The 57,671-nt window shown below is 40.8% G+C and carries 47 protein-coding genes, 8 pseudogenes and 1 other annotated feature (2 of these 56 cut by a window edge); of the genes and pseudogenes, 47 read left to right on the plus strand and 8 right to left on the minus strand.

Annotated elements, in window-relative coordinates:
- Window positions 1–623, minus strand: a pseudogene (gene dnaA / locus PRIP_RS06900) (chromosomal replication initiator protein DnaA) (it extends 737 nt beyond the left edge of the window).
- A 621-nt stretch (window positions 624–1,244) separates the two neighbouring features.
- Between dnaA and rpmH the strand changes: the two are divergent.
- The 4 genes and pseudogenes from rpmH to jag all read left to right on the plus strand — a co-directional run bounded on the left by rpmH (window position 1,245) and on the right by jag (window position 3,416).
- Window positions 1,245–1,380 (plus strand): annotated as a pseudogene (rpmH, locus tag PRIP_RS16700) (50S ribosomal protein L34).
- Window positions 1,381–1,539: 159 nt separating this feature from the next.
- Window positions 1,540–1,893: a ribonuclease P protein component gene (gene rnpA, locus PRIP_RS06905; protein ID WP_036100573.1), complete on the plus strand. Its 354-nt coding sequence runs from the start codon at window positions 1,540–1,542 to the stop codon at window positions 1,891–1,893.
- Window positions 1,894–1,935: 42 nt separating this feature from the next.
- A complete protein-coding gene (gene yidC, locus PRIP_RS06910; protein WP_036100334.1) occupies window positions 1,936–2,799 on the plus strand; it encodes a membrane protein insertase YidC in 864 nt (287 codons plus the stop codon).
- Window positions 2,796–3,416 (plus strand): RNA-binding cell elongation regulator Jag/EloR, encoded by a 621-nt coding sequence (gene jag / locus PRIP_RS06915; protein WP_036100335.1) that lies wholly within the window; start codon window positions 2,796–2,798, stop codon window positions 3,414–3,416. The genes yidC and jag overlap by 4 nt, the downstream gene beginning before the upstream one ends.
- Before the next feature lie 75 nt (window positions 3,417–3,491).
- Here jag and PRIP_RS06920 read toward each other — a convergent pair whose 3' ends face one another.
- Window positions 3,492–6,047 carry a metallophosphoesterase gene (locus tag PRIP_RS06920; protein WP_036100336.1) on the minus strand — a complete coding sequence of 852 codons (2,556 nt, stop codon included), beginning with the start codon at window positions 6,045–6,047 and terminating at the stop codon, window positions 3,492–3,494.
- 3 nt (window positions 6,048–6,050) lie between these two features.
- Window positions 6,051–7,310, minus strand: coding sequence for a class I SAM-dependent methyltransferase (locus PRIP_RS06925; RefSeq protein WP_036100337.1), 1,260 nt, complete (start codon window positions 7,308–7,310; stop codon window positions 6,051–6,053).
- A gap of 213 nt (window positions 7,311–7,523) precedes the next feature.
- Between PRIP_RS06925 and PRIP_RS06930 the strand changes: the two genes are divergently transcribed.
- From PRIP_RS06930 to PRIP_RS06990, 13 genes are all read left to right on the plus strand, one after another.
- Window positions 7,524–8,189, plus strand: coding sequence for an MIP family channel protein (locus PRIP_RS06930; RefSeq protein WP_036100338.1), 666 nt, complete (start codon window positions 7,524–7,526; stop codon window positions 8,187–8,189).
- Between the two features lie 96 nt (window positions 8,190–8,285).
- A complete protein-coding gene (locus PRIP_RS06935; RefSeq protein ID WP_036100574.1) occupies window positions 8,286–8,708 on the plus strand; it encodes a MarR family winged helix-turn-helix transcriptional regulator in 423 nt (140 codons plus the stop codon).
- 11 nt (window positions 8,709–8,719) lie between these two features.
- Complete coding sequence (locus PRIP_RS06940) at window positions 8,720–9,868, plus strand: MFS transporter (protein ID WP_052008781.1); 1,149 nt, start codon at window positions 8,720–8,722, stop codon at window positions 9,866–9,868.
- A 470-nt stretch (window positions 9,869–10,338) separates the two neighbouring features.
- Window positions 10,339–11,427, plus strand: a complete 1,089-nt coding sequence (serC, locus tag PRIP_RS06945; protein ID WP_036100340.1) for a 3-phosphoserine/phosphohydroxythreonine transaminase — start codon at window positions 10,339–10,341, stop codon at window positions 11,425–11,427.
- Complete coding sequence (locus PRIP_RS06950; RefSeq protein WP_036100341.1) at window positions 11,420–12,607, plus strand: phosphoglycerate dehydrogenase; 1,188 nt, start codon at window positions 11,420–11,422, stop codon at window positions 12,605–12,607. Before serC ends, PRIP_RS06950 begins: the two co-directional genes overlap by 8 nt.
- A 68-nt stretch (window positions 12,608–12,675) precedes the next feature.
- A complete protein-coding gene (locus PRIP_RS06955) occupies window positions 12,676–13,917 on the plus strand; it encodes a DUF1015 domain-containing protein (RefSeq protein WP_036100342.1) in 1,242 nt (413 codons plus the stop codon).
- 510 nt (window positions 13,918–14,427) lie between these two features.
- Entirely contained in the window at window positions 14,428–15,528 is a 1,101-nt protein-coding gene (gene qoxA, locus PRIP_RS06960) for a cytochrome aa3 quinol oxidase subunit II (protein WP_036100343.1), read from the plus strand.
- 18 nt (window positions 15,529–15,546) lie between these two features.
- Complete coding sequence (qoxB, locus tag PRIP_RS06965) at window positions 15,547–17,526, plus strand: cytochrome aa3 quinol oxidase subunit I (protein WP_036100344.1); 1,980 nt, start codon at window positions 15,547–15,549, stop codon at window positions 17,524–17,526.
- On the plus strand, window positions 17,514–18,125 hold the full coding sequence (qoxC, locus tag PRIP_RS06970; RefSeq protein WP_036100346.1) for a cytochrome aa3 quinol oxidase subunit III: 612 nt from the start codon (window positions 17,514–17,516) through the stop codon (window positions 18,123–18,125). The genes qoxB and qoxC overlap by 13 nt, the downstream gene beginning before the upstream one ends.
- Before the next feature lies 1 nt (window position 18,126).
- On the plus strand, window positions 18,127–18,456 hold the full coding sequence (qoxD, locus tag PRIP_RS06975; protein ID WP_036100347.1) for a cytochrome aa3 quinol oxidase subunit IV: 330 nt from the start codon (window positions 18,127–18,129) through the stop codon (window positions 18,454–18,456).
- Between the two features lie 126 nt (window positions 18,457–18,582).
- Window positions 18,583–18,906 (plus strand): carboxymuconolactone decarboxylase family protein, encoded by a 324-nt coding sequence (locus PRIP_RS06980; RefSeq protein WP_036100349.1) that lies wholly within the window; start codon window positions 18,583–18,585, stop codon window positions 18,904–18,906.
- A 3-nt stretch (window positions 18,907–18,909) separates the two neighbouring features.
- Window positions 18,910–19,335, plus strand: coding sequence for a hypothetical protein (locus tag PRIP_RS06985; protein WP_036100350.1), 426 nt, complete (start codon window positions 18,910–18,912; stop codon window positions 19,333–19,335).
- 16 nt (window positions 19,336–19,351) lie between these two features.
- Window positions 19,352–19,732, plus strand: a complete 381-nt coding sequence (locus PRIP_RS06990; RefSeq protein ID WP_036100352.1) for a MerR family transcriptional regulator — start codon at window positions 19,352–19,354, stop codon at window positions 19,730–19,732.
- A 45-nt stretch (window positions 19,733–19,777) separates the two neighbouring features.
- On the opposite strand, the gene PRIP_RS06995 is transcribed toward PRIP_RS06990, so the two are convergent.
- On the minus strand, window positions 19,778–20,527 hold the full coding sequence (locus tag PRIP_RS06995) for a DeoR/GlpR family DNA-binding transcription regulator (RefSeq protein ID WP_338151584.1): 750 nt from the start codon (window positions 20,525–20,527) through the stop codon (window positions 19,778–19,780).
- Window positions 20,528–20,714: 187 nt separating this feature from the next.
- On the opposite strand from PRIP_RS06995, the gene rhaB reads away from it, so the two are divergent.
- From rhaB to pbpD1, 10 genes and pseudogenes are all read left to right on the plus strand, one after another.
- Window positions 20,715–22,172 carry a rhamnulokinase gene (rhaB, locus tag PRIP_RS07000; RefSeq protein ID WP_036100354.1) on the plus strand — a complete coding sequence of 486 codons (1,458 nt, stop codon included), beginning with the start codon at window positions 20,715–20,717 and terminating at the stop codon, window positions 22,170–22,172.
- Window positions 22,169–23,427, plus strand: a pseudogene (gene rhaA, locus PRIP_RS07005) (L-rhamnose isomerase). Before rhaB ends, rhaA begins: the two are co-directional and overlap by 4 nt.
- 14 nt (window positions 23,428–23,441) lie before the next feature.
- A complete protein-coding gene (rhaD, locus tag PRIP_RS07010; RefSeq protein WP_241434101.1) occupies window positions 23,442–24,272 on the plus strand; it encodes a rhamnulose-1-phosphate aldolase in 831 nt (276 codons plus the stop codon).
- A 60-nt stretch (window positions 24,273–24,332) separates the two neighbouring features.
- Window positions 24,333–24,647, plus strand: a complete 315-nt coding sequence (gene rhaM / locus PRIP_RS07015; RefSeq protein WP_036100357.1) for an L-rhamnose mutarotase — start codon at window positions 24,333–24,335, stop codon at window positions 24,645–24,647.
- 18 nt (window positions 24,648–24,665) lie between these two features.
- Window positions 24,666–25,967 carry an MFS transporter gene (locus tag PRIP_RS07020; protein WP_036100359.1) on the plus strand — a complete coding sequence of 434 codons (1,302 nt, stop codon included), beginning with the start codon at window positions 24,666–24,668 and terminating at the stop codon, window positions 25,965–25,967.
- Window positions 25,960–27,111, plus strand: a complete 1,152-nt coding sequence (fucO, locus tag PRIP_RS07025) for a lactaldehyde reductase (RefSeq protein WP_036100361.1) — start codon at window positions 25,960–25,962, stop codon at window positions 27,109–27,111. The genes PRIP_RS07020 and fucO overlap by 8 nt, the downstream gene beginning before the upstream one ends.
- Window positions 27,112–27,571: 460 nt before the next feature.
- Window positions 27,572–27,955: a cupin domain-containing protein gene (locus PRIP_RS07030; RefSeq protein WP_241434102.1), complete on the plus strand. Its 384-nt coding sequence runs from the start codon at window positions 27,572–27,574 to the stop codon at window positions 27,953–27,955.
- An 89-nt stretch (window positions 27,956–28,044) separates the two neighbouring features.
- Window positions 28,045–28,422 carry a DUF1761 domain-containing protein gene (locus PRIP_RS07035; protein WP_036100363.1) on the plus strand — a complete coding sequence of 126 codons (378 nt, stop codon included), beginning with the start codon at window positions 28,045–28,047 and terminating at the stop codon, window positions 28,420–28,422.
- 100 nt (window positions 28,423–28,522) lie between these two features.
- A complete protein-coding gene (locus PRIP_RS07040) occupies window positions 28,523–30,223 on the plus strand; it encodes a CocE/NonD family hydrolase (protein WP_036100365.1) in 1,701 nt (566 codons plus the stop codon).
- A 180-nt stretch (window positions 30,224–30,403) separates the two neighbouring features.
- A pseudogene (pbpD1, locus tag PRIP_RS07045) lies at window positions 30,404–31,682 on the plus strand (D-alanyl-D-alanine carboxypeptidase PBPD1).
- A gap of 440 nt (window positions 31,683–32,122) precedes the next feature.
- Here pbpD1 and PRIP_RS07050 read toward each other — a convergent pair.
- A pseudogene (locus tag PRIP_RS07050) lies at window positions 32,123–32,942 on the minus strand (histidine phosphatase family protein).
- A 567-nt stretch (window positions 32,943–33,509) separates the two neighbouring features.
- Here PRIP_RS07050 and PRIP_RS07055 point away from each other — a divergent pair.
- The gene (locus tag PRIP_RS07055) at window positions 33,510–34,133 is read left to right on the plus strand and encodes an NlpC/P60 family protein (RefSeq protein WP_052008802.1); all 624 of its coding nucleotides are present in this window, start codon (window positions 33,510–33,512) and stop codon (window positions 34,131–34,133) included.
- A 279-nt stretch (window positions 34,134–34,412) separates the two neighbouring features.
- On the opposite strand, the gene PRIP_RS07060 is transcribed toward PRIP_RS07055, so the two are convergent.
- From PRIP_RS07060 to PRIP_RS07070, 3 genes are all read right to left on the minus strand, one after another.
- Window positions 34,413–36,068: a peptide ABC transporter substrate-binding protein gene (locus PRIP_RS07060; protein ID WP_036100369.1), complete on the minus strand. Its 1,656-nt coding sequence runs from the start codon at window positions 36,066–36,068 to the stop codon at window positions 34,413–34,415.
- Between the two features lie 270 nt (window positions 36,069–36,338).
- Entirely contained in the window at window positions 36,339–38,048 is a 1,710-nt protein-coding gene (pabB, locus tag PRIP_RS07065) for an aminodeoxychorismate synthase component I (protein WP_036100370.1), read from the minus strand.
- Window positions 38,026–38,628, minus strand: coding sequence for an anthranilate synthase component II (locus PRIP_RS07070; protein WP_036100371.1), 603 nt, complete (start codon window positions 38,626–38,628; stop codon window positions 38,026–38,028). Before PRIP_RS07070 ends, pabB begins: the two co-directional genes overlap by 23 nt.
- Window positions 38,629–39,210: 582 nt before the next feature.
- Window positions 39,211–39,431 (plus strand) — a binding site (T-box leader).
- 204 nt (window positions 39,432–39,635) lie between these two features.
- On the opposite strand from PRIP_RS07070, the gene serS reads away from it, so the two are divergent.
- From serS to yidA, 19 genes and pseudogenes are all read left to right on the plus strand, one after another.
- The gene (gene serS / locus PRIP_RS07075) at window positions 39,636–40,922 is read left to right on the plus strand and encodes a serine--tRNA ligase (protein ID WP_036100372.1); all 1,287 of its coding nucleotides are present in this window, start codon (window positions 39,636–39,638) and stop codon (window positions 40,920–40,922) included.
- 72 nt (window positions 40,923–40,994) lie between these two features.
- On the plus strand, window positions 40,995–41,660 hold the full coding sequence (locus PRIP_RS07080; protein WP_036100373.1) for an HI_0552 family protein: 666 nt from the start codon (window positions 40,995–40,997) through the stop codon (window positions 41,658–41,660).
- A 176-nt stretch (window positions 41,661–41,836) separates the two neighbouring features.
- Window positions 41,837–42,686, plus strand: a pseudogene (licT, locus tag PRIP_RS07085) (BglG family transcription antiterminator LicT).
- 191 nt (window positions 42,687–42,877) lie between these two features.
- The gene (locus PRIP_RS07090; RefSeq protein WP_036100376.1) at window positions 42,878–43,597 is read left to right on the plus strand and encodes a glucosamine-6-phosphate deaminase; all 720 of its coding nucleotides are present in this window, start codon (window positions 42,878–42,880) and stop codon (window positions 43,595–43,597) included.
- 42 nt (window positions 43,598–43,639) lie between these two features.
- Window positions 43,640–45,072: pseudogene (locus tag PRIP_RS07095) on the plus strand (6-phospho-beta-glucosidase).
- A gap of 205 nt (window positions 45,073–45,277) precedes the next feature.
- On the plus strand, window positions 45,278–47,554 hold the full coding sequence (locus tag PRIP_RS07100) for a Cna B-type domain-containing protein (RefSeq protein WP_052008782.1): 2,277 nt from the start codon (window positions 45,278–45,280) through the stop codon (window positions 47,552–47,554).
- Between the two features lie 243 nt (window positions 47,555–47,797).
- The gene (locus PRIP_RS07105) at window positions 47,798–48,241 is read left to right on the plus strand and encodes a hypothetical protein (protein ID WP_036100377.1); all 444 of its coding nucleotides are present in this window, start codon (window positions 47,798–47,800) and stop codon (window positions 48,239–48,241) included.
- Between the two features lie 48 nt (window positions 48,242–48,289).
- The gene (locus PRIP_RS17585; protein WP_241434103.1) at window positions 48,290–48,673 is read left to right on the plus strand and encodes an ATP-binding cassette domain-containing protein; all 384 of its coding nucleotides are present in this window, start codon (window positions 48,290–48,292) and stop codon (window positions 48,671–48,673) included.
- Window positions 48,674–48,715: 42 nt separating this feature from the next.
- The gene (locus PRIP_RS17590) at window positions 48,716–49,708 is read left to right on the plus strand and encodes a hypothetical protein (RefSeq protein WP_241434104.1); all 993 of its coding nucleotides are present in this window, start codon (window positions 48,716–48,718) and stop codon (window positions 49,706–49,708) included.
- A 252-nt stretch (window positions 49,709–49,960) separates the two neighbouring features.
- Complete coding sequence (locus PRIP_RS17595) at window positions 49,961–50,884, plus strand: ATP-binding cassette domain-containing protein (RefSeq protein WP_241434105.1); 924 nt, start codon at window positions 49,961–49,963, stop codon at window positions 50,882–50,884.
- Window positions 50,877–51,485, plus strand: a complete 609-nt coding sequence (locus PRIP_RS17600) for an ABC transporter permease (protein WP_241434106.1) — start codon at window positions 50,877–50,879, stop codon at window positions 51,483–51,485. Before PRIP_RS17595 ends, PRIP_RS17600 begins: the two co-directional genes overlap by 8 nt.
- Window positions 51,486–51,724: 239 nt before the next feature.
- Window positions 51,725–52,147, plus strand: a complete 423-nt coding sequence (locus tag PRIP_RS07120; protein ID WP_052008783.1) for a hypothetical protein — start codon at window positions 51,725–51,727, stop codon at window positions 52,145–52,147.
- Between the two features lie 58 nt (window positions 52,148–52,205).
- The gene (locus PRIP_RS07125) at window positions 52,206–53,666 is read left to right on the plus strand and encodes a glycoside hydrolase family 1 protein (protein WP_036100378.1); all 1,461 of its coding nucleotides are present in this window, start codon (window positions 52,206–52,208) and stop codon (window positions 53,664–53,666) included.
- Between the two features lie 199 nt (window positions 53,667–53,865).
- Entirely contained in the window at window positions 53,866–54,393 is a 528-nt protein-coding gene (locus PRIP_RS07130) for a TetR/AcrR family transcriptional regulator (RefSeq protein ID WP_036100379.1), read from the plus strand.
- Between the two features lie 44 nt (window positions 54,394–54,437).
- The gene (locus tag PRIP_RS07135) at window positions 54,438–54,854 is read left to right on the plus strand and encodes a MarR family winged helix-turn-helix transcriptional regulator (RefSeq protein WP_036100380.1); all 417 of its coding nucleotides are present in this window, start codon (window positions 54,438–54,440) and stop codon (window positions 54,852–54,854) included.
- Window positions 54,855–54,866: 12 nt separating this feature from the next.
- Window positions 54,867–55,827, plus strand: a pseudogene (locus tag PRIP_RS07140) (ring-cleaving dioxygenase).
- A gap of 66 nt (window positions 55,828–55,893) precedes the next feature.
- On the plus strand, window positions 55,894–56,664 hold the full coding sequence (locus PRIP_RS07145; protein ID WP_036100382.1) for an alpha/beta hydrolase: 771 nt from the start codon (window positions 55,894–55,896) through the stop codon (window positions 56,662–56,664).
- A 61-nt stretch (window positions 56,665–56,725) separates the two neighbouring features.
- Window positions 56,726–57,370, plus strand: a complete 645-nt coding sequence (locus PRIP_RS07150; protein WP_036100383.1) for a histidine phosphatase family protein — start codon at window positions 56,726–56,728, stop codon at window positions 57,368–57,370.
- A 4-nt stretch (window positions 57,371–57,374) separates the two neighbouring features.
- Window positions 57,375–57,671, plus strand: partial view of a sugar-phosphatase gene (yidA, locus tag PRIP_RS07155; RefSeq protein WP_036100384.1) — the 5' end (the start) only. 516 nt of this gene lie beyond the right edge of the window; 297 of the gene's 813 nt are visible here — the first part of the coding sequence; the start codon lies at window positions 57,375–57,377; its stop codon lies beyond the right edge, outside the window.

The raw sequence follows: 57,671 nt of genomic DNA on the forward strand, positions 1-57,671 counted from the left end.
ACATTTCTATACTTATTTCGAAAGTCCTCAGCTTTATTTTCACGAATAGAGTTAATGAATTCATTGGTAAACTTCTCACTAGAAAGGTACATGACTTTTGCATTTGTTTTGTGTTCCAATACATAATGACCAATAGCATGCATTAAATGCGTTTTTCCAAGTCCGACACCACCATAAATGAATAGCGGATTATAAGCCTTTGCAGGCGCTTCGGCTACAGCAAGTGAGGCTGCATGGGCGAATCTATTTCCTGATCCAATAACGAATGTATCAAAAACATAACGTGGATTTAGCATGTGTTTGGAATTTTCTTCATCTATATCATCATCCAAATTGCGAGGTTTTGGTGGAATATAGTTATCAAATACTTCATCTTTTTCCCCATCAATAAAGCGAACTTCGAAATTTTCGCCCGTAATTTCTTGCAAAATATTGGATATGAACTGCGAATAGCTTTTTTCAAGCCAATCTCGAACAAAATTATTTGGTGCAGTAACGATAAAGGTGCTGCCTTCAAGCGAATGCGCAGTGGTTGATTTCATCCAAGTATCGAAACTAGGTTTGCTCATATTTTGTTTAACAATTCGCAAGGCTTCTTTCCATATATCTTCAATTGTCTGCACTTTTTTTCCCCCCTTTTTTAAATAAACGTAAAAGTTATCCACAGAATTATAAAGCCGTGGATAAAGTTATACAGGGGTTGTTTAGAAGTTATCCACAAAGCTAAAGTTAACTGTGGATAAATAATGTTATCCCCAAATATTTTTCTATTCGACAATTGATATAATATCAGAAAATCAGCACAATCGCAAGGGATTTCAAATTCTATCCACAAAGTTGTGCGGATGTGGAAAAAAGATGTCCACAAGATATGAACTTGTGCATAACTTGTGAACTAGAACTGTACAAAAAAATTAGTGAAATTGACTTATCCACATCTTCCTGTGGTTAACTATGCCCTAATTGTGAATAACTTTCGTAAAATCTTTAAAGTTATCCACAAAAACAGTATATTTGTTCACTTATCTTAGTTAACTAGTAATTATCCACAGTAAGGAAACTATTTTATTTTTGTTACAGTTTTGGGTATATTTCACATACGAAATATGATATTATGAAAGATGGAGTTTTTATATTTGCTTTTTAGTAAAGTATATTGACAAATTCTATATATTTCTGTACAATATCTAAGACTGTCTATACGAGTGAATTTGTATTAGGCCTTTTTATAGGAGGTGTAACTAATGAAAAGAACATACCAACCAAGCAAGCGTAAAAGAAAAAAAAGTACATGGTTTCCGTCAACGTATGAGTTCTAAAAACGGACGTAGAGTTTTAGCAAGTCGTCGTCGTAAAGGAAGAAAAGTTTTATCTGCGTAGACCACTGAAAAAGACTCAGTGGTTTTTTTTTGTTGAAGCGCTAATGGTCAGCAAAGAAACTACGTCGGAGTAAACCGTTAATCCATCAGTATGTTCCTAAATAAGTTATTGATGGATTAACAGGGATGCCTATTAATTTTGATTGAAGATGGAGATTTTATGAAAAAAGCATATCGTATTAAGAAAGATGATGAATTTCAACGCGTTTTTAAAAAAGGAAAATCGTTTGCAAATCGCCAGTTCGTTGTTTACATATTAAAGAGGGAAGATTTGGCGCATTTTCGAATTGGACTTTCTGTAAGTAAAAAAATTGGAAACGCTGTCGTACGTAATCACATTAAACGGCGTATTAGACAAACCTTTCATGAACTGAATGAACAAATCGTTCCAGGTCATGACTATATTATTATCGCCAGAAAACCGGCGGCCAATATGGATTTTCATGAAATTAAGAAGAGTTTGATGCATGTTTTGAAACTTGCAAGAGTTTTGAAGCAAGGTCAGAAGCGATAATTTTGTGGGAATAATACAGGCGGAGAGTGGAGGTAGCACTATTTGAAGAAGAAAATGAAATGGAAGAAGAAGTTACTATTTGCAGGACTAATGATTGGACTCGTAGCTATTTTAGCAGGTTGCGGTGTTTCAACATCACCAATTACATCAGAGTCAACGGGATTTTGGAGTCATTACATCGTTTATCCTTTATCCGAAGTCATTATATGGTTTGCTAATTTATTCGGCGGCAACTATGCGATGGGAATCATTATGACAACCGTTGTTATCAGACTTCTTATCATGCCACTAATGATTAAGCAACTAAAGAGCCAGAAAGCAATGACGTCATTGCAACCACAAATCAAAGAACTACAAGAAAAGTACAAATCAAAAGATCGCGAAACACAGCAAAAACTGCAACAAGAAACAATGCGTTTGTATCAAGAAAACAATGCCAATCCAATGATGGGATGTTTACCTTTACTAATCCAAATGCCGATTCTACTTGGCTTCTATCAAGCTATTAGTCGGACCGCAGAAATTAAGACGCAAGATTTCCTATGGATGACATTGGGAGACAAAGATCCATACTTTGTTTTACCTATTTTAGCGGCCCTGACGACGTTTATTTCTTCTAAATTATCTATGATGGGTCAAACACAACAAAATAAATCAATGAATATGATTATTTATTTCATGCCAGTGATGATTTTAGTAGCAGGTATTAGCTTACCATCCGCACTAGCACTTTACTGGGTAGTCGGAAATATCTTCACGATTTTCCAAACTATGTTAATCAACAATCCATTCAAGGCGAAGCGCGAAGCCGCGGCCTTAGAAGAAGCTAAGAGGGAAGAAGAAAAGCTTAAAAAGAAAGCAGCAACCATGACAGCATCGAAAAAGGGAGGTAAGAAGAGAAAGTGAGAGATATAACTGCGCAAGGCCAAACCGTTGAAGAAGCAATTCAAAACGCGTTGAAGGACTTAGGCACAACGCGGGAAAAAGTAGACGTGGAAATCATGGATGCAGGCAAAAAAGGTATCTTCGGGATTGGCTCAAGACTAGCAATGGTTAAAGTGATTGAGAAAAATAATTCCATCGAAACTGCAGTCCAATACGTGATTGATGTGGCTACGAAAATGGGGGCGGAAGTAACCGTCGATGTCTCTGAACAAGGAAAAGAAGTCAGCATTCAAGTGTCGGGTAACAATTTAGGACTGCTGATTGGAAAACACGGTCAAACACTGAACGCACTGCAATATTTAACACAACTCATCGCCAATAAAGATACAGACCAGTACAAAAATGTGACTGTTAATGTTGGCGACTACCGTGATCGTCGCTATGAAACACTGGCTTTACTAGCTAAGAAAATGGCTGATAAAACAGTGAAAACACGCCGAGTTGTTCATTTAGAACCAATGCCTTCGTTTGAACGAAAAACAATTCATGCAATTTTAAGCGAAGATACACGTGTGGAAACACATTCAGAAGGTCGCGAACCATATCGTTATATCGTGATTAAACCTGTTAAAGGGTAAAATAAAGGACGAATTAGGAGATGCTACGATAAGCATCGGCCTGATTCGTCCTTTTTTGATGTTTCACGTGGAACATTATAGGCGTGGATCAATTTTTTGCTCTTGTTCTACTTCGAATAGTAGATTTGCTGCGATTTCTTGGAAGGTTTTGTTTGTATCTGATATGTCGGCAAATTTGGTTTCTAACAGTTTAGTACCAAAATGCCATTCATTGATGGAGGTCCGTAGTTTTTTGTTGATATTTTTCTGTTTAATGAGTTTTGCAAATTTGTGTGGAAATTGGAAATCGTAGCCGTAAATAAGTGTTAAGTAGTCCATATTACGGACTTTCATGTATGGAGCTGTGTGCTTTTGCAGTTGTTCAGGCTTGATGACGATACCTTCCATTTTGTTCGTTGTTGTGATGGTGTGAAAATACGCTTCGGCTGTTTCAAGGTAATCTGGTTTCGTCAAATCAAGCAACACATAGTCATCGTCATTTAAAAAGCGATATATTTCCGATGTCGACCAGTTTGGAATTTGCTCGGTACCATCGTTGAAAATTATTTTTAAGATAGAAAATGGCTTGTAGTCTAGTTCCGCTTCTGTTGCATAAATATTCAGTTGCTCTTTATATGTTTGTAATGCTTTTTCGTGTTCCGAAAGTGGCATGAGATATTGTTTGACTTGTTGTAAGGGCTTGAAATTCTGATACAAACGCGAACTATACTTGTCGATGAGTTGCTTTTTGGAAAGTTGATTTTGATCTTCAGCAAAGTCGGAAGCGTCGTATGTCTCAATTAATTGGGCTAAGGCATTTTCAAAACCGTTGTTTTGTAGAAATTGGAGTTCAGTTTCTATTGCGGTTTCGATAGGTTGGAATTGTTTTTCAATGAGCTCTTTGCCAAGCGCTTGCCATGGGAGTAGTTCGCCGTCTAAGATAAGCATTTGAATGTTGTTTTGTGTCATATATTCGCCAAACCGTTGATGTAAAGATACATAAACTGGCGACAAGTCAATATGTGTTATTTTAAAGCCATTTCGGCTAATCGCGAAACATGATTTTGTATTTTTATGCAAATAAATATTACAGCGGGAACCCATATATTTAGGTTGTAAAATAACACTGGATACATTTTTATTAGCGAAATATTTTAATCCTTGTTCGAGTGATTCTAAATTGTTTGTTTCTAAGTCTTTTGGTGCGGGAGACATTGTTCCTGAGATAAAATTAACGTTGTTTCTGCTGATGTAATGGAGGCGGCGTAGTGATTCGGTATCCAATTCAGCAAGTGAAACCGTTTTTTCTTGTTTGAATAAGGTCGGTAATTCGCCTGTAAGTTGGTTATTTTCCGATTTTACGGAATGATAGATGGTTTTGCGATATCTGATTGTTACTGAGGTTAACGTGTTTCCATGTGCGCAACCTGTGTCGATGTGTAGTTTATTTTTGATGCGAAAAGCTTGTTTTGCAGCGACATGACCAAATATGTGGTATGGATAATTATGCACTGCGTCGTTTTCTAAAAATGAAAGTTGTTCTTGTACTGGTTTCGTGCGATCAAGATGGAAGTTTCGCTGGTGGCGCATAGAATTGGCATCTAATTTCCCAATATACTTATTTTTACAAGGGGAGTGTGTTACATAAAAAGAAGCGTTATCTTCACCTATATAGCGATAAAATGGCTGTGCTAGTTGGAAAAGTTCCTCAAATTTCGCAAAAAGTGCTGGATCTCGGACTAAATCTGGAATGGAGTCGAAGTAGTTATCGACAATTTCCTGATTTGCGCCTTTGATTTCACCTAAAATATATTTATGCACAAAATTTTCATGATTTCCAAGCACAAATAAGAAATATTGCTGGTTTTCATGAAGAAATTCCGTGATTTCTCGCGTTCTCTTACCTTTATCAATCCAATCTCCGACCAAGACGATTTTTTGAGGACTGTGTGTGATTGTATTTCCGTCGATTTGGCAGCCCAGTTTCTGAAGCAAAAGTTTAAATTCATCCACGCATTCGTGAACATCGCCAATCATAGTGTAGTTCTCAGCTGTCGGAAGCAATGTATCTAGGAAATCGCTTTTATTCGTAATTGTGATGGTAATAGCATCAGATGTTGTGTTTTTTGTGCGAATACGATGAATTTGTTTGTAGTTTTCGCGTGAAATCGTCGGCAAAATTTCCTTTTTCAGTCGTGTTACATGGTTTGAAATGATTTTTTTAGAGCGTTCACTTGCATAATAGTCATCGCGATTTCGGTAGTCAAAGAGGATGATTTCCAAGTTATAATTATTTTGTTTTGCTATTTCACGTACTTTTTCGCGGAAGTCAGTGGCAAGTCCTGTAGTATCTAAAATGACAAATTCGGCGTTGATTGGGAATTTTGTGACCAAATCTAGTTTTTTGAATAGGAATTCAAATGTTTGCTCGCTGGATTCCAACATGATTTGGGAATACTTGTCGTAATCCTTGCCGAGAATTTCTTGGCGAATCGAATCGGAGGACAAGTATTGGACGTTGGAATAGAAGTTTTTGTCGGGAGCTGTGAACGCGAGTTTTGGTAATAGTATGTTTTGGGCAAATGTTGATTTCCCGCATTCTGTAGGGCCGACGAGCATGAAAATCGTGTGGACTTGTGTTTTTAGTTCCATCAATCAAACCTCCTTCTTTCTTAAAATGGCACCTTGTGTTGTGTGAATGCCGTTTACTGCATCGCCAATGGCTTGAAATTCAACCGTTACATCGGTACTTTTCGTTACGTTCGTGAGCCATTCTTGGAATTCTACGGTGCTCATTTCCCAATCGTGATCATCGTGGCGGAAACCTTCTAAACCATAGAAAACATTGAATTCACTATTCGGTGTCGTAATGATAAACGTGTCAAAATCAAGTGCATGAATGATTTGTCGAATAAGTCGTTTGGCGTGATTTTTTGGCATATGTTCAATAACTTCAGTCAAAATCACATCTACTTTTTCCGTTGGGGCGTTGTCTAGGAACGCGTCCAGTGATTGGTATGTGATAATATTGTTCAGCGCTTTTTTCTCCGCTTTCTTAGCGATAATCCGCAACATTTCAGCATCAATATCAATTGCATAATAATCTAGCTTCGTTTTCTCAGCAAATGGTATGGCGTAAAACCCTTCACCACAACCAACATCCACCATTATCTTATCAAAAAGCAGACTTTCAGCAATGAAATTCCGTCTTTGCGTCGCGGTACCACCGAAATCAAAAGTAATTTGATAGCGATTCGTGTTTTCTAGTTGCTCTTTGAAGCGATTAAATGTGCGCCGATTCTTTAAGAAATTATGCACAAATAAGTTTCGAATATAGAACGGTGGGTCAGTAATTTGCACGCTTCTAATGTATTTTGTCAATAAATCATCAGTAATATCAAGATGTTCACGACTAAATCCAGCAAAAAACAGACAAAATAAATTAGCAATGTGTAGCAACTCGTAAAGACTCGTACGTGTGGAAATGGTTACCGACCAATTGTCATCAGCAAGATGCTCCACTTCAAAAGTGTAATCTGTCATGTATTTTTGAAAGAAAGCGACATAATGAATCCGATGAATGTGTAACATGTTGATATGGAACTGGTGTACATAACCTTCGCTATCTCGCGCGTCAAGTTCTTTTAAAGAAAAGAACTCATTCAAGGCATTTAACGGGAAAATTGTTGAATTATAGCGGGTTAGATTAAGATATTCGAAGCTTTCCTCTCGTTCTTTCCTATAAGATATTTCGTTATCCGCATCTTTAAAATAAACATTATACGTGTCAGGCGTACCGTACCAACCATATGCGACGCCTTTTCGAACTTGTCGTAAAATCATTCCAGAATCGGGATTTTTCTTAATTAGGAAGGAGAAGTCGGGGTTCGTTGATTTTAATTGAACAATAGCCATTTGTAGTCTCCTTTTCAGTTTCAGATTGTTTCACGTGAAACAGGTTTTTTTATAGTCTTAGTATTTAAGTTAAAGGAAGCGTTTTAATTTGTCAATCCTGTTAACAATAACCTTTTCTGTATAGTATCTTACTAAAATAAGGGTTTACAATTAGTCTGTTTCGCGGTATATATAGTAAGTGCGTAAAAAAAAATAAAAAGGAGGAAAACACACATGAGTAAGAAATTATTTGCTGAATTTATCGGAACTTTCGTTTTGGTCTTATTCGGTACAGGGACTGCTGTATTAGGCGGCGGAATCGAAGGAATCGGAACGCTAGGTATTGCGATGGCATTTGGTTTGTCAATCGTTGCGATGGCCTATAGCATTGGAACTATTTCTGGATGCCATGTCAACCCAGCTGTTTCTATTGCATTGTTCTTGAACAAACGTATTTCAGGAAGCGAATTAGTAGGTTACATCGTAGCTCAAGTAGTAGGTGCTATCGTTGGTACTGCTACATTGTTATCATTCCTAAACCTATCAGACATGTCAACAAAAAATCTAGGCCAAAACGGATTCGGAAATATCGGTGCTGGCGGCGCATTTCTTGTGGAAGCAATTTTAACTTTCGTATTTGTTTTAGTTATTATCGTCGTTACTGGTAAAAAAGGAAATCCTGCTTTTGCTGGTCTAGTAATCGGCTTGACATTAGTTCTAATTCACTTGCTAGGTATTCCATTGACAGGAACTTCTGTTAACCCAGCTCGTAGTATTGCTCCAGCTCTATTTGCTGGCGGTGAAGCTTTATCTCAACTGTGGGTGTTCATTGTAGCGCCAATCGTTGGCGGTATCGTAGCTGCGATTGTTGGTAAATTTGCTTTAGACAGTGAAAAATAAGATTCATTTTAAGATATGATAGCGGAATTTGCTGTTATCATATCTTTTTTTATGATATAGTTGTCATGACAATTATTTTTTTGGGGGGTAGCTGTGGTGCGTGAATTTTATGATGAAATGACGTTTCGGACAAATGTGGTAGCTAAGAAGGCGAGTCTTGCACTACAACACGGATTGGAGCGATTTGAGGTGACGCCTGAGCAGTGGTCGGTGTTAAATGTGATTGATCAAAAAGCGCCGATTTCACAACGGCATGTAGCGGAATTTGCTGAGAAGGACGCGCCAACTGTGAACCGAATTATCGACGTTCTTCTTCGTAAAAACCTGATTGATAAAGCGGTGGATGCGAAAGATCGGCGGATCACATTGCTGTCTCTGTCTGTGGAAGGCAAGCAGAAAGTGCAGTTGATTCGGAATGTTGTAGAAGAAACGTGCGGAAATTTTTATAAAGGGCTGACAAAACAAGAATTAGCGGTGTTTGTAAATATTTTAGCGCGGATTGAAAATAATTTAGAGTGAGAAGGGATTTTTTGAAGGCGAAGTTATGGACGAAGGATTATGTTATATTATTGATTGCAAGTTTGTTTTTATATATTGGATTTCAGATTTTTATGCCAACATTACCTGCGCAAATTATTAAATTGGGTGGGACGGAGACGCAGGCTAGTCTTGCTGTAGGTTTGTTTTCGCTGGTTGCGTTGTTTATGCGCGTCATTGCGGGTGGGCTAAATGATCGTTTTGGTGCAAAAATTATGATTTTAGTAGGCTTTTTTGTATTGATTGCGGTTACGGTGAATTTTTATTGGTCCACGGTGGTTTCGGCGCTGTTAGTGTTGCGGCTTTTTCATGGTGTTGGTTGGGGGATTACGACGACTTCGATTGCAACTGGGGTTTCGACGTTAGTGCCGCCAAATCGGACGGGTGAAGGGATTGGCTTTTATGGTTTGACGACAGCGCTTGGTATGTCGCTTGCGCCGATTATCGCGATTATTTTGATGAATCAGTTTTCGTTTAATTTCTTGATTGGTTTTTCGATTGTGTTGATGGTGCTGGTTTTTCTATTAGTGACGAGATTGAGGATGCCAAAAGAGGCGCGGGCTGTGAAGCATAAGATGCAGCTTTTTGATAAGGGAGCGTTATTGCCTGCTTTACTTTGTATGTTGATGGCTTTTCCCTTAGGCGGAATTCAGACGTTTATGATGATTTATGGCTTGGAGTTACATGTCAAAATGGTTTGGATTTTCTTTGTTGGGCAAGCAATTATGGTATTAGTAAGTCGTGTTTTCGCGGGGCGTCTTTATGATTTAAAAGGGCATCGCGTGGTAATTATCCCTGGGATTTTACTGATGGGAATCGGTCTGTGGTGGTTGTCGATGGCGATGGGCGCGTGGAGTCTGTTCGGATCTTCCTTGTTCTTTGGACTTGGATATGGGATGGTTCAGCCGTCCTTGCAAGCTTTAGCTGTGGATCGTGCGGCACCAGATAAAAAGGGAATTGCGAATGGGACGTTTCTATCGGGGATGGATGTTGGCATGGCGCTGGGAAGCTTTGGATTGAGTTTTATCGCGGCACATTATAATTATGCCTTGATGTATCGCTGGTCGATTGTGACATTGGTGATTTTCTTGGTGATTTATTTGTTTGTTTTTAGAGGGAGGAGATTATTACCCGGGAAATAATTTGAGGAGGTTGCATAAATATGAGCAAACAATGGAAAATCGTTCTATCAATTTTAGCTATTCTTATTGTGTTACAAATTGTGCGTATGATAATAGCTATATTTTAGATATGTGAATAGATGAAAAACGAGATTTTTATATAAAAAGAAGTCTTGTTTTTTTATTTTTTTTAAACGCTCAGATAAGCTAAATAATCGCTTTCTTTTTAGGTTTTTCAATAAAAACAACAACAATGAGTACAATTAGTCTGAAAATATTCGTATTTTCTGATATAATGTATCCAAGTGTTAAGAGTACGTATTTATTCTATGGTTTGATTCAGCTGGAAGTGGGAATGAGATATGTATAACAATCATAGAATAAGCTTTTCGCAGCACTTATTTAGGCTCGTTACAGTAAGTTGTATTAAAACCAAGTGGTAAAGATGTAGTTAAAGGTTGGAAATACGATGGGAACAGGAGAGATGATGTGTGGAGAGGGCGTATAATTTTTCAGCAGGACCTGCGATTTTGCCAGTGCCAGTTTTAGAACAGGTGCAAAAGGAGCTATTATCGTACAAGGGTTCAGGAATGTCAGTAATGGAATTAAGTCATCGATCAGATTTGTTTGAGGAAATCTTAGGGGAAGCAGAGTCATTATTGCGTGAATTAATGAACATTCCCGAAAATTACAAAATTTTATTTTTACAAGGTGGGGCAAGCCTTCAGTTCACAATGGTTCCAATGAACTTGATGGGCGGGAAAAAAGCTTATTTTGTGAATACTGGTTCGTGGTCTGAAAAAGCGATGGAGGAAGCGGCTAAAATTGGTGATATTGAGGTTCTGGCCTCATCGAAGGATAAGAATTTCAGTTATATTCCAGAGATACCGCGTGTGCCATCGGATGCGGCTTATTTGCATATTACGACGAATAATACCATTGAGGGTACGGCAATTTTTACTCCTCCTGAAACTGGTGATGTGCCGCTTGTTGCGGATATGTCTTCCAATATTTTGTCGAGTGTGTACGATGTAAGTAAATTCGGTTTGATTTATGCTGGTGCTCAGAAAAACATTGGGCCAGCTGGTCTTACGATCGTTATTGTTCGAGAGGATTTGATTGGAAATGTCGCTGGATTACCATCTATGCTTGATTATGCTGTCCAGGCGAAGAATAGCTCGATGTATAATACGCCAGCTACTTTTGCGATTTATGTGTCGAAATTGGTGTTTGAGTGGATTAGAGCGCAAGGCGGTGTTGCGGGAATAGAAGCGCTGAATAGGAAGAAAGCGGGTCTTTTATATGATTATTTGGATGCGTCTTCGATGTTCTCGTCTCCTGTTAACAAGGCGGATCGATCGCTCACAAATGTACCGTTTGTAACGGGTTCGGCTGATTTAGATAAATTATTTATTCAAGAAGCAGAGCAACTTCATTTTGAAAATTTGAAGGGGCATCGTTCGGTTGGAGGAATGCGAGCAAGTATCTACAACGCGTTTCCATATGACGGCGTACAAGCGCTCACTGCTCTGATGGATCAATTTGCAGCTACTCATAAAGGGGGAGAAGTACATGTTTAATATTCAGACTTTCAATGCGATTGCGAAGGAAGGATTACGTAAGTTCGATGTGGAAAAATATTTAATTGACGGAAATCAGGCTCCGGATGGTATTTTGTTGCGTAGTTATGATTTGCATGATTTTGATTTTCCGGACAGTGTTAAAGCTGTTGCTAGGGCTGGTGCGGGAGTGAATAACATTCCTGTTGGAGCTTGTTCGGATCGCGGAATTGTGGTTTTTAACACGCCCGGAGCGAATGCAAACGCGGTGAAAGAACTGGTGTTAGCGAGTTTATTTATGGGCGCGCGGCCGATTTTGGAAGGTTCGGAATGGGTGAAGACGCTTGATGGTGATAATTTGGAAAAGAAAGTAGAAGCTGGGAAGAAGCAATTCGCTGGTACTGAAATTGCCGGAAAACGACTTGGTATCATTGGCTTAGGTGCAATTGGTGCGCTTGTGGCGAATGATGCGTTGGCGCTTGGCATGGATGTTGTTGGCTATGATCCATACGTTTCGGTGGACACGGCGTGGCGGATTGCCAAGGAAGTGGAACGGGCGATGACGATTGAGGAGGTTTTGGCTACGTGTGATTATTTGACGGTGCATGTGCCGTTAACGGATGGCACGGCTGGTATGTTCAATCGGGAAACGTTGCAGTTGCTAAAACCAAATGCGGTTTTATTAAACTTTTCGCGTGGGGAATTGGTGAAAGAGGACGCGATGGTCGATGCGCTTAACGCGGGTCAATTGCGCAGATATATCACGGATTTTGCGACGGAAGCATTTGTAAAGCATCCGAATGTAGAAGTTTTGCCGCATTTAGGGGCTTCGACGGAAGAGGCTGAAACAAACTGTGCTAAAATGGCTGCGAAGGAATTGGCATACTTCTTGGAGACTGGTAGTATTAAGAACTCAGTGAATTTTCCAAATGTGGATATGCCTTATAATGGGCATCCGCGTCTTGCTGTTTTCCATCATAATGTACCGAATATGGTCGGTCAGGTTACAACGGAGCTCGCGAAAGGGTCAATCAATATTTTGGATATGACGAATCGTAGTAAGGACGACTACGCGTATACGCTGATTGATATGGAGAAAGGTACACAAGCCAATTTATCGGCTGTTGAGGAGCATCTGAGTGCGATTCCGGGTGTGATTCGGGTTCGTGTGATTGAACCTGCTGGTGTAACGGCGTATTAAAAGAGAAATGAATAGCTGCGATGGGTAGTTCTGTCGTGGCTATTTTCATAAAACAAGGAGGGGTTTTTGTGGTTAAGATTAGAGGTTTTAAAGCGATTCGGCCAAGCGTGGATGTAGCGAAAGATGTGGCATCATTGCCGTATGATGTGTTGAATACGGAGGAGGCGCGGGTACTCGGTAATGCGAATCCGTTGTCGTTTTTACATATTGATAAGGCGGAAATTGATTTGGCGAAAGATGTGTCGCCGTATGATATTTCGGTTTATCAAAAGGCTGCGTCGAACTTGGCGGAATTTCAGGATAAAGGGTGGCTTGCTAAGGATGCTAAGCCGGAACTGTACTTGTATCAGCTAGTAATGAATGGACGACCTCAGACTGGACTTGTGACGTGTACGGCGATTGATGATTATGTGAGTGGTGCGATTAAGAAACATGAGTTGACGCGTGAGGAGAAGGAGCTGGATCGGATTCGCCATGTGGATGTGACGGATGCGAATACGAGTCCGATTTTCTTGACGTATCGGTCAGACGCGACGGTGAATGAGGTTGTGGATGCTTGGATTAGTAAGCATGATCCGGTGTATGATTTTAAGAGTTTTCATGATGTGACACATAGGATTTGGACGGTGGATGATACGGATGTGGTAAATGCGCTCACGGAGGCGTTTGAGGCGATTCCTGCGCTTTATATTGCGGATGGACACCATCGGACGGAATCTGCGGTGAAGGTTGGCTTGAGACGCCGTGCGGAGCATCCAGAGGCAAGTGCAGACGCGGAATTCAATTTTTTCTTATCCGTGTTGTTTCCGCAAGATCAACTGGAAATCCTCGATTACAACCGTGTAGTTGACGTACCGATTGCGACTGATTTCTTAGACCAAATAGCTGCAAAATTTGATGTAGAAAAAGTTGGTAAAGAGGCTTATAAACCGGCGACGCCAAACACGTTCGGAATGTATTTGGATGGTTCATGGTACGGCTTGAAAGTAAAGCCAGAATTTGCTGGTGACGGCGTCATTGCGAGTCTCGATGTTTCCATCTTGGCAGACCAAGTTTTGACACCACTATTCGGAATCGAGGACATCCGCCGCGATGACCGTATTAATTTTGTCGGTGGAATTCGCGGTCTTGGTGAGCTGGAACAGTTAGTGGATACTAGAAAATATACGATTGCGTTCTCGATGTACCCGCCGACGATGGATAATTTGCTTGATGTGGCGGATGCGGGCGAGATTATGCCGCCGAAATCGACATGGTTTGAACCGAAGCTGCTTAGTGGATTGTTCGTGCATGACTTAGAAAGTAATTAATTTTCGAAAGCTTGTCTGGTATTTGAAGTGCCAAACAAGCTTTTTGTAGCATTTTTTCGAGCAAAGAAAGCACTTGCGGATCCAAAGAAACTGGGTAGATTGACAATAATTGAGATACACCGCACAACTAGAAAATGTTGCTACTAAAGGGTTTTAATACCAAAAAATAGTGTAGAGCAAATCGATTTTTCTGGTGTATAAACATGTAAAAATTATTACTTGAGTTTGTGAAAAAAATAACTAGTGTGGATGTTTTGAATCTCCATTACAAATAAGTTATAATGATACACGAGTATGCACATGCAGTTTCAAATTCATAATTTCACGAATGAGCGTTTAGTGAGATTGTGAAAAATATTCACTATCTAGTTGTTTATATTGCGATACATAAATCCGAGAGTATGCAATTAGGGAGGATCATTTTAGATGGGGATCTAAGATGGTTACGTTTGTATTTTTGCGCAAAAATACACAGCAACACAAACATCAAAAGGAAAGAAGGGGATTCGGGTGTCAAAAATGCTCAAGTCATTACTACTTACAGTCTCGTTAGTCTTTGTCGGACTTCTTAGCGGCTGTGGTGATTTGACGGTACTAGACCCAAAAGGTCCAGTAGCGCAAAGTCAAAGCGATTTAATCATTTATTCGATTATCTTTATGCTGATTATTGTATTAACGATTTTCGTGTTATTCGTGATTATGATTACGAAATACCGCGAGAGAAAAGATCATTCCAACTACGAACCAAACATGCATGGTAGTACCAAATTAGAAATTTTATGGACGTTAATTCCGGTTGCTATTGTTATTGCCTTAGCGATTCCTACTGTTAAGACGATTTATGCGAACGAAAAGGCGCCAGAAGTTACTTCTCACAAAGACCCAATTGTTATTTATGCGACTAGCGCAAACTGGAAATGGTTCTTTAGTTATCCAGATCAGTCGATTGAAACTGTGAATTATGTACATATTCCAACGAATCGACCGGTGTTATTCAAGCTTACCGCGGCTGACTCGATGACGAGTTTCTGGGTACCACAACTTGGTGGACAGAAGTACGCGATGAGTGGTATGACGATGGATTTGTATTTGCAAGCCGACGAAACAGGTATTTTTAAAGGACGCAACTCGAACTTTAATGGAGAAGGTTTTGCAGGACAAACATTCAATGTTGTTGCACAAAAACCAGCAGACTTCAAGAAATGGGCGTTAAAAACAAAAGTTGATTCACCAACATTATCGCAAGATCGCTATGATAAATTATTATTACCTGGTAATGTGAAAGAACAATCTTACGCGGGAACGCATATGGCCTTTGTTGACCCAGCAGCGGATCCAGAATATGTTTTCTATGCGTATAAGCGCTATGGATTTGAATTAACGAATCCACACGATCCGCATGCCAAAGATATACGAACGACGAAACCAATCTTGCCACCGCGTCCTGTTACGATTACGAATCCACGTTTCGAGCAGATGGATATGGAGCCAATGATTATCAAAAATGGTACTAGTTATAAGCAAAATAAGCATTACGATGAAGAAATGAAGAAACTAGGCAAGGAAATCAATACCGATGAGGCGAAAGATCACGACAAATCGGGACACTAAAAAGGGGGGTATTTCAACATGAGTTTAGATGAATTTATCATCACCGGCGACCCACTGATTTTAGGAGCCCAAATTTCAATTGCTCTAGTCAGTATTGGTATCGTCGTGTTACTAACTTATACAAAGAAATGGAAGTGGCTTTTCACAGAATGGATTGCTTCCGTTGACCACAAGCGCCTTGGGATCATGTATCTTTTGGCAGCAGTATTGATGTTTTTCCGTGGTGGAGTAGATGCATTAATGATGCGAACGCAACTTGCAATGCCAGGCATGGAGTTTTTGGATGCTCAGCATTACAATGAGGTATTTACAACTCACGGAACAATTATGATTTTATTTATGGCAATGCCGTTTGTTATTGGTTTAATGAACATCGCCGTACCGCTTCAAATTGGAGCGCGCGACGTTGCATTCCCATTCTTGAATAATTTAAGTTTTTGGACATTCTTTATGGGGGCAATGCTCTTTAACATTTCCTTCGTAATCGGTGGTAGCCCAGCAGCAGGTTGGACAAACTATGCACCGTTAGCCGAGGAATTTAGTCCCGGTTATGGGATTAACTTCTACTTACTCGGGGTTCAGATAGCCGGTATTGGTACGCTGATGACGGGTATTAACTTTATGGTTACAATTCTCCGGATGCGAACGAAAGGCATGACACTGATGAAAATGCCAATGTTCACTTGGACATCGTTAATCACGTGTTTAATTATTGTTTTTGCGTTCCCAGTGCTTACTGTGGCGCTTGCTTTAATGACATTTGACCGTTTGTTTGGAACGGCATTCTTTACGCTAGCAAATGGCGGTATTCCGATGATGTGGGCCAACCTTTTCTGGGTTTGGGGGCATCCTGAGGTATATATTGTTATTTTGCCGGCATTCGGTATTTTCTCGGAAGTCATTTCTACTTTCTCCAAGAAAAAACTATTTGGTTACCCAGCAATGGTTGCGGCAGTTGTTGTCATTTCCTTGCTAAGTTTCTTAGTTTGGGTCCATCACTTCTTCACGATGGGTTCAGGCGCAGCAGTTAACTCATTCTTCTCAATTACGACAATGATGATTGCGATACCGACGGGGATTAAGATATTTAACTGGCTCTTTACAATGTACAAAGGGCGAATATCATTCACCACACCGATGCTTTGGTCGTTAGCGTTTATACCGAACTTTGTTATTGGTGGGGTTACAGGGGTTATGCTTGCGATGGCAGCAGCCGATTATCAATATCACAACACGTATTTCCTAGTATCGCATTTCCACTATGTGCTAATTGCCGGAACAGTATTCTCATGTTTCGCTGGTTTGATTTATTGGTATCCAAAAATCATTGGGTATCGTTTGAATGAAAAAATCGGCAAATGGTTCTTCTGGGTATTTGTGATTGGATTTAACGTATGTTTCTTCCCGCAATACTTCCTAGGTCTTGATGGCATGCCACGTCGTATTCACACATATGTACAAGGTGACGGCTGGACTACACTTAACTTTATTTCAACGGTTGGTGCGTTCCTAATGGGAGCAGCTTTCCTAATTCTTTGCTGGAACATCGTTTATAGTCATAAGAACTCTAAACGTGAAACGACTGGTGATCCATGGGATGCACGTACACTAGAGTGGGCGACTTCATCCGCTGTACCACCAAAATATAATTTCGCTAAATTGCCAGAATGGAACGACTTAGACGATTTCTGGGAGAAAAAACAGCGCGGCGAAACGTATGATGATGGCAAAGATTATAAACATATTCATATGCCGAACAATACACTACTAGGCTTTGTGATGTCAGTGTGCTTATTCACTGCTGGTTTTGGTTTAGTTTTCTATTGGTATTGGCTTGGAATTATCGGTGGTCTTGGAATGCTGGCATGTATGGCATATCGTTCCTTTAAGAAAGACGATGGGTATCATGTGGAAGTTCCTGAAATTATTGCTACCGAAGAACAAGCGGCACGTGAATTTAAAACTGGCATAAAGGAGGGTAACCCATGGAACCTATAAAAGAAAACTCCAGCCTTCCGTTAGAGTATCAATCCGAACAAGGTAGTTTAAACATTTTGGGCTTCTGGATTTTCCTAGGCGCCGAAATTGCTTTATTCGGTACGCTTTTTGCAACTTATTTTGTAATGTACAGTGGTGGCTCAAATGCGGGTCATCCACCGTCCGAAATGTTCGAGTTACCGCTCGTCCTAATTATGACATTTTTACTTTTAACAAGTAGTTTCACATGTGGTCTTGCGATTGGTGAGATGCGTAAAGGAAACGTGAAGCGTCTAATGATGTACTCCATTATTACATTACTTTTTGGTGCTGGATTCGTAGGTTTTGAAATTTATGAGTTCGCTCATTATGTAATGGAAGGCGTGACATTGAAAGTTGGGTCTTACTGGTCTGCATTCTTCGTTTTACTTGGAACCCATGGTCTCCACGTAACGATTGGTTTGTTCTGGATCTCATTTATTCTGATTCAAATTAAAATGAGAGGCTTGACGGCTCAAGCAGCTTCTAAAGTCTTCATTTCAAGCCTTTATTGGCATTTCCTAGACGTTGTGTGGATTTTTATCTTCACAGGTGTCTATCTGTTAGGGATGGTGAATTAATATGGCGAAAAACAAAGCAAATACTGCGCATGTCGAAGAAGGCATTCCGTGGAAACATATCATTGGTTTTGCCTTATCAATCGCGTTAACATTGCTAGCTGTCTGGGTTGTCTTCGAATCTACGCTAGATAAATCAGTAATCGTAACAGTTATCTTTATCTTCGCGTTCATTCAAGCAGCACTGCAACTACTCATGTTCATGCACATGACGGAAGGTAAAAATGCACGTATCCAAGTCGGTAACATCCTGTTCGCAGCTTTCATCGCAATTGTCGTTGTAATGGGCTCTTACTGGGTTATGGAAATTGGACATATGAATCACCTGATGTAAAACGAAAAAGCCGTGTCTGGCGTAAAGCTGGGCGCGGCTTTTTTTTGTTAGTAGGATTTTTTTATAAAATTGCTTGCGTTGAGGTGGACTCCAAGTGTTAAAGTTAGACATGAGGAGATGATACCAATGACAGCGAAAAAACAGACGGCTGGGCGTGATCGATTGGGAGATTTTGCGCCTAGGTTTGCGGAGTTAAATGATGATGTTTTGTTTGGAGAAGTATGGTCACGAGAAAATGAACTGAGCGCGCGGGATCGCAGTGTTGTTACGATTTCTGTCTTAGTATCAGGTGGAGATTTTGAACAATTACGCTCGCATTTGGAAAAAGGTAGGGAGAATGGTATTATGGAAAGTGAGATTGTGGAAATTATCACGCATATTGCTTTCTATGCTGGTTGGCCAAAAGCGTGGTCGGCATTTACTATTGCAAAAGAGATTTACGGGAGGTAAGGTATGGGACGAAAAGGTTGGCTATTTGTTGTACTAGCAATGTTCCTATTGGCAGGTTGTAGCGTGGAGGCGGGTAGTAATATACGCTCGGAAATGAAGCCGAATGAAGCGGCGCTCGCGATAGTAAAAGAGGAGATTCCCAAGTATTCGCCGAATTTGTCGTTGGAAGCAATTCAGAATGATGGCGCTTACTATTTTGCGGTCTTGAAGAAAGAGGATATCATGATTTATCAGTTTACGTATAAGGATAGCGCGGATGTGTCGATACCAGTGTATTTGAAGCGTGAGAAAAATGGGTGGAAGCAAGTGAGTGAATTGCCATTCATTGATTATTCAACGACGATTGGTAAAGAGGCCGCGCGTTATTTGACGGAAGAAATGCATAATCCGAGGACAAAAGGCATTGTTGTGTTGCATAATAGTTTGTAAGGGAGCTGAAATACCAATGAATATAAAAGAAGCGAGTGAACGCACGGGAGTTTCGGCAGATACGATTCGCTATTATGAACGGATTGGCTTAATCCCGCCAATTGAGCGCAATCATAATGGTGTGCGGCAGATTGATGATGAGGACTTGCGTTGGTTGGAATTTAGCCGGTACATGCGCCATGCAGGGCTTTCTGTGGAAGCGTTGATTGAGTATTTGGCGCTGTTTCGGATGGGTGACGCTACAATTGATACGCGGATCAACTTGTTGAAAGAACAGCGAAATGAGTTGAAAGAGCGGATTGATGTGATGCAAGAAGCGTTGGAACGGCTCGATTTTAAAATTGAGAATTATCGAGGCCATATGGTACCAACTGAGGAAAAATTGAAGGATTTTTAATGCAAAAACAGAAAACCTGCGCAGGTTTTCTGTTTTTTGGTACGTCTAATAAATCAATGTCACATCTTTTTCTTTCAAAAACTGTTTCCATTCATGGGATGGTTCTTTGTCTGTAATCAAGTAGTCAATTTCCGAAATATCGACGATTTTGATGAATGCATTTCTGTCGAATTTGGAGGAGTCGGCTACTAGGATGACTTTATTGGCGCGTTTTAACATGTGATTTTTGACTTCGGCTTCGGGTTCGTTGGAGTCGGTGATGCCGTTTTCCATGGAGAGGCCTTTGCAGCTTATAATCGCATAATCGACGTAGTAGCGACTAATTGTATTTGCGGCGTCTGAACCAACAAGGGAGTTAGATTTTGTGCGCAGTGTGCCGCCTGTGAGAATGAGGTGGACTTTGAAATTAGAGAGCAGGTCCACGGCTGTGATAGAGTTAGTAATGATGGTGAGATTCTCTTTTTCGCGCGCTAGAAGATTAAGTGATTCGAAGACAGTAGAGCTTGTATCGGCGATTAGTGAGTCTCCAGATGTGATTAATGAGGTTGTTTTTGTTGCGATATTCTTCTTTTCTTCGACATTGATGATGTTTCTTGTGGCATATGGGAGATCTTCATTGGTGTGCTGACTAAGTGTTGCACCGCCATAGCTGCGATCGACAATGCCTTCTTTCTCCAGTTTGTCCAAATCACGGCGAATCGTTTCTTCTGATACGTTGAATGTTTTGGCAAGTTGGGAGACGTGAACTTTTTTTATTTTTCTTGATTTCCGATAGTATTTTATCTTTTCGCTCAAAAGCTAGCAATTTCATCACATCCTTGTCTTCTTTATTGTAAACAAAGAAATATTTACAAGCAAGTTTTATCATGAACCCCACATAAAACAATAAAAAACAACATAAATGCAAATAAAAATGTTGACTTAATGTTTGTTTTGGTTTATTCTTGTCTTATAAATGAAAGACATGAAGGAGGTTGGGAGGATGAAACATGTAGCTGTGGATGTTGGTGCTTCAAGTGGTCGTTTGTTGTTAGGCGAGCTGGTTGATGGGAAAATAGTGCTGACGGAAGTGCATCGTTTCCAAAATGGATTTTCGCAGGTCGATGGTGTCGATTTATGGGATATTGATCATATATTCACAAATATTCTTGTTGGACTGGAGAAGTTGAAACAGTCTGGTGTGGCGGAATGCACGCTTGGAATTGATACGTGGGCGGTGGATTATTGTTTAGTGGGTCCTGAAGGGAAGCGGTTACAAGAAGTGGTTAGTTATCGTGATACGCGAACGAACCAGGCGATGGATGCTGTTTTGAAGCGGATTCCTGCTGCGGATATATACGAGAAGACGGGTATTCAGTTTTTACAGTTTAATTCGTTGTATCAGTTGTTTGTAGAGGATGCGGAGCTTAAGAGGCAGGCGGAGAGCGTGATGATGGTTCCTGATTATTTAGGATATTTGTTGACTGGGGAGCGCGTGACGGAGGTGACGAATGCTTCTTCTACGCAAATGTTGAACCTTTGTACGAGGGAATTTGACGGAGAATTGTTGGATGTTGTGGGATTGAATGCGGGGCAGTTTGCGTCGTTTGCGAAACCGGGGCAGTTGCTTGGGAAGGTTAGTCGCGATTTACATGAGAAATATGATTTGCCGGATTGTGATGTAGTAGTCGTTGCGACGCATGACACGGCTTCAGCGGTTCTTGGTGCACCAGGTGTTGGCGATGATTGGGCGTTTTTGTCGAGCGGGACGTGGTCTTTGTTGGGTGCGGAATTGCCGAATCCGATTAATACACGAGAGGCTTTTGCTGCGAATTACACGAACGAATGGGGCGCCTACGATACTTTCCGCTTTTTGAAAAACATCATGGGATTGTGGCTTATTCAGGAAGTCGCGAGGATGCAAAATTATGCGTATAGTTATGCAGAACTTGCCGAATTAGCGACACACGAAGAACCTTTCGCAGTGCTGATTCCCGTCGATGACCACCGGTTCTTAAACCCAGAAAACATGATTGCCGAGATTCAAGCTTATTGTACGGAGACAAAACAAGAAGCCCCACAAACACCGGGGAAATTAGCACGCGTTATTTATGATAGTTTGGCGGTTCAATATGCGTTGCAAATCGAGCAATTGCAAGCATTGACGGGGAAAACGATACGGCATCTGCACATTATTGGTGGTGGCGCGAACATCGCTATGCTGAATCAATTGACCGCGGATCTGACAGGAATTATGGTTCACGCGGGTCCAACGGAAGCTACGGGTCTTGGGAATTTGGCGGTACAGTTCATTGCGAGTGGCGAGGCGCGAAATATGATGGAAATTCGAGAAATTATTCGCAAATCCGTTCCAATAACTACATATAAACCAAGTAATAGCAACAGTTTTTCGGTAGTAAAAGCAAAATACCAAACCATTTCAGGAGGCGTTTTAAAATGAGTAACGAACAATTACAGCAGCAATACGAGTGGGCCAAGGCAGCCTATGCGAAATATGGCGTAAACACAGACGATGTTTTAAAAAAATTAGCTAACATCAAAATTTCTATGCATTGCTGGCAAGGTGATGACGTTGCCGGTTTCATGAACCCAGACCAAGAGCTGACTGGAGGCATTTCGGTGACGGGAAACTACCCAGGCGCAGCGCATACGCCAGAACAATTACGCGCGGATTTAGAAAAAGCTTTTCACTTATTCCCGGCAAACATAAAGTGAATTTGCACGCGATGTATATTGATACAGACGAAAAAATAGATCTTGACGAAATTGAGCCAAAACATTATGAAAAATGGGTTGCTTGGGCGAAAGAGCAAGGATTAGGACTAGATTTTAATCCGACATTTTTCTCCCATCCGAATTCCGAAGATGGATTCACGCTGAGCCATCCAGACAAGAAAATTCGCGATTTCTGGATTGAACATGGTAAACGAGCACGGAAAGTTGCGGCGTACTTTGGTGAAGAATTAGGACAAACATCGGTCAATAATTTTTGGGTTCCTGATGGTTTTAAAGATAATCCGATTGATCATTTGGCACCACGTAAGCGTTTGATGGAGTCATTGGATGAGATTTTCGCGGAAGATTTGGATAAGAAATATACGCTGGATGCGGTGGAAAGTAAGTTGTTTGGACTCGGCGCAGAAGCATATACGGTGGGTTCGCACGAATTTTATATGGGTTATGGTATTACGCGTAACAAGTTGGTGTGTCTGGATGCGGGCCATTTCCACCCGACAGAAGTAATTTCGAATAAGTTGTCGTCCTTGTCATTGTTTAGTGATGGTATTTTGCTACACGTTAGCCGTCCGGTTCGTTGGGATAGCGATCATGTGGTGATTATGGACGACGAGTTACAGGAAATCGGCCGCGAGTTAGTTCGCAATGACCTACTCGGCAAAACGAATATCGGCTTGGATTTCTTCGATGCTACGATTAACCGCGTCGCAGCATGGGTTATCGGTACACGCAACACGATTAAAGCGCTCTTAAAAGCAATGCTTGAACCAACTGAATACTTGAAAAAAATTGAGCTAGAAGGTGACTACACGACACGTTTGGCGCTAACAGAAGAACTGAAAGACTTCCCGTTTGCCGCGGTTTGGGATTATTATTGCGAAGCGCAAAATGTACCAGTTCGTGAAGTGTGGTTAGAAGAAGTAAAGAAATACGAAGAAAATACATTGTTGAAACGTTAATAAGGGGGCAAAAAGTGATGAATGAAGTAATAAAAGCACCATTCGTACAAGAAATGATGAAAGTAACGGCAAATCTATATCGCCTTGGTTGGGATGAACGAAACGGCGGGAACATTAGTTATTTGCTAACCGAACAAGAAGTTAGTGAGTTTGTCAATCCAAATCAAGTTATCCGCACAATACCAATGATTTTCGATGCAACCGAACTGGCAGGTAAATATTTTATCGTAACAGGTTCCGGAAAATACTTCAAAAATGTTATCGACGAACCAGATGTGAATCTCGGCATTATACGTGTCGCGCAAACGGGTAAAAGCGTCGAACTATTATGGGGCTTGACAGATGGCGGCGTACCGACAAGCGAGCTACCAGCTCATTTCATGAGTCATATCGAACGACTAAAAATCGATTCGAACCACCGAATTATTATGCATAATCATGCAACAAATATTATCGCAATGACATTCACACATTCCCTAGATGAACGCGATTTCACACGTACTCTATGGCAAATGTGCACGGAATGTATCGTCGTTTTCCCAGAAGGCGTCGGCATTTTGCCATGGATGGTTCCTGGGACTGACGCGATTGGTATGGCAACAGCTGCGAAAATGCGCGATTTCCGATTGGTGATTTGGCCACATCACGGTATTTTTGGTGCTGGAAGTTCAATGGATGAAGTGTTCGGCTTGATTGAAACGGCTGAAAAAGCGGCGGAAGTCTACACACTCGTTCAAGCTCAAGGTGGCGTTAAACAAACAATCACTGATCAGCAACTGCAAGACTTGGCGGACGCATTTGGTGTTACTGCCAAATCTGGATACCTACAAATTGGCGTGAAGTAAGCAAACAAGCGGGGAAGCACAATCCAAGTTTCCCCGCAAAATAAAGGAGGAGACATCAAAATGGAAAGAATCGCATCAATCATGTACTTAAAAGATGGTTTTGCCGAAGAATACAAAGCGCGACACGATGATTTGTGGCCAGAAATGGAGCAAGCATTGAAGGCCCATGGTGCTCATAATTATTCGATTTTTCTCGATGACAATACACACGTTCTGTTCGCATACTTAGAAGTTGAAAATAAAGAAAAATACGAGAAAATAGCAGCGACAGACATTTGCAAAAAGTGGTGGGCATATATGGAACCGCTGATGGACACGAACAGCGACAATAGCCCAGTCTCAAAAAGTTTAACGGAAGTTTTCTATCTTGCATAATTTAAAGGAGGAAAAAACATGGCAAACGCGAAAAAGGGAAGCTTAAAAGCAACTCTAACTGTGTCGATGTCGAATTTCTTAGAAGCAGGTTCTATAGTTGCAGGGGCTGGCGGTTTGACATTATGGGTCAATTACTTAAACTTATCAGACGCATCAGTAGGATTACTCGGAGCCGTTAGTGCGAATGGATTTGGTTCCGCAGTCGGCGCTTTCATAGGCGGGGCACTCGTAGATAAGTACGGACGTAAGTTCATCTACAAATATGATTTAATCGTTTACATGATTGGCGTATTGTTGATAGCGCTATCAATGAACTTTGGGATGTTGCTAACAGGCTATATCGTAACAGGGATTGCCGTTGGAGCAGCGATTCCAGCAGCTTGGACATACATCGCCGAAGAAGCTCCAGCAAAAAACAGAGCCGCACATGTCGGTTACGGGCAACTCGCTTGGTCGGTAGGTCCCGCAGTCATGCTATTTCTAGCCGTTTTACTAGCGCCACTTGGCCTACTCGGAAGCCGAATTATTTTTGGTATGCTGTTTGTAATCGCTTTAATCACTTGGGTGATGCAACAACAAATCAGCGAATCTGCCGTATGGGTTGATCAGAAAAAAGAAGACGCAAAACTTGAGAATAAGGGTAAAAAAGTTTCCATCAAGGAGCTATTTACAATCAAAGCAAACCGAACTGCTATTATTCTAGTCATGGGAATCTATTTCTTCTGGAACTTAGTAGCTGGCGTCATGGGTTACTTCATGCCATACATTTACCAAGTTGTCGGCGGACTATCCTCAGCACATGCCAATCTGTTACAAGGCACGCTATGGGTATTCACGATTCTCTCAACATTCTTCGTATTCATTAAACTAGGTGATAAAGTAAACCGTAAATTACTATTTGGTATCGGAGCAGTCATGGGAATCGTCGCTTGGGCAATCCTAACATTTGGTTCCATGGGTATGACAGAACTACTACTATTCATCATCTTGTGGGGCGTTGCAGCCGGATTTGGCGCACAAGCATTTTACGGATTATGGGCTGGCGAACTTTTTAAAACACAATATCGGGCGATGGTGCAGGGACTCATGTTCGGATCAGTAAGGATTGGCGTCGGCTTGATTTCACTCGTCGTCCCAGCAATGATTACGTTCCTAGGATTCAAAGCAGCAGGAATGGTCATGATTGCCTTCCTAGTCATCCACCTAATTATCGGCCTTGTCTTAGCACCTGAAACACGCGGCAAGACACTGAAAGAAATTGAAGAAGAACGCTATGGCAAAGAAAACACGATTATCGAGGAGGAAGAATTCAATGTATAACAGAATGATTTTAAACCAAACTTCTTATTTCGGAGCCCGCTGCATCGAAAAAATCACCGAAGAAGCGCAAAAATCGGCTTTTCAAAAAGCATTTATCGTCACAGACCGACCACTAGTAGAACACGGCATCGTCGCAAAAGTCACGGCACTACTTGACGCAGAGTCAGTGTCGTACGACATTTTTGACGGCTCCGTTCCAAATCCAACAATCGCTGTTGTAAAATCGGGACTGGCGGCTTTCCATGAATCGGGCGCGGACTACATCATCGCAATTGGTGGTGGGTCCCCGATTGATACCGCGAAAGCAATCGGAATTATCGCGACAAATCCAAGCTTTGCCGATGTGCGGAGCTTGGAAGGTGTAGCAAATACGACGGAGCCGTGTGTACCAATTTTTGCAGTACCGACGACATCAGGGACTGCAGCAGAAGTCACAATTAATTATGTTATCACGGATGAAGAGCAACAGCGCAAGTTCGTTTGTGTAGACCCTCACGATATCCCGCTTGTGGCGTTCGTTGACAGCGATATGATGATGTCCATGCCAAAATCACTTTGTGCTGCCACAGGAATGGACGCGTTGACACACGCTATCGAAGGCTACATCACGAACGCAGCTTGGGAAATGACAGATATGCTACACATAAAAGCTATCGAAATCATTGCTGGTTCCTTACGTGATTCAGTGAACGAAGACCCCGCTGGTCGCGAAAAAATGGCATTAGGTCAATACATCGCGGGAATGGGATTCTCCAATGTTGGCCTAGGTCTAGTACATGGTATGGCACATCCACTCGGCGCTTGGTATGACACGCCACACGGTGTCGCCAATGCGATAATCCTGCCAACAGTCATGACCTACAACGCAGCACACACCGGCGACAAATACCGCGATATCGCGCGTGCTATGGGCGTTCCCAACACCGAAACAATGTCCATCGAAGAAGCACGAAAAGCAGCTATCGACGCAGTTTCCCAGCTTTCCAGAGACGTTGGTATACCAGCAACACTAAGCGAAGTAGGCGTAAAAGAACAAGATATCGAAGCCCTGTCCAAAGATGCCCTCGCAGACGTCTGTACAGGAGGCAATCCACGACCAACAAACACGACAGAAATCCAAGAACTTTACCAATCACTACTTTAGTAACAAAAATTTCACACTTTCATCTTATAAAATTCATGTCTGTCCGTTAAGATAAATATAGTAGATAACAGCAGTGACTCCTTAACTCCCTTTTGTTGGGCCTGTATGAACAAAGTGAATTACAGGCCCGATATAAGCGTGAGCAAAGCGAGGGGTTAATCCTTACCGACTGTTCGCCGCCAAACTTCCTTACCAAACACTTTCTCACGATTTACATAAAGAAGAAAACACACCTTACCCGAAAAAAACCTCGCGCACCTCCTCATTTAGTGAAAATACACAAAAAAATCGCGTACCTAGCCATATCGTCTGACAATTCACCCCAGTTCACATTTATTTTTAGACCCTTTAGATAAATTCCTACTACAAAACTAGCAGAAAAGAACAAAGCTTTCTCCTCCAAGTCGATGTAAAATAAATATTGTGATAACATTCACAAATTCGAGAGGAGTTGTAGCAAATGATGTTTGCGAAAAAAGTACACGATTACAAAGAACGTATTTTTGATGTAAATGAAATCAGGTCTTTCGATGATGAGCAAGCGAAGAAAACCGTTTTTTACGAAACAGGGCAAACCGTAGGAGCCGTTTGGTGTTTAAAACCAGGACAAGAACTTTATTTTCATTCTCATAAACAAGCAGACGATATTTGGATTTGTATCGAAGGCGATTCTGGCACATACTACCCTGAATGTGGCGAATCTGTTGAGATTTCCAAAGGTATGATTTGCGTTGCTAGACCAGGAGAGAAACATGGTATGAAGAACACGGGCACAACCGATTTCGTCTTCATTGGTATTGCTGGACCAGTACCACTAGATTTAATTTTGCATGAGTTAGAATAGTTATGTATGGTATATAATCAACTCATATAGTGTTAAATATCCTCTAAATGTGCTACGATTAGATTTGACACAAAGAAGGGGGATATTTTATGAACATCATTATTGCATTATTAGCTGGTCTCGTAGCATTCGCGGTCGGGGCTTTATGGTACACTGTATTTTTCGGGAAAATATGGATGAAAGCAGTCGGAATAAGCGAGGAAACACTGCAGAAAAGCTCGCCGATGGTCTCAATGATTGTGACGGTCGTTGTGGAAATGGCAGTAGCCTTGCTCGTTAGCTTCGTCTTAATTCATTTAGCTCTAGGGGTTTATCTCGGCGGTCTTCTCATTGCAGGCATCGCAATTCTGTCCGCAATTAAGAACTATATGTTCGAAATGAAGCCATTCCGTCTGATTTTAATAAATGAAAGTTATAAATTAGTAACGATTATGATTATGACGGCAAGTGTTGCGTTATTCGCCTAAACTGGAGTAAAAATTACTCCGGTTTTTTTTTGCGCTTTTCTTGACTCCTAGCTGCATATACGAAACAATAAGGTATAGAATTAAAAGGAGGTTGTTTCACGTGAAACATTGTAAAATTAAAATTGAAAAAGATGTTCCCGCAAAAATGCGCGATGGTGTGACGTTGTATGCAGATGTTTATCGACCAGATGAGGACGGTGAATTTCCAGTTTTACTAACGAGACTTCCTTACAGTAAGATTTTTGGATTGCATTTTTTACGGCCAGATGTGTTGGCAGAGAATGGATATATTGTTGTGGTGCAAGATGTGCGCGGGCGTTATGCGTCAGAAGGTGAGTTCATTCCTTACATAAATGAAGCGAATGACGGCTATGATACAGTGGAATGGGCCGCGAAACTGCCACAAGCAAACGGCAAAGTGGGAATGTTTGGCTTGTCGTACTACGGTTATACGCAATTGTTAGCCGCGATGGCTGAGCCGCCAAGTCTGAAAGTCATTGTCCCAACGATGTCGCAAAATAATATGACGGATGTCTTTAATGATCACGATGGTACACTTGAATTGGGCGCATGGGCGTCGTGGAGCATCGAGTCAATTCTCCCAGATTTAATCATGCGCCATATCACAGATTCGAAAGAGCGAGAAGCCGCATTCGAACAACTTGCAAATGACATAGATAACCTTGGAGAATGGTACAAATACAAGCCAATCAACGCTTGGCCACCAATCAAAAACACTGGTGCGATGCCATATTTCACGGAAATTCTCGATTATCCACTAGATCACCCACATTGGAAAAATACGAGCGTCAAAGACAACTACGACAAAGTAAAAACGCCAGGTCTTCACATCGGCGGTTGGTATGATTGCTTCCTAGACAAAACAATCGCCAACTTCTTAGGCGGACACCGCCAAGGTCTCGGAGACAAACTTGTTATTGGCCCTTGGACACACGGTAATTTCATCTCGATGATTGGTGATCGCGATTTCGGAACGGCTGCCAACGCTTGGGGCGAAGCAAACATGCACACACGCCATCTTGAGTGGTTCAATCATTGGCTAAAAGGCGAGTCATTACCGCACACAGCGCCAATTCAAATTTTTACAATGGGTATTAACAAATGGCAAGGCGCGAAGAATTGGCCACTAGAAAACACGAATTTTACGCCACTCTACTTCCATAGTAACGGCAACGCCAACACACGAAATGGTGACGGCACCGCTGATTTCAAACGACCAAAAGCCACAGAACCCACGGATAATTTTGCATATGACCCTGAAAATCCCGTTCCTTCACACGGCGGCGGAACTTTGCACAAAGCGATTCAAGCGGACGGACCACGCGATCAGCGCGAATTAGAATTACGCGAAGACATCCTGTGCTACACGAGCGAGCCGCTAACCGAAAACATTGAAGTGACTGGACCGGTCGAAGTCGTACTTTGGGCAAAAACGGACGCCATCAACACCGACTTCACTGCAAAACTAATCGACGTTCTACCCGACGGTACGGCATTCAACCTCACAGAAGGAATCATCCGCGCGTCCAAACAGCACGGAGATCAAGTACAACAGAATGTGCATAAATATACGATTAATCTTTGGTCTACAAGTAACGTTTTCCTAAAAGGCCACGCCATTCGTGTCGAAATTTCATCTAGCAACTTCCCACGATTCGACGCTAACCCTAACACTGGCGCGAGTTTTATCAATACAACCGAAAGCGTCATTGCGAATCAAACCATTTTGCACGACGAAGCACATCCATCCCATATTTTACTGCCGATAATTCATGACTAAAGTTCCTATACGAGTCATTTAATTCATGATAGAATAATAAGGTATGTCTAAAGGAAAGTATCTTTCAAGGCAAACTAAGGGAGCTTGAAAGTTAAACAATAAACAAGATACACATAAAGGAGCGGTAAGGTGAGAATTTTTTCGAAAATAGGTGTTGTCTTTTTAGCAGCAACCTTAGCAATGAGTAGTTTAGTACACGGGCCAGTAACGGCGGACGCAGCAGTAACGCCACCAACAGTTAACGCCAACGCAGCCATCACAATTGAAGAAAGCACCGGCAAGATTTTATACGGCAAAAACCCAGATCAACTGATGGGCATCGCATCCATGACCAAGATGATGGACGAATACTTACTTTCTGAAGCAGTAGCCAAAGGAAAAATCGCATGGGATGATAAAGTAACTATTTCCGATTATGCTTATGAAATTTCGCAAGACCGCTCGTTATCCAACGTACCATTACGACGCGGCGAGCAGTATACAGTAGAGGAACTTTACCAAGCTATGGCTATTTATTCCGCGAACGGAGCAGCAATCGCTATCGCTGAAAAAATAGCAGGATCAGAAGCCAAATTTGTAGACATGATGAACAAAAAAGCAGATGAGTTAAAACTTGGCGAACACAAATTTGTCAACGTCACAGGCCTTAACAATGCCGATTTAAAAGGTAAGCAGCAAGTCGGAAGTGCAACCGACGAGAATCAAATGACAGCACGCGGCGTAGCGAAACTTGCCCAACATATCATCCAAGACTACCCAGATGTGCTCAAGACATCTAGCATTCCAAAAATGAAGTTCCGCGCAGGTACCAGCGACCAAATCGACATGACGAACTGGAATTGGCTATTACCAGGCTTGATTTACGCCCGAGCTGGCGTTGACGGCTTGAAAACCGGAACAACTGATTACGCAGGTCAATGTCTTACAGCAACTGCAGTACAAGATGGCATGCGCGTCATCACCGTAGTCATGCACGCAAACGGCGGAACGAGCGCCCACGACAAAACACGCTTCAACGAAACTAACAAAATGCTCGATTTCGCATTCAATAATTTCAAAGTCATGGAAGTTCGCAAAGCCAACGCAACAATCAAAGAGACCGCCAAAAGTAAATAAAGGCAAAGAAGACACCGTAGCTCTGATGACTAAAGACGCAGTAAAACTAGTAGTACCGAAAACAACCACAGAACCTAAACTAGACGAACAAGTCACAATCGACAAGAAAACACTAGATGCCCCAGTCAAAAAAGACACCAAAGTCGGCACAATGACTGTCCAACTAAAAGACGGTGACACACTGGGCTACGTCGATGGCAATAAAATAGATACCATCAACGTCGTAACCAAAGACGATGTTGACAATGCTAACTGGTTCATGCTAGCACTCTACAGCATCGGCGACTTCTTCAGTGGCATTTGGGACTACATCACGGACGGCATCAAAGGCTGGTTCAACTAAATATATGTAGAAAAGAGCCCCGTATTTCGATACAGGCTCTTATTTTAATGCAAAAACAAGTATTAAATATAGATTTTTTAAATGGGTAAGACATACACTCCGATTCACGCAAATCGGGAGAAAGCGTTTGGTAAAGAAGTGTGGCGTCGAACAGTCGGCAAGGATTAACCCCTCACTTCGTTCACACTTATATTGGTCCTGTAACTCACTTTAGCCCAACAAAAAAACCAACGTGGGTAAAAGGGAGGAAACCACGTTGGTCAAAAAAGGGAGTTTGGATTTTCGTTCTCAGGGGAAAGAATGAAAATTTAATTTGTTAACTTATGACCTTATTATAACGAGATAATGAGAGATTATCCTGTGACTGAGATGAGAATTTAATGAAAATTAAAAAGCTTGCTACTCCTTTTCATTGGATAACAAGCTTCACAGTTATTTGTTTATTTCTCTTTCGCACCATTTTCTACGTAGCTCATATCATTCACATCAGTAATTGTATATTTACCATCTTTATACTCAATTTTAGTAACGCTTGCATTTTTTTAATCCGCCTTCAGGTAATTTATATCCAGGAGAAATCGTATCTAGCAGCGCGCCAATACTCAAGCCATGCGATACAAGAAGAACATTGTGATCCCCTTTTTTGCTTTCTGTTTTCGAAATGTCATCCAGACCATCTTGCAAACGGGCTGTAATTGTCGCATAATCTTCCGCAGGCCAATTGCTGCCCTCTTCTACACGATTTTTATCCAGAGCTGCTACACTGTTCGCAAAATCTTTCGGTGAAATACCTGCTTTTTGCCATTCCTCTAGTGTTTTTCCTTGGCTTTTCGCAATATCTGTCCACATATTGTGGTTTAAATCACCTTCATAACTACCAAAATTGAACTCGCGGAAACGAGCATCCGTTTTCAGTTCAGTGCCGGATGATTTTTTATTTTCTTTTAAAATAAGATCTGCTGTCTGAATCGCGCGACCACTATCGCTACTATAAGCCGAACCAAATTTTACGTTTTTTAGACCTTTCCCAGCATTCTTTACAACTTCTTCCCCAGCCGGCGTTAATACTGCATCAGACCAACCTTGCACACGATCCGTCGTATTAAGCATGGTTTTCCCGTGCCTTACCACATAAAAAGTAACTGTCCCATCTTTTTTTGTTGTGTCTTTTGAATCTGCGCTCGTACTTGTGTTGCTACAACCCACGACCAACAATAAGCCGCAAACTACCATTAAAATTTTTAACATTTGCTTTTTCATTCTTCTGCTCCTTTTTTGTTAAAATTTATCTCGACAGCTGAGGGAAGCTGTGGAAATCAATACAAAAAAATAACCCAAATAGATTTAGGAAAAAGCACAAATACGCAATTTCCAGTCTACTTAGGTTATGCCCGAATAAACGGTAACAATCCTTTTAAGAGATACATGAAATTCATAACAAAATCAATATACCATATCTTGCAAACGGTTTCAATAGTGAAATTAAAATTTTCTAGTAGCCATATCATTTTATAAAATCCAAATAAAAAACCATCGCGGAAAAGGGAGTAACCGCGATGGTCAAAAAGGGAGTTTGGGATTTTCATTCTTAAGGGAAAGTATGAAAATTATTTGCTTGTTGTTAGCTTATAAATACATAATAAACGTTGCAGAAAAAATTTTGCTGTGAGGAACATTAGAATTTGATGAAAAATAACATCGGGATTTAAAGGGATTGTCGTTGGATTGACTTAGTCCTGTAATGTTCGATTGGTATGATGTGTCTCAAATGGGGAAAAGGGAGTGCAAATATTGACAGTTAAGTTTCGTAATGGGGTTATTTTTTTGATGCTGGTAATGGTTCTGGCAGTAGGGGTTTCAGTATTACCGAAGACTGGAGATGCAGCGACGACTTATAAAATGACGACAACGGTAGAGAGCAATATTCGCACAGGGGATAGCGTGAAGTATGCCATTATCGGTTATTACAAGGCAGGAACGACAGTGATTTTCACAGGCAAAACGGCAAATAATTGGTACCGTATTACATATAAAGGTAAAGTGGGATATGTATCGGGAAAATGCCTAGCACCATACAAGGCACAAACATTCACAGCACTTAACAACGAAGCGAAGAAGCACTTAGGTAAGAAATACAAATGGGGCGCAACTGGTCCAACATCATTCGACTGCTCCGGTTATACAAGCTATGTCTTCAAACAATCTATCAACAAAGCTATTCCACGAACGGCTAAAGAACAATATAACGCATCCACAAAAGTAAAAGCTAACCAACTAAAAGCTGGTGATTTAGTATTCTTTAACTACGGAAGCGGTATTGCACATGTAGGAATTTATGTAGGTAGCGGCAAAATGATTAACGCTCAAAACAATGGCGTGAAATATGACACAATCTCAAGCGGGTATTGGAAAAAATACATTGCAGGCTACGGTCGCGTTGTGAATTTCTAAAGGCAGGATTATATACGAAATGAATCAGCTGAAAATGCTCGATTAATGAAGCAGGAGTCACACTTAACTTGACAAAGGAGTTTGTGGTTTGCTGCTTTTTTTGCATAGAAAAACTGGTATGGAAAAGGCATTAACCATACCAGTTAAAAAAGAGAGCTACCAAGTACAGGCCAAAAGGGTAACTGACCTGAGATTACTTGTTGTTTAGCTATGAACTTATAATAACGAATTTATGCTAAAACCCAATGTGAATTGTGTAACATTATGATTAGTTCTTGCTTAGTTCTTACTCATTTGGATAAATTTATAGCTGTATGGTGAACCAAAAGTGTGTTTTTGAACGCCGGTGATGTCTGGATTTTGAAGGACAGCAACTTGATGTTGGTACAATGGCAAAATTGCAGCGTCATCGTCCAGTAGGACTTTTTCAGATGCTATGAATGCGTTCCAACGTGCCGAGGCGTCTGTTGCTAGTGTTGTGTCGGTGGACTTGACAAGTTGGTCGTATTTCGGGCTATTGTAGTGCATGCTGTTATTGTAGTAATCGGATAGGAATAGACTACTATATGTCCATGGGTCTTTGAAATCGGGCATCCAAGCTGCTAGCGACATATCGTAATCGCTGGATCGTGTTAGCTCAGTGGCGCTTTTTGCGGGCATGGTTTTGATGTTAATTGTTACACCGGGTAAATTTGTTTCAAATTGATTTTTCAGGAAGGTAAAAATCGTTTTGGTCGTGTCTTGGTCATCGCCTAGAAGTTCAAGTGTAATGGTGTCAGTCCGGAGCTCTTTTTTTGCTTGTGCGAGATATTTACTAGCTTCGGTTTTGTTACACAATAGGTGGTCCCCGCTGTCAGTGCGGAAGTCTGCTCCTGTTTTAGGATTTTGTACGAAGTCTTTAGGAAGCAGTCCGTTAGCAGGGAATGAACCATCGCCTAAGATTTCAGATGTTAATGCTTCTTTGTCGACTGCTAGGTTAAGCGCGTGGCGCAGTGCGTTGTTTGCGAGTGGTGTTGCTTTGCCATCTCGTTTTTGATTGAACCGCAAATAACTAACAAGTGAATCTTTTTCAGTCAAAAAGTCAGCGCGATCTTTGTACTGCTTGGCATATTCGCCAGAAAGTGGTGCACGGTCGGCTTCTTTTGTGTTGTATAAATTAACGCCTGCATTGATGTCTTTGGCGACTTGTACGGATATTTTATCGACATCTACGCTCTTTTTATCCCAGTATTCTGGATTTTTCGCGTAAGTCCAATTTTTTGAGGTGTTACCATCCCAGCTTTGCATCACGAATGGGCCGTTGTATAGTGTGTGCTTGGCGTCTGTGCCGTATTTATCGCCTTGTTTCTCCACGAATGCTTGTTTTTGTGGGAAGAAGGTTTCGAATGAAAGTAACGAGATGAAGTAAGGTACGGGTTTTTTCAGCGTGATTTTTAAGGTCTCTGCATCGGGTGCGACAACGCCGAGCTCTGAAGCGGGCAGTTTACCTTCGTGAATTTCTGTGGCATTTTTAATGGAATCTTTGAAAAGAGCAGCGTAGCTTGGCGCTGTCTTTGGGTCAACGGCGCGACGCCATGCGTAGACGAAATCGTCGGCGGTCACTTGGGAACCATCAGACCATTTGGCGTCTTTTCGCAACTTGATTGTATATTCCGTCTGATCGGAGTTGATTTCGGGCATACTTGCAGCGACGCCGGGCACAAAGTTATCCTTTTTATCTAATGTATAAAGTCCTTCAAAAACTTGATTTTGCGCGGTGAAACTAACGAAATCTTCTTCAGCGGTCGTGTTTAATGTGAGCAGTTCCCCTGTTTCCAGAAATTTCACTGGTTCGTTTGCGTTGTCCTTGCTTTCTCCTGAAACATTGCCACATGCGGCCAGCAAAGCAAGTCCTGTAAGTGATAATGCAATCCAGCCCTTCTTTGTAAAATGCATGATGTTCCTCCTCTTTTTGTAGCTTTTTTCGTTAATTATAAGTATTCCGATGAAATAAGTCAACTTTAAAAATTGCATAAAAAAACCAGCGTGGAAAAGGGAGTAACCACACTGGTCAAAAAGGGAGTTTTACGAATCTCATTCAAAAAAGGGGGAAAAGAATGAAATATCGTTTGTTGTTAGCTTATGGTTATATAATAACGGCTGCAAGCGAAAACCTGCTGTGAATAAAATGAGAAATTGATGAATGTTTGGCTAGTATTTCTTCATTCAATGTAAATCGATTGGAACCCAGCCGCGAACGCTGTTAGTTAGCCAGATTTTCGTAGCTTGAAGCAAGTCGTTGCGATGTAGTACGCGCTCGTTTATGGTGCCATCTGCGAGCAAAGTTTGGCGCATGACGCCACCGAGTAGTCCTGATGATTGTGCAGGGGTAACTAGTTCGCCGTCAATCTCAGCGACAAGATTGCCATTAATAAATTCTGTGATTTCACCGCGTTCATTCCATAAAAGTGTTTCGTCATAATCCATACGTCGACGTTTTTCATACATAGTTCGATGCGTTGTTTTGTGATAAAGAAACGGATTAGTACTGTTGACCGATTTATCCGCGAAATGCGCTGTCCACATGATTGGGTCAGAAATGATTAGCGAACCTTCAACGGTTGCTGTTCCATTTTTTTGCACGAGGAGGCGAACTTTCCAAATATCATTAGGGTGTTTTTTGGCAAACGTTGCTAATGCTTGTTTTGCGGCGTGAATGTTCCACGTGAAACCAAAGTAATTTGCGCTATTTTCGATGCGTTGCAAGTGAAGGTCTGTGCGCGAATAGTGTCCGTTTTCTAATCGCAAACTTTCCAATAGTTCGAATTTAGGTAGATAGGTAGTCAGAAGCGCAGCCTTGGCTTGAACTTCTTCATATTCAGCGCCACTCCGTGAATCCCAAACAATCCCGCCACCGACACCATATTCCGCTGTCTTTTCTTCCGTATCAACAACGACAGTTCGAATCGGAACATTAAAAATAGCTTCCTTATCAGGTGTCACATAGCCAATTGCTCCACAATACACGTTACGTGGCGAAGTCTCCGCTTCCGTAATAAGTTCCATCGTTTTTACCTTCGGCGCACCTGTAATCGATCCGCATGGAAATAAGGCCTCAAAAATTGCCGTCAAATGAATATCGGACAACGTTTCCGCGGTTACCGTTGAAGTCATTTGCCAGACCGTCGGATATCGCTCCACATCAAAAAGATGCGGCACTTTTACCGTTCCAGGTTTTGCAATTTGACCAAGATCATTGCGCAATAAATCAACAATCATCACATTTTCTGCTTGGTTCTTAGCCGATGTACTGAGCCAATCGCGCACCTTTGCATCATCACTTTGCGTCATACCACGTCTAGCAGTCCCTTTCATCGGTTTCGTCTTAATCACGCCGTCTTTCCAATGGAAGAAAAGCTCAGGCGATGCGGATAAAATATGAAACCTGCCAGTAGAAAGGTACGCTGAATAATCCGCTTGCTGCGCCACTTTTAATTGCTCATAGAAGTTCTCATCATCTTCGGCAAAGGCACTCTCCAAGCGAATCGTATAGTTGGCCTGATATGTATTTCCAGCTGCGATTTGGTCTCGAATAAAACGAATTCCTTTTGCGTAGGACGCATAATCGGTTGTCGGTTGCCAATCAAGCTTTGGCGGCTGAAGCAAAGGCACTTCCGATTGCGCAACCTCACGCATTTCTCTAAACACACCGAACCATAACAACGGCATTTTTCCCGGTGCGAAAGTTTGGAGATGCTTATTGAAGGCTGGCGCTGCCTCATATCCAACGTAGCCCGCAACATAATAACCAAGATCAATAGCCTGTTCGACTTGTTGCATTCGCTCGGTTACTGCTTCTATATTATTGGTCTGAATAATGGCTTCTGGAGAGGAGAATAGTTGCGTTTTTCCGTTAAAATCGAACTGCATTTTCATTTTCGTAGCTCCGTTCCGTTAATTTTACAAAGTTACCCAGAATTTCATGCCCATATTCGGAAAGAATCGCCTCTGGATGAAACTGTACACCTTCCACTAAAAACTCGCGATGACGGACTGCCATGATAAGGTCGTCTGCCGTTTTTGCAGTGATTTCGAGAGCTGTTGGAAAATTGGATTCGGCGGCAATTAAAGAGTGGTATCTGGCCACGGAAAAATGCGCGTTTAGATTGTTAAACACGCCTTTTTGATTGGTTAAAATAGTGGAGACTTTGCCATGGACAGGTTCAGGTGCGCGAACGATTTCTCCGCCGAATGCCTGAACAATAGCTTGGTGACCAAGACAAATTCCTAAAATCGGGATTTTACCGCTAAATTCGCGGATAATAGCAAGGCTCATTCCTGCCTCGTCGGGTGTGCCGGGTCCTGGAGAAATAACAATCGATTCGGGATTAATTTCACAAACTTCGGCTAAGGTTATCTGATTATTTTTCACAATCTTGACCTCTTTGCCGAGCTCTAATAAATATTGATACAAATTGTATGTAAATGAGTCATAATTATCGATTAACAGAATCACACGACCACTCCTAAATGGAATTTCAATGGATTTACGTCCAACCTATTTATAGCAAATTCGAGACAGTTTGTCCACCAAGCAGACTTAAATTTCACAAACTATAAAAGAGGATTTGCGTGTGGGAAAAAGAGATGTTATAATGAAGGTGCAAATAAGGAAGTCATGCGGCTAACATAACTTCCAAATACAAACACCATTTAAGATGGTGACAGCCTGTGTTTCTATCAAACGCCACTCAGCTGTCGAGCTTAGGAGTGGTTTTTTATTTCTTACTGTTATCTTTACTGTTCATTATCATAACGACTAGCCCTGCAAGTGCAATTGCCAGTGTTAATGATTCAAACACAGTCATGCTTTATCCTTTCTAGGGATAACCACGAATAACATGGCATCACCTACTTTCTTTGAAAATAGGCCGCCAACCACATCATAAACCTGTCTGTCCATCTATTATAGCACGGATGTTCGGGTTTATGATTTTGTTTATTTATTTGATTTTTTGCTAGAATAACACATAATGTTTTGTTGGAATATTTACTTGCTAATTGGCTAGTTATGGGTTAGAATAGCTTTAAATAACGAATTAAAATGTAGACAAGAAATAGTAGTGAAAGTCGCTTTGTGCAGAGAGCTGATGGGTGGTGCGAATCAGTAAAGGCGCTTTTGTGAATCCATCTTGGAGTGAGTGGGGGAAATGTGAGTAATCCACTTCGGTGTGAGCCGTTATATTCTGAAATTAAGCTGGAGTATGGGAGAAATCTCAGACTCAATTAGGGTGGCAACGCGGTACTTCCGTCCCTTTCCATGTATTTTATTTGGGGAGAGATTTGGGGGTCTTTTTGTTTGGGCTCTTAGAAAGCGTACTTTGCTTTCTTAGAGCCCAAATATAAGGCAGAGCGAATGCGGCGCGTTAATCATCCAGTGGTTTAAATTACTTGCTCTACGCAAAACATAGAACTCAAACTTGAACCAAAACAATGATTATCATTTTGTGAGGAGGAATTGAGATGTTAGATGTAAAAGTTTTGCGTGAGGATTTTGAAGGTGTGAAGAAGAAACTGTCGCATCGTGGGGAAGACCTTGGTGAATTCGAGAAGTTTGGTGAGTTGGATAAGCGTCGTCGAACATTGATTATTGAAGTGGAAACGTTGAAAAGTCAGCGTAATGAAGTTTCTCAAGAAATTGCGCAATTAAAGCGGGAGAAACAAAATGCGGACGCCAAAATAGAAGAAATGCGTGTCGTTGGTGACCGTATCAAGACGTTTGATATTGAGTTGAACGAGATTGATGAGAAGTTACGTAATATTTTGTTAGCGATTCCGAATATTCCACATGAATCTACGCCGATTGGTGAAACGGAAGACGATAACGTGGAGGTTCGCAAGTGGGGCGAGGTTCGCACATTTGATTTTGAGCCAAAAGCGCATTGGGATTTAGGAACGGATTTAGGAATTTTAGATTTTGAGAATGCTGCGAAAGTCGCGGGTAGTCGATTTGTTTTTTATAAGAAATTGGGGGCTAGACTTGAGCGGGCGCTGATTAATTTTATGATGGATTTGCATGCGATGGAGCATGGGTATGATGAAATGTTGCCTCCGTACATGGTGAATCGTGACAGTATGACAGGGACAGGGCAGTTGCCTAAATTCGAAGAGGATGCGTTCTTGATTGAAAAAGAGGACTATTTCTTAATCCCAACGGCAGAAGTACCTGTGACGAACTACCATCGTGATCAAATTATGAGTGCTGATGATTTGCCGCAAAAATACACGGCATACAGTGCATGTTTCCGTTCTGAAGCGGGTTCTGCGGGTCGTGATACGCGCGGTTTGATTCGCCAGCATCAATTTAATAAGGTGGAAATGGTACAGTTCGTGAAACCTGAGGATTCGTATGCAGCGCTTGAGGCATTGACGGATAATGCGGAAGATGTGCTGCGCCGTCTTGAATTGCCGTATCGTGTGCTAAGCATGTGTACTGCTGATTTAGGATTTACTGCTGCGAAGAAATACGACATCGAAGTGTGGATTCCAAGTGGTGACAGCTACCGCGAGATTTCTTCTTGCAGTAATTTCGAGGCGTTCCAAGCGCGCCGTGCCAACATTCGTTTCCGTCGTGAGCCAGGCGCTAAACCTGAATTTGTGCATACATTGAACGGTTCTGGTCTAGCGATTGGACGTACGGTTGCCGCTATTTTGGAGAACTATCAGTTGGAGGATGGTTCTGTAGCGATTCCAAAAGTATTGCAAGGTTATATGGGTGGCGTGGAAGTGATTACCGCACCTGCCAAATAAGTAAGTGAATGGGGGGACTTGAACGTAAGTGTTCAGTCCTCTTTTGTACATATGTGAAGGAGGCAGATTGTCATGCAATTTAGCGATGCAGATTTTGCGCTTTTTGATCGGGATTATTTTCAGTTTCGTCAAATGAAAGAATTTCAGCCAACTTTGGTGGAAAGTGTGAAGGTGGAATATAAGGCGCGATGGGATGTTTGGAAGGCATTTGCGGCATTATGTCAGCAGAAAACAGTTGGTTTTGGAAAGCCAAAAGTGGAAAGTTGGACGAATGGTTGGCAGGTTCGGTCGCATTTTTGGGCATATTATAAAGGTGTTTCGCGGCAAGATTCGGCAAGCATGGTTGCGATTTTGTTGAACAAGAATAATTTTCGGATTTACTTGGAATGGCATGCCTATCGGAGTGCGGATTCGGTGACGAGCTTTGAGGATCATGTACGTTGGGTCGATTACTTGCCATACTGGGTTCGAGAATGGAGTATCGATGTGCGCCAGTATCAAGTGTGGACATCATACGAAGATGAAGTGGATAATTATGTTTGCCTGCAGGATTATTTGGAAAATTGTGAGGTTCGAGAGCGGTTCGATAAGTTTTTAGAAAACCCGAAAAAATGGTTGCGAATTGGGCGAATTATTCCGCGAGATGAAGCCGTGAATTATGTTGCTATGGAAGAGATTGTAAGTGATACATTGAGAGAACTTTCTTATTTGTATGGTAAGACAGAAAGCTTGGAATAAAATTTAGAACATTCTATTGACAGCGCTTTCGAAAAAGTGCTATACTAATCTTCGAGAAGAGGATTGTTACTGATTCGATCAGGCATTACCAACATCGGCGGGGGACGTATATTTTTTGCGTTTGCAACGTTTGATATTGGTATTTTTTTTTCGTCCATGAAAGCGAGGAGGCTCTAATGAGGATTGTTAAAGCGATAAATAATAATGTTGCTCTGGCGGTAAACGAGCAGGGTCATGAGCTTGTTATCATGGGCAAAGGTGTTGGGTTTCAGAAGAAGCCGGATGATGTTATTGAAGATACAGTGATTGAGAAGGTTTTTGTCCTAGAGACGGACGAACTGTCTGAGAAATTAATGGATTTGCTAGGTGAGATTCCAGCTGTACACTTAGAGATTGCTGATGAGATTGTGAATTATGCGAAGGAAAATTTTGAATGTAAAAATTAGTGACAATGTATATTTAACGCTCACTGATCATATCAGTTTTGCGATTACACGCCATGAGAAGGGCATGTCGATTCGCAATGTGATGTTGTGGGAAGTGAAGAAGTTTTACAAGGACGAATTTGCGATTGGACTTAAAGCACTCGAAATCATTCGCGCGCGACTAGGTGTTCAGCTTGGTGAGGATGAGGCTGGGTTTATTGCGCTTCACATTGTGAATGCACGCCAAGACGGCCAGGCTATGAAGACAACGGTCGACATGACACAAGTAGTACAAGACGTGTTGAACATTGTGACGTACCATTTTAATGTTGTTTTGGATGAGTCGTCGCTTAATTACACGCGTTTTGTTACGCATTTGCAGTATTTTGCGCAGCGGCTTTTGCGAAATGAGATTGTAGATTCGGGAGATGACTTTCTGTTTGATCAAGTGCAAATGAAGTACCCAGAGAGCTTTGCTTGTACAGCGAAAATCGATGCGTACTTGCAAAAAGCACATCATGCGACACTAACAAAAGATGAACGCGTGTATCTGACGCTTCATATACACCGCGTGACGGAGCGAAATAGAACAAGTGAATAGGCAATCAATTGATGGATTGTTACTGGTACGACCAGGCATAACCTGAACTGACGGCAAGGCTAGGGCGTTTTTAAAAGCGTGATGGTATTGGTGTTGGTTTGGGTTGTTTTGTTGTTGGTATGTCGAATAGGCCTGTTAGTAAGGAGCGGGCAAAGAAATGAACTTTTAAATTATATCGGGAGTTGATAATCATGAAATTCATAATCACAGATTCTTATGAAGAAATGAGTACGGTTGCAGGGCAGCACTTACTCGGGTATATGTACCAAAATAAACGTGTTAATATGTCTATCACGGCTGGCAATACGCCAATGCGTATGTATGAGCAGCTTGTTCCTCAGGTGAAAGGCAAACCGTATTTTGATAATGTTCACTATTACAATTTTGACGAAATTCCGTTTAAAGGGACTAATGAGCTTGGCGTTACTATTAGCAATTTAGCGAAATCGTTTTTTAGGCCTGCAGAAATTCCTGAGGAGCGAATTCACGTATTGGATGAAAATAACTATGAAACGCATGATGCTAGGCTCAAAGCTGATGGTGGACTGGATGTTATCTTGCTTGGTATCGGCGCGGATGGACATTTTTGTGGGAACCTGCCGAATACGACGCAAGTTCATGATGAGACAGTTGCTGTTCCCACGACACCAGAAATGCGCGAAGTTTTGCTAGGTGAGGTTGGTGGCGATGCTACGAAGGTACCGGATTTTTACGTAACTATGGGACCTAAAGCCGTGATGCAAGCGCGAAATATTATTATGTTTGCAAACGGTAAGCATAAAGCTGAAATTGTGAAACAAGCCTTTTTCGGCGAGATTACAAATGCGATACCGTCTTCAATATTACAGTTGCACCCGTCTATCACAGTCATTTTAGACAAAGATGCAGCCTCGTTATTACCCGAATTTTAAGGAACAAATGTAGCACTTTAATTTGAGAGGAGAAAAATTATTATGACAAAATCACCATTTCCAGAAGGATTTTTATGGGGCGGCGCGGTTGCTGCCAATCAATGTGAGGGCGCTTATTTAGAAGATGGTAAAGGTTTATCACCAGTCGATATTTTACCGTCTGTGGAAGGTGGTCGTTGGGAAGCGGCACTAAATCCGACGAAAGCTTTGGCAACAGAATATGATTATTATCCAAGCCATGAGTCTATTGATTTCTATCATCGTTACGAAGAGGATATTAAATTATTAGCAGAAATGGGCTTTAAATCATTCCGTACATCAATTGCTTGGCCACGTATTTTCCCAAATGGCGATGATGCGACGCCAAACGAAAAAGGTTTGGAGTTCTATGATCGTTTGTTTGATGAGTGCCATAAATATGGCATCGAGCCTGTTGTGACGATTAACCATTTTGATACGCCGGTAGAACTTTTCAAGAAGTACGGTGCTGGAAAGATCGCCGTTGCATTGATTTTTATTTGAATTTCTGTGAGGTTATTTTCAATCGTTATAAAGGAAAAGTGAAATATTGGATGACATTTAATGAAATCAACATGATTCTGCATTTGCCATTCTTCGGTGGTGGTATGGATGTGACGGGTGAGGCAAACCCAGAGCAAGCGAAATACCAAGCAGCGCATCACCAATTAGTGGCGTCTGCAAAAGCTACAAAAATGGCACATGAAATCGACCCTGAAAATCAAGTCGGCTGTATGTTAGCGGCAGGTGCAACTTATGCGTTCTCGTGCGATCCAAAAGACGTATGGAAAGCCATGCAAGCGGACCGCGAAGGCTATTTCTTCATCGACGTACAAGCGCGCGGTTACTACCCAAGCTATAGCAAACGTTTCTTCAAAGAAAATAACATTAATCTTGTAGTGGAAGAAGGCGATTTAGACGTTCTAAAAAATCACACAGTAGATTATGTGGCATTTAGTTACTATTCTTCCCGTCTAACAAGTGCCGATCCAGAAGTTATGAAAGAAACAGAAGGCAATGTATTCGCGACATTACGCAATCCGCATTTAGATGCAAGTGAATGGGGCTGGCAAATTGATCCATTAGGACTACGCATCACTATGAATGCAATTTACGACCGCTATCAAAAGCCACTTTTCGTTGTTGAAAATGGTCTCGGTGCAGTAGATACAGTGGAGGCGGATGGCTCTATAAATGATGACTATCGCATCGACTACTTGCGTGAACACGTACGCGAAATGGGCGAAGCGATTGAAGACGGTGTAGACTTGATTGGCTATACGCCTTGGGGCTGTATCGATCTTGTAAGTGCAGGATCTGGCGAAATGAAAAAGCGTTATGGCTTCATCTATGTTGATCGTGATAATCAAGGGAACGGTACACTAGAGCGCTCTAAGAAAAAATCATTTTTCTGGTACAAAAAAGTAATTGAAAGTAACGGTACAGAATTAGAATAGGGGTCAAATTACCCAATTGATAGAGATGCTAGGACAAATATTCCAGTCTAGCATCTCTATTTTTATGCATATCTACTAAAAAGTTTGAATTTTCGACACAAAAGTTTAGTAAAAGCAAACAAATTATCCTATACAAAAAAATTGGAAGTGTTAGAATACATGATGTGTCGAAATAAAGATAGCATAAATTTGAGGGGGAAAGTGAATGAAGAATATAAGAAAAATCGTTTTTTCAGTACTAGTAGTAAGTTTAGTTATCAGCCAATTACTGATCCTTATGCCAAAGAACGCTAGTGCAGCTGCAGGAGACGACCCAGGTACAACAATAACGGCACCAGAAAACATAAGTTCCAGACAGCAGGTAGAACTTACGGTAACATTAGCATCATCGTCAGGACATCTGGATGAAGATGGATATATTAATGTCCAAATTCCAAAGTTTATTGTTGCCAACAAACAAGACATAGTGAATCAGCTATATATTGATGCACCTTTCTATTTAGAGGATAACCCGTTGCAAGAAGATGAAAACGGTAACTATATTTTGAAAGTGAACTATGATCATACCAAAATTGACCAAGAGAGCGCAGCAGGTCAAACATTTACAGTAAAATTTAAAGCGCCTCGTATTTCTAGTGCAGATACATCATTTCCATCAACTGTGTCTTTCTCAAGTACCTTATTTAAAGGTTCAGAAAACGTTAGTAATGATTCCGCAACTTCGCAAATCCGTACAGACAACCCAGGTTTGCCTCTATTGGAAAAAAGAAGTGTGCAATCTCACAAATTAATTGATGGTGTTAATGTAGCACTCATGAGTAAAGATGATCCATCTGCCAACGTATTTGCTATTTTAGTAAACTATAGTCAACGACACATTACTAATGCTAAAATTGTAGATACAACACCGCAAAATACACAATTAGCTAATCCACAAAAATATGTTCCAGCATCAGGGGACAACACGCCGAGCCAGCATTTTAGAATTGCTAAAGTAACTGGTTGGGGAGACGATGGTTTACCAAATGCTTGGGAATATGTAACAAGTAATTTTGCAGATAAAATTAGCATAACATCTACAGGTTTTTCTATTGATTTCGGAGAATTAACACCAGATGATAGTTATGTAGTTATGTATGCAGAAAAAGTAGACGATGCTATGACTTCGTCTGAATTCGGTGTTAGATATAATCATGTCGATTTAACGAGTGATGATGCTATAATTAAATCTGCAGATTCAGCAATCGCGTTAGATACTGAAGATTACAACTATACACAATTAACGAAAAATGTTGATAAACCTGTTATTGCGACTTCGGACAGTAGCTTAGTTTACAGTCTTTCATTAAGCAATCAATATGGTACAATACCAGCTGGAACTAAGATTGTAGATCCGCTACCGGACTATACAAAATACAATAAAACGACCCAACTTGACTCGCAGTATCTATCAAACGGTGTTTACGATGCCACAACAAACACAGTTACCTATACACTGCTGAAAGATTTAAACATGGGTGAGTCTACAGATGTGAAATTTGCAGTGAGCTATGCGAATCCTAATGCTAGAGCAAATGATAAAATTATCAATAAAGCATACATTGCATACGCAGGAACGGATATCTATAGTGATAGCGTTACAACGACTGTTGCTAATAGTGCTATATTGGTGAAAAAGGATACAAATACAAAAGCAGCTCTTGCAGGTGCAGTTTTCAATCTCGTAGATGAGAATGGAAATACAGTACTTAAAGACTTAACAACAGATGAGAATGGTATCGTGCGGACTGGTGTACTTCAATCAGGTAATTACTCATTTGTTGAAACGAAGGCACCAGCTGGTTATTTACTAGATAAAAACCCAGTATCATTTACAATTAATAATGGTGATACAAAGGCAATTACTCTGGAAAAAGATAACGCCCAAAGCACATCTGTTTCAGGACAAAAAACATGGATGGATAATGATAATATCGCTGGTCAGCGTCCAGAAAGCATCGCAATTGATTTATATCAAAATGGTGTTTTACTAGATTCGAAAAAAGTTACCGCTGACGACGATTGGTCATATTCTTTTTCGGACTTACCAAAATTAGATGCTGATGGAAACGAGTATGTGTATACACTGAAGGAAGAGCCTGTAGCGCACTATACAACAACGCAAGACGGTTATAATTTTACAAACATTTTTGTACCAACACCGCCAGCTCCAGTGCCGCCGGTTCCAACACCGCCAGTGCCGACACCACCAACACCAGTGCCACCGGTACCAACACCGCCAGCTCCAGTACCACCAGTACCAACACCAAAGAATCCAACTAATCCAATAATCGTTGTACCTACAAAGACAGTGATTGATTCGGACGATACGCCAGATATCTTGCCAAAAACTGGCGATGACACGCCGTTAGATGCGTTACTATGGGGGCTATCCCTGATAGTATTGGGTAGTTTTACACTACTTTATCAAAATAAAAAATAAGTATAGCAAATAGCGATATGAAACTTGTAATATAGGTTTTGTATCGCTTTTTTGTAGGGCAGCCATTTTTTTGCGAGTTTGATAAGATTACCATCTAAAGTATAATCAAAGATAGTTGTGTTTTCTATTTTGAATAGATGTCTTTTTAGATAGGTATATTTTCTGAAATAGATTGCAATTTCTTTTCTATTATGTTAATATTTTCACATATGGGTGAAAAGTAGGCATATAGGAGGGGTTAACTTGAAGAAAACGAGAGTAACTTGGGTAGTAATACTTGCAGTGGCTAGTTTGATTGTTGCAGTAGCATCGCTGGCAGTTTCGACTATTCAAGCTAGATATACAGTTCGGGGAGTTGATGCTAGTTATCAGTGGAACAACACGTATCAAAAAAACCAAAGTGCTTCAGCAATTGAAACTAAAAAACATTGGACTAGTGGCAAAGTTTATTATGGCGTAAATCAAAAATCAGGAACAGTAAAAACAAGATATAGTATATATTACAAGAAAAACAACGGGAATTATATCTTGGCATACAATAACGGATACACTTCGAAAAATAATACGTATTACGGTGAATTTTTCGCACACTCTACCAACGGCAAAGATAAATATTCCTATAAATTAATAAAAAATACAAACAAAAACGTTCAGTCTCAAATGCTTGTAGATTTATTTGTACTATAGAAACGAGCAACAAGGCTTTTCATTCATCTGGAAAAAGAGGGATATAAGATGCATATCATTCAAAATGGTGTATATATAATTGTTGGCGCAAATGGAGCGGGGAAAACAACATTAGCAAAAGAAATACTAAAAGAGAATAGAAGCATATGCAGTATGATGAAACAAGATGATAATCAAATACTGCAACATGAGACTGTCCTAACCAATATTACAATGAATGTGCTTTCAGAAGAAACAGTTATTACTTTTTTAAAAAGTCATGAATTAGAATATTTGCTAGCTAAGAAAAGTAAATATTTAAGTGGCGGCGAAAAAAGGCTAGTGAATTTATTGAGAGTAGTGTTATCAGAGCAAGAACTTCTTATTCTCGATGAGCCATCCAACGATTTAGATACGATAAGTTTTTTGAAAAAAGTAAAGCAAATTATTTAATCAAAAAGCGCAAAACGAAAAAGATACTGCTAATAACGCACGATGATCGATTCACAGCATACGAAAAAAAAGTTAATCATCAAGAATAGCAAAATTTATGATGAGTCAGAAGAACTCATAACTCGCGGAATTCATTTTGATAAAGAAAACGAAGTAGAGCGTGAAATCAAATTAAAACCTAGAAAAACATATTTTCTTTATGCGTTTTATTTTCTTTGTACGACGCTATTTGCGATTTGTTTAGGCATACTCTTGGTGAATGATAACGAAGTAACAAAGCCAATTAATAAGAAAGGGACATACCAGTTGGCGACGCTTTATAGTAGCAATTCCTCTTTATACGACAATAACGAGTCTATTAATACGCTACTCGTGCAATCAGCAACTAAATTTAATAAAAGTAAATTTTTTACCGAAGAAAAACGTATCAGCGAGGATGAATATCTTGAACAAGCAATAAAGCTAAAAAGTAATACATACAAAAACCTATTTTTCTTGGAACTGTACAATCCAGAGTCTAAAGAGTTTATCGATGTTAAGGCGCTAATGATGGCCAAGTTAAGAGCCGATTTAAAACTCAGTGAAGACGTAGAATTAATCCTACACTTCAAAAATAATAAAAACCCCTTGCTACATGTACCAGAAAACGTAATGTTGACCGATGATGCCTTAGCGAAAATGAAAACTTTAGGGTATGACGTCAAATATAGCGCAATGCTACCAGATAACCAAATGGAAATGGAATTCAGTCCAACACTATACTCGCAAGTCCTATCTGCAATTAAGCAAGATTACACATTGTTAACGGAGGCTCGAGTGGAATTAAAGAACGGCGACTCATTTTACGACTTTCTGGCAGCTAATAAATTGTATGCAAAAAAGATACAAATTAAAGGCTACGAACCAGAAATGCTAAACGCAGAAATTAATCAGTACAGTAGCTCCCTCACGTTAATAAAAAAAAGTATTGCTTTTTACAGGTATGTTATTGCTTGTATTATTCATTTTACTGTATATGTACGAGGCGAATTATAGAAATAGCTACAGCACATTAGTTTTTTATGGATACGACGAAAAAGATATCATGAAATTCAGGAAAAAGACATATGCCATTGCAAATTTCAAACGGTTTTCTATCATTATTTTGGCAATTGATATGGGAATTCTGTGGGTATTAGCCCGCTCATTTCTTATTACAAGTATTATAGGCATGGCGACAATTTTTTATATCATCGCCTACATTGTAATCCCGAAAGCTGTTAAATATAGCATTAGAAAGGTGACACTATGAATAAGACAAACGCATTTAGCATTTTTTCGATAAGAAAACCAGGAATCTATATAATTACAGGGAGTAACGGTGGGGGCAAGACAACTTTTATTGAAAATGAATTAAAAAATAAGCAGCCCCAAACGCGAGACATCGCTTACTTCGCGCAAAAAAATTGGAAATATAAAATCACAGCAAGAAAATATTTAGCATTTCCTGAAATAAATACGCAGCTAGTTGAGAAGTATTGCAACCTTTTTTCTATCGATGCCTACCATTTGGATAAGGATATTCAAACAATGAGCGGCGGTGAGTTCGTTAAGATAGAATTGGTCCGGACTTTAGCATTAGATACAGCCGTGCTCATTTTAGACGAGCCTACTAACAATTTAGATAATCGTTCTACGGAAATTTTGATGGATGCGTTAATGGAGTTGTCAAAGAGTAAAGTCATTTTTTTAGTTAGCCATGATAATCGATTAGAAACTTTTTCGGATAAAACGATTTCGATTCATCAAGGGCAAGTAGAAGTTTCGCCGTCCGTCGAATTAGATGCGTCTCCTGTTGAAGTTTTGAAAAAGAAATTCGTCTTAAATCGGAAAATCTTTTTGTACCTACTTAAATCAAAATTTAATAGACTAATGTTGTTTTTTATCCTTGTGCTAACAAGTCTGCTAACAATTATTGTTTCCAATACTATCTTATATTCCGTTCCTATGGAGAAAGCATTGGCAAGTGATCAATATTTTGAAATATTAGATATTGGTGAGAATTACTCTAGATACTTCGATACTATCATGACCGAGAATGAGGCTACGGCCAAGTTTCAAGAACCAAATCTGCTTTCTGTAGAGGAGCTTCAGACATTAAAAAACCAAGAAATATATCAATCATATGTATGTAATAGACCAAAGCTATATGAACGAGCTGACGTTGGATAACGCTAAACTCGAATTACTGGCCCTACCAAAAATAATAACAAGTTCGTCTAATTACGAAAACTCTTTCCCGGTTTCCAATACCAAATTAGTCAAAGGACGTTTACCTGAGGATAATAAAAATGAAATCGCGCTATCATTTGCCCAATTAGAGAAGTTTTTCAACTATGATTCAAAAGCTGAGGCATCGATAATTGGCGAGCGAGTTGTGATAAACGGTGCTCCATTTAAGATTGTTGGGATTGTTAACTCACCAGTAGCAGCGATTTCGTATTCAAATCAGATGCAGCAATACGGAGCGACAGAGGTGAGCGATAAAAACACAGCCCAATTAAACGACATGCTATCCAATTTGCAAAAACAAGGATATGAAGACCCTCATTTTGTAAGTATATTCATAGAAACAACGACAAAAAAAACCAGTGGAATTACTAAATTATTTAGAAGCACATGGTCCAAGCTATCAATATGCATCCAATTATGTGAACCAGGCTATTCAATTATCCTTATACAAAGAGAAATTGCTACTAATACTTTCGATATCAGTCATTCTATCCACCGTCATAGCGGCTTTGATTCTGACCTTTGGACGAAAATCTTTTAGTTTGGTTAATGGATTCATAAATGATATGTCTAATCTGAACTTCCAACCACGAAAGAATAAGCGGCTACTCTATTTGATTTTAATGATCGATTATTTATTGAGTGTGCCTATATGTTTCCTGTGGAATCAGCTAATTGTAGGTAGTGAGGCGGGTTTTATCATGTTGCTTCCTACTATGGGGATTTCGCTAGCAATGTTTATCGCGACGCTATTATTGCTGAACTATAAGGATCAAAAGAATGATTTTAGAAATTTATAAAAGTTGGATAATCGTTCTTGTCTTACATGAGTGTGTGCATATATTTTTTGTCCTGCTTTTTGGAGGCAAGATAGGTAAAGTTGTTATCGGGAATTTTTTCTTTATCAAAATCAAAAAAGTCGCCATTTCTCCGATTGTGATTCACTGTTTTGTCACGTATGAAGAAGGCAATGGCTGGAGTCTATTTAAAAAAAGCCTTGTCTTGCTAATGCCAGCAGTTGTCAATATCGCAATGGGTGCTTTAGTAAGTTCTGATTTTCTGTTCATCAAAATATTTAGCCTTTTTATTGGTATCAACTCATTACTGCCAATTCCATATTTAGAAACAGATGGCTATCTTATGCTTAAAGAAGTGCAGAAAACGCTCCACATGAAAAAAATAAAAATTTCTCTTGCTCTGTAATGCATTACATGAACTATACTTAAAAAGTAAACAAGATTCGAGAGGAGCGAACGAACAAATGACTGAAATTAAAAAACAATTTCCAGAAGGATTTTTATGGGGCGGTGCAACGGCAGCCAATCAAGTAGAGGGTGGATTTGACCTAGACGGTAAGGGTTTGTCTACGGCGGATATGGTGAAGTTTGTTCCGAAAGATGAGCGTGGAAATGGGCACGCGTTAGACGTAACATCAGAAGAGATTGAAGAAATTTTGGCGGGGAAATCAAAGGCTCGTTTTCCAAAGCGTGACGGGGTTGATTTTTATCACCATTATAAAGAGGATATTGCTTTATTTGCGGAGATGGGATTTAAGACGTTTCGGTTGTCGTTTAATTGGGCGCGGATCTTTCCGAATGGTGATGATTTAACGCCGAATGAAGCTGGGTTGAAATTTTACGATAATGTGATTGATGAGTTGGTGAAGTATGATATTGAGCCGCTTGTGACCTTGTCGCATTATGAAACGCCGCTTGGTTTGACACAGAAATATAATGGTTGGGCGAGCCGCGAGGTTATCGATCATTATGTGCGTTATGCGGAAACGGTGATGAAACGCTACAAAGATAAAGTGAAATATTGGCTTACTTTCAATGAAATTAATGTCATCGCTATTAGCCCATACACTGGCGGTGGCGTGGTTGTTGATCGTGTGGAAAACCCGCTAGAAGTATCTTATCAAGCGGCACACCATCAATTCGTTGCAAGTTCAAAAGTTGTCAAATTAGGCCATGAAATCAATCCGGATTTCGAAATCGGTTGTATGTTAGCGCGTATGGAAACGTACCCAGCAACGAACAACCCTGAGGATATTCTCTTGGCGCAACACCAAAACCAAATGAACCTATTCTTCACGGACGTCCAAGTTGGTGGTTACTATCCAGGTTTCATCAAACGTTACTTCGCAGAAAACAATATCACAATCAAAATGGAAGATGGCGATCTTGAGTTGCTCCAAGAATATCCAGTGGATTACTTGTCGTTTAGCTACTACATGACGCTTTCCGTTTCCGCTGATCCAAACCGTGATGAAACGGGAGGTAATTTCATGGGTGGCGTGAAAAATGAATACCTAGAAAGCTCAGACTGGGGTTGGCAAATTGACCCAGTTGGCTTGCGCGTGACATTGAACACGTTATACGACCGCTATCAAGTACCACTTTTCATCGTGGAAAATGGTTTGGGTGCGTATGATACAGTGGAAGCTGACGGCGCGATTCACGACCCGTATCGTATTGATTATTTGCGCAAACATATCGAGCAGATGAAAGAAGCGATTGCAGATGGCGTAGACTTAATCGGTTATACAAGCTGGGGTCCAATCGATCTAATCAGCGCCTCTACAAGTGAAATGTCTAAACGTTACGGCTTCATTTATGTAGACCAAGACGACGAAGGAAACGGCACACTCGCAAGATCTCGCAAAGACTCATTTTTCTGGTATAAAAAAGTGATTGATACAAATGGTGAAGATTTAGCGTAACACGGTTAAAGCGCTTTTCTGTAATTTTGACAGAGGCGCTTTTTTGCCGTACAATCATTATGTTTAAGAGACTATTTTTGGTAGATGGATTATAGTTTCCTGCCAGATATGTCTATTTTTTTATGTTTGCTTGCGTCTTGGGGCGCTTTGGTTTACATTAGTCATAGTGGGAATAAATGCGGAAAGTGGGCGAGGTCAGATGAAAAAGCAAGAGTTAGTGAATGCAGCTATACAAGTGATTCAAGCAGAAGGGATTCAAAAGCTAAGTCTTGCCAAAATTGCAGAGGTCGTAGGTATCACAAAGCCAGCGATTTTCCATTATTTCAAGAATAAGCAGGATTTAATGCGAGCTGTGACGGAGTTTACGGTGGTAGAATATGAACAAACAATTGCTGCAGAATTTGATAAATTGCCAGAAAATGATGATTTACGTCATGTCCATGCTTTTTTATATGGGAATTTGCGTCAGCTGAATGATGCAGAACTTGTGAAAATCCATGCGGCGTCGATGGAAGTCTTGGTTTCGGATGATGAGGCGAAGAAAGTTTGGCAAAGTGTGTACGAACGGGAATTTGCAAAGCTTGTGCCGGAAATCGGTGAAATTCAGGCAGATTTGTTAAGTGTGGCGCTGGATGGTATGTGGTATGGTGCGATGTGTGGAATTTGGGATGTTAGTCGTACGGCAAGTATCGTTGAGTACTTAGAACGAATTACAAAAAAATCGTGAATCCTTGCTTTTTTTATAGTTTACAACTAAAGGAGTGAATCGGGATGGTGAAAAAAGAACAACGATTAGGCGTGCTTTTATGGTTTCGAATTAGTCGTTTTTACAACCGTAATATTAAGCTGACGAACCAAAATTTGAAAAAGACGAACCTTTCGATGGCTCAATTTGATGTCATTGCGCAGCTTGGTGCAACGGAGGAGAGCACGCAGAAGGCTTTGGCTGATCGGCTTGTTGTGACGAAGGGAAACATCACGCAATTGTTAGCAAAGCTTGAGGCGCAAGGACTTATTTGCAGGAGGAAACAAGGCAAGGAAAAATATATCGCGCTGACGGAATTAGGGCGCCAGTGTTATGCGGAGAATGTTCCAGTGCAGGAGGCGTTTCAGCAATCGCAATTTGATAAGTTGACTCGTGCCGAGCAAAAACAGTTACTAGAGTTATTAAAAAAATTGGATGGCTAAGGAGTGTTAATTATGCAGTTAAAGGGATTACACCATATTTCGATGATTACCGGAAATGCACGGGCGAATTTTGATTTTTATACGAAGATACTAGGGTTACGATTAGTGAAGAAGACGGTGAATCAAGATAGTCCTTATACGTATCATCTATATTATGCAGATGAAATTGGAAATCCGGGTACGACACTTACTTTTTTTTGAAATTCCTAATGCGATTCGGGGCAATAAAGGTTACAATTCGATTGCGCGAGTTGGTTTGCGGGTACCAAGTGATGAGGCGTTGGCTTATTGGGCAGAACGTTTAACAATGTTTCACGTGAAACATAGTGATATTTATGAGCAGTTTGACCGGAATGTATTGGATTTCGAAGATGTAGATGGCCTGTCTGTTCAATTAATTTCGGATCGTCGAAATGAAGGTGTTGCTGGTGGGACGCCTTGGGAAGGAAGCCCTGTTCCAAGTAGGTTTGCGATAATTGGATTAGGACCTGTTCTATTTTCTACATTGAAAAAGGAGAAGACGGATCGTGTATTGTCGAAAGTGCTTGGATTTGATCGTATGGGTGCGTTTGAGGACGATGAAAAGCTAGTTACTGTTTTTCAAGTTGGAGAAGGTGGTAACGGGGCGGAAGTTCAATTAGAAGGAAACTTTAAGGATGAGCATGCTGTCGAAGGTATCGGAAGTGTACATCATGTGGCGTTTCGTGTGGAAGATGATGCGGAGTTGCGTGAATGGGTGGAATATATACAGGATTTAGGATATCCGAATTCTGGCTTTGTAGATCGTCATTATTTCCATTCGCTCTATTTCAGAGAGGAAAACGGTATTTTGATTGAGCTTGCGACGGATGGACCAGGATTTAAGACAGATTTTGAGAAAGAGCGAGGCACGTATGTGGAACTACCGCCAGCTTTGGAAGGACGTCGTGCAGAGATTGAAGCGCATTTAACAGAACTTGACACGGACATCTAATTATTAGCTAAAAGACGCTATCTCGATTATGATGGAGATAACATAATCATAGGTGGTGAAAACAAATTGAAAGAAATTCAAAATGGTGGCGTTGCTAATGAAAATTGCCCTAGTTTAGAAAAGTTTTTGATCTCGAGTAAGCGTTATGTCCCAGCGATGTTAATTTTTCCTGGTGGGTCTTATAAAATGCGGGCTGAGCATGAAGGGAAACCCGTTGCAGAATGGCTGAATAGTATTGGTATTGCAGCATTTGTGGTTCATTATCGTGTTGCACCGTACAAACATCCAGTACCGTTAGAAGATGCAAAATGGGCGATACGGACAGTGCGACATCATGCAGAAGAATGGGGAATTGACCCAGCGCGTGTTGGTGTACTTGGCTTCTCGGCGGGGGGGCATTTGGCATCGACGTTAGCGACTCATTTTGAGGATGGGTTGCCAGGTGCGGATAATCCGATGCAGCAGTATAGTACGAGACCTGATGTGTTGGTTTTGGGGTATCCACTCATTACAATGCGAGAACCAACGCATAGTGACAGTAGATATAATCTTCTAGGTGAAAAACCAACGAAGCAGCAAATCTTGGAGCTTTCAAACGAGCTACATGTATCGAATTATACGCCACCGACATTTTTGTGGCATACGGAAAACGATGATTCAGTATCGGTGCATAATAGTTTTATTTTTGCGGCGGCGCTTCAAAGGCATAACGTTCCCCATTCGCTACATACGTTTGAACAGGGGGAGCATGGATTGGGCTTGGCGCTGCATAATCAAGAGGCTAGAATGTGGCCTAAACTATGTGAAAACTGGTTAAAAGTGCGGAACTTCATTTAATTTTCGGCGAAATAGTGGTACAATTTTAAGTGGAAAGCTAATATTTCGAGGAGGCAATACTTTGAGTAAACGCACTTTTTATTTTGTAAGACATGGTAAGACGGAATGGAATTTGGCTAGAAGAATGCAGGGTTGGGGTGATTCACCTCTAATTACAGAAGGGATTGAGGGTGCTATTGCAACTGGAGAAGCACTACGAGATGTAGACTTTTCGGCTGTTTATTCTAGCCCTAGTAAGCGAACAATGGATACGACAGGTTATATTCTTGGAGATCGCGACTTGGAAGTGAGGACGCTTGACGGACTTCGTGAGATGAGTTTCGGTATTTGGGAAGGTGAACTTTTTGTCGATATTTTGAAAAATTATGGTGTGGAATACGAGATGATGTTGGAAAATCCAGAGTATTATACAGCGGAAGTCAGTAAAGGCGAGACATACCATCAAGTGAAAGAACGCACAAAAAAAGCTGTAGAGCAGATTTTAGATGAACAGCCAGAAGGCAATATTCTAGTTGTATCACACGGAATGGCTTTGCGTGTATTGATTTTTGTAGCTTTAGATGGTGCTGATCTGCAGTCGCATCGCGAGGAAACACCGCATTTATTGAACACAGGAATTACAGTTGTTGAGTATGAGGACGGAGAATTCCGCGTAATGAAGGCAAATGATATCTCTCATTTAGAGGGAATAGTTGAAGGAGTCTAAACAAATGATAAAATTAGTTGCGATTGATATTGATGGTACGTTACTGAATGATAAACACGAAATTACACCAGAAGTTCATATGGCAATTCATCAAGCAAAGGCAAAAGGCGTGAAAGTAGTTCTATGTACAGGCCGTCCGCTTACTGGTGTCCAGCAGTATTTGACGGATTTGGAATTAAAACGTGAAGGTGATTACGTTATTACCTTCAATGGAGCGATGGTGCAAGATACATTTACGAAAGAAGTCATTTCGCATTTAACGCTTGATTATGATCATGTTGTGGATATTTATAATATGAGT

Origin of the sequence: Paenilisteria riparia FSL S10-1204 (assembly GCF_000525995.1) — a bacterium.
In the GTDB taxonomy this organism is placed as follows: Bacteria; Bacillota; Bacilli; order Lactobacillales; family Listeriaceae; genus Listeria_A; species Listeria_A riparia.

What these genes read in the sequence shown, in the direction of transcription:
- fucO (WP_036100361.1), top strand. Translation starts at nt 25,960, where the DNA reads ATGTATAACAGAATGATTTTAAACCAAACTTCTTATTTCGGAGCCCGC.
- PRIP_RS06990 (WP_036100352.1), top strand. Translation starts at nt 19,352, where the DNA reads ATGAATATAAAAGAAGCGAGTGAACGCACGGGAGTTTCGGCAGATACG.
- PRIP_RS06950 (WP_036100341.1), top strand. Translation starts at nt 11,420, where the DNA reads ATGTTTAATATTCAGACTTTCAATGCGATTGCGAAGGAAGGATTACGT.
- qoxB (WP_036100344.1), top strand. Translation starts at nt 15,547, where the DNA reads ATGAGTTTAGATGAATTTATCATCACCGGCGACCCACTGATTTTAGGA.
- rhaM (WP_036100357.1), top strand. Translation starts at nt 24,333, where the DNA reads ATGGAAAGAATCGCATCAATCATGTACTTAAAAGATGGTTTTGCCGAA.
- PRIP_RS17585 (WP_241434103.1), top strand. Translation starts at nt 48,290, where the DNA reads ATGCATATCATTCAAAATGGTGTATATATAATTGTTGGCGCAAATGGA.
- PRIP_RS07090 (WP_036100376.1), top strand. Translation starts at nt 42,878, where the DNA reads ATGAAATTCATAATCACAGATTCTTATGAAGAAATGAGTACGGTTGCA.
- PRIP_RS07120 (WP_052008783.1), top strand. Translation starts at nt 51,725, where the DNA reads ATGATTTTAGAAATTTATAAAAGTTGGATAATCGTTCTTGTCTTACAT.
- rhaB (WP_036100354.1), top strand. Translation starts at nt 20,715, where the DNA reads ATGAAACATGTAGCTGTGGATGTTGGTGCTTCAAGTGGTCGTTTGTTG.
- pabB (WP_036100370.1), bottom strand. Translation starts at nt 38,048, where the DNA reads ATGAAAATGCAGTTCGATTTTAACGGAAAAACGCAACTATTCTCCTCT.
- PRIP_RS07125 (WP_036100378.1), top strand. Translation starts at nt 52,206, where the DNA reads ATGACTGAAATTAAAAAACAATTTCCAGAAGGATTTTTATGGGGCGGT.
- rnpA (WP_036100573.1), top strand. Translation starts at nt 1,540, where the DNA reads ATGAAAAAAGCATATCGTATTAAGAAAGATGATGAATTTCAACGCGTT.
- PRIP_RS07080 (WP_036100373.1), top strand. Translation starts at nt 40,995, where the DNA reads ATGCAATTTAGCGATGCAGATTTTGCGCTTTTTGATCGGGATTATTTT.
- qoxD (WP_036100347.1), top strand. Translation starts at nt 18,127, where the DNA reads ATGGCGAAAAACAAAGCAAATACTGCGCATGTCGAAGAAGGCATTCCG.
- PRIP_RS07130 (WP_036100379.1), top strand. Translation starts at nt 53,866, where the DNA reads ATGAAAAAGCAAGAGTTAGTGAATGCAGCTATACAAGTGATTCAAGCA.
- PRIP_RS07030 (WP_241434102.1), top strand. Translation starts at nt 27,572, where the DNA reads ATGATGTTTGCGAAAAAAGTACACGATTACAAAGAACGTATTTTTGAT.
- PRIP_RS06985 (WP_036100350.1), top strand. Translation starts at nt 18,910, where the DNA reads ATGGGACGAAAAGGTTGGCTATTTGTTGTACTAGCAATGTTCCTATTG.
- PRIP_RS17595 (WP_241434105.1), top strand. Translation starts at nt 49,961, where the DNA reads ATGAATAAGACAAACGCATTTAGCATTTTTTCGATAAGAAAACCAGGA.
- PRIP_RS06930 (WP_036100338.1), top strand. Translation starts at nt 7,524, where the DNA reads ATGAGTAAGAAATTATTTGCTGAATTTATCGGAACTTTCGTTTTGGTC.
- serS (WP_036100372.1), top strand. Translation starts at nt 39,636, where the DNA reads ATGTTAGATGTAAAAGTTTTGCGTGAGGATTTTGAAGGTGTGAAGAAG.
- PRIP_RS07060 (WP_036100369.1), bottom strand. Translation starts at nt 36,068, where the DNA reads ATGCATTTTACAAAGAAGGGCTGGATTGCATTATCACTTACAGGACTT.
- PRIP_RS17590 (WP_241434104.1), top strand. Translation starts at nt 48,716, where the DNA reads ATGATCGATTCACAGCATACGAAAAAAAAGTTAATCATCAAGAATAGC.
- PRIP_RS07055 (WP_052008802.1), top strand. Translation starts at nt 33,510, where the DNA reads ATGCTGGTAATGGTTCTGGCAGTAGGGGTTTCAGTATTACCGAAGACT.
- PRIP_RS07100 (WP_052008782.1), top strand. Translation starts at nt 45,278, where the DNA reads ATGAAGAATATAAGAAAAATCGTTTTTTCAGTACTAGTAGTAAGTTTA.
- PRIP_RS07035 (WP_036100363.1), top strand. Translation starts at nt 28,045, where the DNA reads ATGAACATCATTATTGCATTATTAGCTGGTCTCGTAGCATTCGCGGTC.
- PRIP_RS06980 (WP_036100349.1), top strand. Translation starts at nt 18,583, where the DNA reads ATGACAGCGAAAAAACAGACGGCTGGGCGTGATCGATTGGGAGATTTT.
- PRIP_RS07020 (WP_036100359.1), top strand. Translation starts at nt 24,666, where the DNA reads ATGGCAAACGCGAAAAAGGGAAGCTTAAAAGCAACTCTAACTGTGTCG.
- qoxC (WP_036100346.1), top strand. Translation starts at nt 17,514, where the DNA reads ATGGAACCTATAAAAGAAAACTCCAGCCTTCCGTTAGAGTATCAATCC.
- PRIP_RS07135 (WP_036100380.1), top strand. Translation starts at nt 54,438, where the DNA reads ATGGTGAAAAAAGAACAACGATTAGGCGTGCTTTTATGGTTTCGAATT.
- PRIP_RS06920 (WP_036100336.1), bottom strand. Translation starts at nt 6,047, where the DNA reads ATGGAACTAAAAACACAAGTCCACACGATTTTCATGCTCGTCGGCCCT.
- PRIP_RS06925 (WP_036100337.1), bottom strand. Translation starts at nt 7,310, where the DNA reads ATGGCTATTGTTCAATTAAAATCAACGAACCCCGACTTCTCCTTCCTA.